The organism is Streptomyces sp. NPDC058525, from assembly GCF_042719495.1.
GTDB lineage: Bacteria > Actinomycetota > Actinomycetes > Streptomycetales > Streptomycetaceae > Streptomyces.
The window spans coordinates 1-50,602 of record NZ_JBHXNP010000063.1 but is presented as its reverse complement, the minus strand read 5'-3'; the positions used below and the strand labels follow the sequence as shown (position 1 = coordinate 50,602).

Here is a 50,602-nt window from a genome sequence, read left to right as displayed (position 1 = left end):
CTGCATGCCGTGGGTGCTTCGGCGCTGCGGGTGCGGCTGGCCCCGGTCGGCCCGGACGCGCTGTCCGTCGAAGCCGCCGACGAGACCGGCGGCCTCGTGGTGACGCTGGACTCGGTGGAGTCCCGGCCCCTGGACTTCGGGCAGTGGGACACGACGGCGGACACGGCGGTCGCCGACTCCCTGTTCGGCGTCGACTGGACCGAACTGCCCCCGGTCGAAGGGGCCGACCCCTCTCCGTGGTGGGTGCCGGTGGCCGCCGCCGACGACATCGAGGCCCTGGCCGAGAGCGTCGTACCGGCGGTGGCGCTCCTGGAGGCCGACGGCGGCGACGGCGACGACGCGGTACTGGCTCTGACCTCCCGCGTGCTGGGTGCCGTACAGGCGTGGCTGGCCGCGACCGGCCTGGAGGAGTCGCAGCTCGTCGTGGCCACCCGGGGCGCGGTGCCCGCCGGCGACGGCGCGGTCACCGACCCGGCCGGCTCGGCCGTATGGGGCCTCGTCCGGGCCGCACAGGTCGAGAACCCCGACCGGATCATCCTGATCGACACGGACCCCGCCTCCCGCGAGGGAGCGGAATCCGTGCTGGGCGAGGTGCTCGCGAGCGGCGAGCCGCAGGTCGCCGTCCGCGGCACCACCCTCTCCGCCCCCCGCCTCGTCCGGGCCGGCGGCCAGGCCGCGGACGTACCCGCGGTGTTCGCGACCGAAGGGACCGTCCTCGTCTCGGGCGCCGGCGCCCTGGGCGCTCTGGTTGCCCGCCACCTGGTCACCCGGCACGGCGTACGGAGCCTCGTGCTGGCCAGCCGGAAGGGCCCGGACGCCGAGGGCATGGCCGAGCTGATCGCCGAACTCACCGAGCAGGGCGCCGCCGTAGCGGCCGCGGCCTGCGACGTGTCCGACCGCGGCCAGGTGAAGGCCCTGCTGGCCTCCGTCCCGGCCGCACACCCGCTGACCGGTGTCATCCACACCGCCGGCGTGCTGGACGACGGTGTCCTCGCGGCGCAGACCCCGGAGCGGCTGGCGAAGGTGTTCGCGCCGAAGGTGGACGCCGTACGCCACCTCGACGAGCTCACCCGCGACCTCGGCCTCGACACGTTCATCGTGTTCTCCTCCGCCTCGGGCGTGTTCGGCTCGGCCGGCCAGGGCAACTACGCGGCGGCCAACGCCTTCCTCGACGGCCTGATGTCGAGCCGTCGCGCGGCGGGCCTGCCCGGGCAGTCGCTCGCCTGGGGCCTGTGGGAGCAGGCCACCGCCATGACCGCCCACCTGGGCGGGGCCGACCAGGCGCGGGCGAGCCGCGGCGGTGTGCTGGCGATGACGGCGGCCGAGGGCATGGAACTGCTCGACGCGGCCGCCGCGTCCGGGCAGGAGCTGCTGGTACCGGTCAACCTGGACCTGCGGACGCTGCGCACCCAGGCCGCCGCCGGTGCGGGAGTCCCGCACCTGATGCGCGGACTGGTCCGGGCGGGCCGGCAGCAGGCCCGGGCCGCGTCCGCCACCGACGGCGGGCTGGCCGGCCGCCTCGCCGGACTCGCCGCGGCGGAGCAGGAGGAACTGCTCCTCGACCTGGTGCGCGCCCAGGTCGCGGTCGTACTCGGCCACGCCGGACCGGAGAACGTCCGGGCCGAAATGGCCTTCAAGGACACCGGGTTCGATTCGCTCACCTCGGTGGAACTGCGCAACCGGCTGCGCGAGGCGACCGGCCTCAAGCTTCCGGCCACGCTCGTCTTCGACTACCCGACCCCGCTGACCATCGCCCGCTACCTGCGCGACGAGCTCGGGACCAGCGACGACGTGCTCTCCCTGCTGAACGCGAAGATCGAGGACGTCGAGTCGCTGATCACCGGTCTGCGCCTCGACCAGAAATCCAGTATCGCCCTGCGGCTTCAGGGTTTGGTGGCCAGGTGCAACGGAGTGCTCGAGGCGACGGACGCCTCCACGGTGGCGGAGCAACTGGAATCCGCATCCGCCGATGAAATCTTCGACTTCATCGACGGTGAATTCGGCCTCAACTGATACCAGTTCACGCTTTGCGGTTCCATCACACCTTCGTAAGGACTAAAGAATGGCCACGGACGAAAAACTCCTCAAGTACCTCAAGCGCGTCACGACCGAGTTGCACACCTTGCGTCAGCAGGGCTCGCGCCACGCGGACGAGCCGATCGCGATCGTCGGCATGGCGTGCCGCTTCCCGGGTGGTGTGACCGGGCCGGAGGACTTGTGGCGCTTGGTGTCCGAGGGCCGGGACGCGATGTCGTCCTTCCCGGAGGACCGTGGCTGGGACCTGGAGGGGCTCTTCGACCCGGACCCCGATCACGCGGGCACGTCCTACACCGACCAGGGTGGCTTCCTTCAGGGTGCGGGCCTCTTCGACGCGGGGTTCTTCGGGATCTCGCCGCGCGAGGCACTGGTGATGGACCCGCAGCAGCGGCTGCTGCTGGAGACCTCGTGGGAGGCACTGGAGGGCGCCGGCATCGACCCGGTGTCGCTGAAGGGCACCGACGTCGGCGTGTTCTCCGGGGTGTTCACCCAGGGCTACGGGGCCGGTGTCGGCGCGATCCCGCCGGAGCTGGAGGGCTTCGCGGGGACCGGAGGCGCGTCGAGCGTGGCCTCCGGCCGTGTCTCGTACGTCCTGGGCCTCGAGGGCCCGGCGGTCACCGTGGACACCGCCTGCTCGTCCTCGCTGGTGACGATGCACCTGGCCGCGCAGGCCCTGCGCCAGGGCGAGTGCTCGATGGCGCTGGCCGGCGGTGCGACCGTGATGGCGACGCCCGGCACCTTCGTGGCGTTCTCCCGGCAGCGGGTCCTGGCCGGCGACGGCCGGTGCCGTGCGTTCGCGGACGGCGCGGACGGCACGGGCTGGGCCGAGGGCGTCGGCGTGCTCGTACTGGAGCGGCTGTCGGTGGCGCGCGAGCGCGGGCACCAGGTGCTCGCGGTGCTGCGGAGCAGTGCCGTGAACCAGGACGGCGCGTCCAACGGCCTGACCGCCCCCAACGGCCCCTCGCAGCAGCGGGTCATCCGCAAGGCGCTGGCCTCCGCCGGGCTGGTCCCTGCGGACGTGGACGTGGTGGAGGCGCACGGCACCGGTACGGCGCTCGGCGACCCGATCGAGGCGCAGGCGCTGCTGGCGACCTACGGCCAGGGCCGGGACCCGGAGCAGCCGCTGTGGCTGGGCTCCCTCAAGTCGAACATCGGCCACACGCAGGCCGCCGCCGGCGTCGCCGGCGTGATCAAGATGGTGCAGGCGATCCGGCACGGCGTCATGCCGCCCACGCTGCACGTGGAGAAGCCCACGACCCAGGTCGACTGGACCGAGGGCGCGGTCGAGCTGCTGACCGAGGCGCGGCAGTGGCCGCAGAACGGCCGCCCGCGCCGCGCCGGCGTGTCGTCCTTCGGTGTCAGCGGTACGAACGCGCACGTCATCCTGGAGGAGGCCCCGCAGGAGGAGGCCGGCCAGGACACCGCCGAGGCCGCGCCCGCGGGCGCCGTGCCGCTGGTGGTGTCGGCGCGCAGCACCGGTGCGCTGGCCGGTCAGGCCGGGCGCCTGGCCTCGTACCTGGAGTCCGCCGACGGCGAGGTGCCTTTGGCGGGCGTCGCCGGGGCGCTGCTGTCGGGCCGTGCGCTGCTGGGCGAGCGCGCGGTGGTCGTGGCCGGTACGAACGAGGAGGCGCTGGCCGGCCTGCGGGCGCTGGAGCGCGGCGAGAACGCACCCGGTGTGGTCTCCGGCAGCGCGGCCGGTTCGGGCGCACCGGGCAAGGCCGTATGGGTGTTCCCGGGCCAGGGCTCGCAGCGCGTGGGCATGGGCCGGGAACTGTACGAGCGGTACCCGGTGTTCGCGCGGGCCCTGGACGAGGCGTGCGAGCAGCTCGACGCGCGGCTGGCCGGGTGGGTCGACCACCCGGTGCGCGACGTGGTGCTCGGCAAGGTGCCGGGCAGCGCCGGACTCCTCGACCAGACGGTGTTCACGCAGGCCGGCCTGTTCGCGGTGGAAACCGCGCTGTACCGGCTCGTGGAGTCCTGGGGCGTGCGGCCGGACGTCGTGATCGGACACTCGGTCGGCGAGATCACCGCCGCCCACGCCGCCGGTGCGCTGTCCCTGGAGGACGCGGCGCGCCTGGTCGCGGCCCGCGGCCGGCTGATGCAGGCGCTGCCGCCGGGCGGGGCCATGGTCGCGGTCGGGGCCGGCGAGGCGGAGGTCGCCGGGCTGCTGGGCGAGGGCGTGGAGATCGCCGCGGTCAACGGCCCGACCTCGGTGGTGCTCTCCGGTGAGGAGGAAGTGGTCCTCGCCGCGGCCGGACGGCTGAAGGCGCAGGGGCACAAGACGAAGCGGCTGGCGGTCTCGCACGCGTTCCACTCGCTGCGGATGGAGCCGATGCTGGCCGAGTTCGCCGCCGAGCTCAGCGGCATCGAGTGGAAGACGCCGGCCGTCCCGGTGGTCTCGAACGTGACCGGACGCCTGGCCGAGCCGGGCGAGCTCGCCGACCCGCAGTACTGGGCCGGGCACGTGCGCCGGCCGGTGCGGTTCGCCGAGGGGATCGCGGCCGCGGTCGCCTACGGCGGCACCCTGTTCGTCGAGATGGGTCCGGGAGCGGCCCTGACCGGCCTGGTCGAGGAGACCGCCACCGCCGCGGACGCCGACGTGACCTGCGTCGCCGCGCTGCGCGACGGCCGCCCGGAGGAGCAGACGCTGCTGACCTCCGTGGCCCGGCTGTTCGTGCACGGCACGGCCGTGGACTGGAGCGGCCTGCTGCCGCAGACGGCCGGACCCGCCTGGGCGGACCTGCCGACGTACGCCTTCGACCGCCGCCACTACTGGCTGCCGCCGGCCGCACAGGCCACGGACGCCGCGTCGTTGGGGCAGGCGACCGCCGACCACCCGCTGCTGGGCGCGGTCGTACGGCTGCCGCAGTCCGACGGGCTGGTCTTCACCTCGCGGCTGTCGCTGCGCTCGCACCCCTGGCTGGCCGACCACCGGGTCGGCGGTGTGGTGCTCGTCGCGGGCACCGGACTGGTGGAGCTCGCCGTCCGCGCCGGTGACGAGGTCGGCTGCGGGGTCCTGGAGGAGCTGGTGATCGAGGCGCCGCTGGTGGTGCCCGAGCACGGCGGCGTACGGGTCCTGGTCGCGGTCGGCGGCGCGGGCGCGAACGGCTCCCGCACGGTGGACGTGTACTCCCAGCGCGAGGACGCGATCGACGACGGCCCCGACACGTGGGCGCGGCACGCCACCGGCATGCTGTCGGCCACCGCTCAGGCGGCCGGCGCCGGCAACGCCTTCGACTTCACCGCCTGGCCGCCGGCCGGTGCCCAGGCCGTCGAGGTCGGGGACTTCTACGCCGGACTGGTCGACAGCGGGTACGGCTACGGCCCGGTGTTCCAGGGCCTGCGCGCGGTGTGGCGGCGCGGCGAGGAACTCTTCGCCGAGGCCGCCCTGCCCGAGGACCACCACAAGGAAGCCGCCCGGTACGGCATCCACCCCGCGCTGCTCGACGCGGCCCTGCACACCGGCATGTTCGGGGCGGGCACGGGCACGACGGGCGAGGAGCCCGGACGGCCGGTGCTGCCCTTCGCGTGGAACGGGCTCGAACTGCACGCCTCCGGCGCCACGGCCCTGCGGGTGCGCATGGCGCCCGGCGGGCCCGGTGCCGTATCGCTGACGGCGGCGGACGAGTCCGGCGGCCTGGTCGTGACGCTGGACTCGCTGGTGTCCCGTCCGGTGTCCGCGGAGCAGCTGGAGACGGCGGCGGACACCGTCACCGCCAACTCGCTGTTCCAGGTGGAGTGGACCGGGCTGCCCGCGGCCCCGGGCACGGAGCCCGCGCCCTCCTGGGTGGCAGTGTCCTCCGCTGACGAGGTGACGGCGCCGGCCGAGGGCGCGCAGCCCCCGGCCGTGGCGCTCCTGGAGGCGGTCGGCGGCGAGGGCGAGGACGCCGTGCTGGCGCTGACCTCTCGCGTGCTGGAGGTCGTCCAGGCGTGGCTGGCCGGCGAGGGGCTGGAGGAGTCGCAGCTGGTCGTGGTGACCCGCGGCGCGGTCCCCGCCGGAGACGGCACGGTCACCGACCCGGCCGGCTCGGCCGTGTGGGGTCTGGTGCGAGCCGCCCAGGCGGAGAACCCGGACCGGATCGTCCTGATCGACGCCGACCCCGCCGGTGACGGCGATGTGGAGCCGGTGCTGGGCGCGGTCCTCGCGAGCGGCGAGCCGCAGGTCGCGGTCCGCGGCACGGCGCTCTCCGTCCCCCGGCTCGCCCGCACGGCCGCCCAGACCCCCGGTGCTCCGGCGGTGTTCGGAGCGGAGGGCACGGTCCTGGTCACCGGCGCCGGCTCGCTGGGCGCCCTCGTGGCCCGCCACCTGGTCACCCGGCACGGCGTACGGAGCCTCGTGCTGGCCAGCCGTCGCGGCGCCGAGGCCGAGGGCATGGCCGACCTGGTCGCCGAACTCACCGGACAGGGCGCCGCCGTATCGGTCGCGGCCTGCGACGTGTCCGACCGCGCCCAGGTGGAGGCCCTGCTCGCCTCGGTCCCGGCCGAGCACCGGCTGACCGGAGTCGTCCACACCGCCGGTGTGCTCGACGACGGTGTGATCGCGGCGCAGACCCCGGAGCGGCTGGCGAAGGTGTTCGCCCCGAAGGTGGCCGCGGTACGCCACCTCGACGAGCTCACCCGCGCCCTCGACCTCGACGCCTTCGTCGTCTTCTCGTCCGCCTCCGGTGTCTTCGGCTCGGCCGGCCAGGGCAACTACGGTGCGGCGAACGCCTTCCTGGACGGGCTGGTGGCCGGCCGTCGCGCGGCGGGCCTGCCGGGCCTGTCACTGGCCTGGGGCCTGTGGGAGCAGATCAACGGCATGACCGCCCACCTCAGCGGCGCCGACCAGGCACGTATGAACCGCGGTGGCGTACAGGCGATATCCGCCGTCGAGGGCATGGAGCTCTTCGACGCGGCCGTGGCCTCCGGACAGGCCCTGGTGGTGCCGGTCAAGCTGGACCTGCGCAGCGTACGGGCCGACGCGTCGGCCGGCGCGGGAGTGCCGCCGCTGATGCGCGGCCTGGTCCGGGCGGGCCGGCAGCAGGCGCGGGCGGCCTCCGCCGGAGACGGCGGGCTGGTGCGCCGGCTCGCGGGGCTCGGCGCGGCGGAGCAGGAGGCACTGCTCCTCGACCTGGTGCGTGCGCAGGTCGCGCTCGTGCTCGGGCACACCGGGCCGGGCGGTGTCGGGGCGGAAACGGCCTTCAAGGACGCCGGGTTCGACTCCCTCATCTCGGTGGAACTGCGCAACCGGCTGCGCGAGGAGACCGGCCTCAAGCTTCCGGCCACCCTGGTCTTCGACTACCCGACCCCGCTGGCCCTCGCCCGCTACCTGCGCGACGAGCTCGGAGACACGGTCGCCGACGCCCCCGTCCCGACGGCCGCCGCCGTCGCGGACCCCGACGAGCCGATCGCGATCGTCGGCATGGCCTGCCGTCTGCCGGGCGGCGTGAGGGACCCCGAGGGGCTGTGGCGGCTGGTGTCCGAGGGCCGTGAGGGCATGTCGGACTTCCCCGACGACCGCGGCTGGGACCTGGACGGCCTCTTCGACGCGGACCCCGAGAGCACCGGCACCTCGTACACCTCCCAGGGCGGCTTCCTCGAAGGCGCGGGCCTCTTCGACCCGGCGTTCTTCGGGATCTCGCCGCGCGAGGCCCTCGCCATGGACCCCCAGCAGCGCGTGCTGCTGGAGACCTCCTGGGAGGCCATGGAGCAGGCCGGGATCGACCCGGCCTCGCTGAAGGGCACCGACGTCGGCGTCTTCTCCGGCGTCTCCAGCCAGGGCTACGGGGCGGGCGCCGGCGAGGCGCCGGAGCTGGAGGGCTTCGCTGCCACGGCGTCCGCGGCGAGCGTCGCGTCCGGCCGCGTGTCGTACGTGTTCGGCTTCGAGGGCCCGGCCGTCACCATCGACACCGCCTGCTCGTCCTCGCTCGTGGCCATGCACCTGGCAGCGCAGTCGCTGCGCCAGGGCGAGTGCTCGATGGCGCTGGCCGGCGGTGCCACCGTGATGGCGTCCCCCGGCACCTTCGTGGAGTTCTCCCGGCAGCGCGGCCTGGCCGCCGACGGCAGGTGCAAGTCCTACGCCGACGGCGCCGACGGCACCGGCTGGGCCGAGGGCGTGGGCATCGTGGCCCTGGAGCGGCTGTCGGTGGCGCGCGAGCGCGGCCACCGCGTGCTGGCGGTGCTGCGCGGCAGCGCCGTCAACCAGGACGGCGCGTCCAACGGCCTCACCGCCCCGAACGGCCCCTCGCAGCAGCGGGTCATCCGCAAGGCCCTCGACAGCGCCGGCCTCGCCGCGTCCGAAGTCGACGTGGTCGAGGGGCACGGCACCGGTACGGCCCTGGGCGACCCGATCGAGGCCCAGGCCCTGCTCGCCACCTACGGGCGGAACCGGAACCCGGAGCAGCCGCTGTGGCTGGGCTCCCTCAAGTCGAACATCGGCCACTCGCAGGCCGCCGCCGGCGTCGCGAGCGTGATCAAGATGGTGCAGGCCCTGCGGCACGGGGTCATGCCCCCGACGCTGCACGTGGACGAGCCCACGAGCCAGGTGGACTGGACGGCGGGCGCCGTCGAGCTGCTGACCGAGGCCCGGGAGTGGTCTCGCAACGGTCATCCGCGCCGGGCCGGCGTGTCCTCATTCGGCATCAGCGGAACGAACGCCCACCTGATCCTGGAAGAGGCGCCGGCCGAGGCCGCCGCCACCACCGCCACTGAAGAGCAGGCGCCCGCGGGCGTCGTACCGCTGGTGGTCTCCGCCCGCAACGCCGGCTCGCTCGCACGTCAGGCCGGGCGGCTCGCGGAGTTCGTGGACGGCGCCGACGGGGCGTCCCTGGCCTCCGTGGCCGGGGCGCTGGTGTCGGGCCGCGCCGTCTTCGGCGAGCGTGCGGTCGTCCTGGCCGACTCCGGCCAGGAGGCGCTCGCCGCACTGGGCGCACTGGCCCGGGGCGAGAGCACGGCCGCCGTCGTCTCCGGCAGCGCCGGCTCGGGTACGCCCGGCAAGGTCGTGTGGGTGTTCCCGGGCCAGGGTGCGCAGTGGGCGGGCATGGGCCGCGAACTGCTGGACTCCTCCCCGGTGTTCGCCGAGCGGATCGCCGCATGCGCGGCCGCCCTCGCCCCCTTCGTCGACTGGTCCCTGATCGAGGTCCTGCGCGGCGAGACCGAGCCCCAGCTCATCGAGCGGGTCGACGTCCTCCAGCCCGCCAGCTTCGCCGTGATGGTCGGTCTGGCGGCCGTCTGGTCGTCCGTCGGCCTCAAGCCCGACGCGGTCCTCGGCCACTCGCAGGGCGAGATCGCCGCCGCCTGTGTCTCGGGCGCGCTCTCGCTCCAGGACGCGGCCCGCGTGGTCGCGCTGCGCAGCCAGGTGATCGCGTCGGAGCTGGCCGGCCGCGGCGGTATGGCCTCGGTCGCGCTCAGCGCAGACGAAGCGGTCACGCGGATCGAGCCGTGGGCGGACCGCGTCGAGGTCGCGGCCGTCAACGGGCCGTCCTCCGTGGTCATCGCCGGTGACGCCGAGGCGCTCGACGAGGCCCTGGCAGCCCTGTCCGCCGAAGGCGTCCGGGTCCGCCGCGTCGCGGTGGACTACGCCTCGCACACCCGCCACGTCGAGGACATCCGAGACGCACTGGCCGGGGAGCTGGCCGGGGTCGACGCCCAGGCGCCGAAGGTGCCGTTCTACTCGACGGTCTCCGGCACGTGGATCGAGGACGCCGGCGTCCTCGACGGCGACTACTGGTACCGCAACCTGCGCGCACAGGTCGGCTTCGGCCCCGCCGTGACCGACCTCCTCCGCCAGGGCCACGGGGTGTTCGTCGAGGTCAGCGCCCATCCGGTGCTGGTCCAGCCGATCACCGAGACGGTCGACGAGGCCGACGCCCAGGCGGTCGTGACGGGTTCGCTGCGCCGCGAGGACGGCGGCCCGCGCCGCCTGTACGCCTCGATGGCCGAGCTGTTCGTCGGGGGCATCGCGCTGGACTGGAAGGCCGTGCTCCCGCAGGCGGCGGCTTCCCGGCGCGTGGAGCTGCCGACGTACGCCTTCGACCACCAGCACTTCTGGCTGCGGCCGGCCGGTCAGCCGACCGACGCGACCTCCCTGGGCCTCGCCGGCGCCGATCACCCGATGCTGGGCGCGGTGGTGCAGCTGCCGCACTCCGACGGGTTCATCTTCACCTCGCGGCTCTCGCTGCGCACGCACCCCTGGCTGGCCGACCACCGGGTCCGCGGCGTGGTGCTCGTACCGGGCACGGGCCTGGTGGAGCTCGCGGTGCGCGCCGGCGATGAGGCCGGCTGCGGGGTCCTGGAGGAGCTGGTGATCGAGGCGCCGCTGGTGGTGCCCGAGACCGGCGGCGTACGCGTCCAGGTCGTGGTCGGCGGACCGCGTGAGAACGGCTCCCGCACGGTGGACGTGTACTCCCGGCGCGAGGACGCCGCCGGCGACGGCGGTACGGACGCGTGGACCCGGCACGCCACCGGCATGCTGGCCGTCACCGTCCGGGCGAACTCCGGCGCCACCGCGTTCGACTTCGCGGCCTGGCCGCCGGCCGGCGCGAAGCAGGTGGACGTCAGCAGCGGCTACGGCCGGCTCGCCGAGGTCGGGTACGGCTACGGGCCGGCCTTCAAGGGCGTGCGCGCGGTCTGGCGGCGCGGCGAGGAACTCTTCGCCGAGGTCGCCCTGCCCGAGGAGCACCGCAAGGAGGCCGGCGGGTTCGGCATCCACCCGGCGCTGCTCGACGCGGCCCTGCACTCGGCCATGCTGACCACCGCCGCAGCGGCCGCCGACGGTGTCGAAGGCGACGGCGAAGGTGACGGCGAAGGCGACGGCCAGGAGCTTCAGCTGCCGTTCGCCTGGAACGGGCTGGAGCTGTACGCGGCCGGTGCCTCGGTGCTGCGCGTGCGCATCGCACGCAACGAGGACGACGCGATGTCGTTCCAGGCGGCCGACGAGACCGGCGGTCTGGTCGTGACGATGGACTCGCTGGTGGGCCGGGTGGTGTCCGCCGAGCAGCTGGAGACGGCCGCGGGCACACCGGGCGCCGACGCGCTGTTCCAGGTGAAGTGGAACGAACTGCCCCTGACCCAGGGGACCGAGCCCGCGCCGTCCTGGGTGGCCGTGTCCACCGCCGAGCAGGTGGCGACCCTGGCCGACGACGTGGAATCGGGCGCTCCGGCCCCGGCGATGGCGGTCATGGAAGCCGTCGCCGACGCGGCCGAGGGCGAGGACGCCGTACTGGGGCTCGCCTGCCGGGTCCTGGAGGTGGTGCAGTGCTGGCTGGCCGGGACCGGGCTGGAGGAGTCGCGGCTGGTGATCGCGACCCGGGGCGCGGTGCCCGCCGGCGGTGACGGCACGGTGACCGACCCGGCCGGAGCGGCCGTATGGGGTCTGGTGCGCGCCGCACAGGCGGAGAACCCCGACCGGATCGTCCTGCTCGACACCGACCCGGCCGCCGACGTCCCCGTGGAGCAGGTGCTGGCGGCGGTACTGGCCAGCGGCGAGCCGCAGGTCGCGGTCCGCGGCACGACCCTCTCCGTCCCCCGGCTGGCCCGGGCGGCCGGTCAGGCCCCGGACGCCCCCGCGGTGTTCGGGCCCGAGGGCACCGTCCTCGTCTCGGGCGCCGGTTCGCTGGGCGGCCTGGTGGCCCGCCACCTGGTCGCGCGGCACGGCGTACGGAGCCTGGTGCTGGCCAGCCGTCGCGGCGGCGAGGCCGAGGGCATGGCCGACTTGGTCGCCGAACTCACCGGACAGGGCGCCGCCGTGTCGGTGGTGGCCTGCGATGTGTCCGACCGCGGCCAGGTGGAGGCCCTGCTGGCCTCCGTGCCGGCCGAGCACCGGCTGACCGGAGTCGTCCACACCGCCGGTGTGACCGACGACGGCGTGATCGGGATGCTGACTCCGGAGCGGCTGGCGAAGGTGTTCGCCCCGAAGGTGGACGCGGTACGGCACCTCGACGAGCTGACCCGCGGCCTCGACCTCGATGCCTTCGTTGTCTACTCGTCCGTCTCGGCGCTCTTCATGGGCGCGGGCAGCGGCAGCTACGCGGCGGCGAACGCCTTCCTGGACGGCCTGATGGCCGACCGCCGGGCGGCCGGCCTGCCCGGTCTGTCGCTGGCCTGGGGCCTGTGGGAGCAGAGCAACGGCATGGCGGAGCACATCGACGACCTCACCAGGAACCGGATGAACCGGCGCGGCGGCCTGCTGCCGATCGCCCCGGCGGAGGGCATGGAACTGTTCGACGCCGCCGTCGGCTCCGGCCACGCGCTGCTGGTGCCCGTCAAGCTGGACCTGCGGGCGCTGCGCACCCAGGCCGCGGGCGGCGGGGGAGTCCCCCACCTGCTGCGCGGCCTGGTACGGGCCGGACGGCAGCTGGTGCAGGCCGCCGGCGAGAACGAGGACCCGCGCAAGCTGTCCGAGCGGCTGACCGGACTGTCCGCCGCCGATCAGCAGAAGGTCCTGCTCGACCTGGTGCGGGCCCAGGTGGCCGCGGTATTGGGCTACAGCCCGACCTACCACTTCGACGCGGACCAGGGCCTCTTCGAGATCGGCTTCGACTCCCTGACCGCCATCGAGCTCCGCAACCGGCTGCGCAACCTCACCGAGACGAAGCTCTCCCCCAACCTCGTCTTCGACTGCCCGACGCCCGGACTGCTCGCCGGGTACCTGCACGAGCTGATGTGCGGCGACGAGGCCGCGCGTTCCGTAGCGGTCTCCGTCTGAAAGAGGGTGATGACATGTTCGACGTAAACAGGTACCTGCAGCGCATCGGCTGTGACGGAGAGACCGGTGTGGACATCGGGACGCTGCGCAAGCTGCACAAGAGCCACCTCATGGCCCTCCCGTACAACAGCTTCGCCTACGACCTCGCCGACGGGATCGACATCGTCGACCTCGACGAGGACGCCATGTTCGAGAAGACGATCATCAACGGGCAGGGCGGTGCCTGCTACCACCTGAACCGGATGTTCCACCGCCTGCTCCGCGAACTGGGCTACGACGTCACGCTGATCGCGGGCAGCACCGCCACCGGCTGGGACACCTTCAAGCTCGGCATCGAGCACATGTTCAACCAGGTGTCCCTGGACGGCGAGCAGTGGCTCGTGGACGTCGGCTACCCGGGTCCGTCCTACACGGAGCCGCTGCTGGTCACCGACGCGGTGCAGGCCCAGTACGGAAGCCAGTTCCGGCTGGTCGACCACGGAACGGAGATCGCCCTGCAGCGCCGGGGAGCTATCACCCGGTGGAGCGTCGTCTACACCTTCACCCTGACACCCCGGGAGTGGAACGACTGGAAGGAACTGGAGGACTGCTTCCGGGGAATCCTGTCGGATCCCGCCCGGCACGACGACAAGGACGACAAGGAGGTCCTGTGCGGCCGGACCTTCGAGAACGGCCAGGTCGTGATGAAGCAGCGGCGCTACCTGACGGTCCGTGACGGGCGCGAACAGGTGCGCACGATCATGGACGACGAAGAGCACCGGACACTGATCGACGGCATCGTGTCCGGCCCGCTCAGCTGAATTTTTTGCACTCCCACCCCCCACGCGTAACACCGCTCATCCCGAATGTGATTCGAACCGAGTTGGCACACGAAAGGGAGAACAGTGGAAAGAGAAACGGCTGACGTCATCGTGATAGGCGGAGGACCGGCCGGCGCAGTGAGCGCCCTGGTCCTCGCCCGGCAGGGCCACCGCGTGGTCCTGCTGGAGAAGGACGAGTTCCCCCGCTTCCACATCGGCGAGTCCTTGCTGCCCTACATGATGGGCCTGTTCGAGCAGATCGGGCTCCGCGAGGCCGTGGAGGCACAGGGCTACGTCCCCAAGTTCGGCGGCGAGTTCATCGACCCGACGGAGACGAAGTTCTTCGAGGGCGTCTTCCGGGCCGACTTCACCAAGCAGGGTGAAGGGCGCCATCTCAGCGCTTTCCAGGTCGAACGCGCCAAGTTCGACAAAATGCTCACCGACCAGGCCGAGGCGGCCGGGGCGGAGGTCCTCTTCGGAGCCAACGTGACCGAGCTGCTCATGGACGGCGACCGCATGGTCGGCGTCCGCTACGAGCGCGAGGGCGCGGGCCACGAGCTGCGTTCGGCCTACGTGGTCGACGCGAGCGGCCGCGCCGGCCGCATCGCCCACCGCTTCGGACTGCGCAAGACCCTCGAGAAGCTCCGCATGGTGGCGGTGTTCCGGCACTACGAAGGACTCGACGAGAGCCACAACCTCGGTGTCGAGGGCGACATCCAGGTCGGCGCCCACGACGACGGCTGGGTCTGGGCGATCCCGCTGTCGAAGGACGCCATCAGCGTGGGCACGGTCATGCCGCGCGACGTGCTGCGCGCGACGACGCCCGAGAAGGCGTTCGAGGAGCACGTGGCCAGGATCCCCAGGATCACCGCGCGGCTGACCGGGACCCGCCCCACCACCGACCTCAGGGTCGAGACCGACTACTGCTACCACTCGGACACGGTCACCGGGTCCGGCTGGCTCATGGTCGGAGACGCGGGCTGTTTCGGCGACCCGATGTTCTCCGGCGGTGTGCTGGTGGCGACGGCCACCGCCGTCCGCGCGGCCGAGACGATCGGGGCGGCACTGGCCGACCCGGCGGCGGAGACCCGCCTGTTCGACACCTATTCCAACTACTTCAAGACGGGCTACGACACGTACATCCGCCTCATCCACGCCTACTACGAGGGCGAGCTGGTGTCGGTGGCCGCCGACGCCGCCCGCTCGACACGGCGCGAGGCCCTGGAGAAGTACGTGATCCGGCTCATCGGCGGCGACTTCTGGAGTGAGCACAACCCCATGGCACAGGAAATGCGGCGGCGGACCGAATGGGACACCTTCGCCCCGTTCAGGCGGGTGTACGGCTGCCCGTCCTATCCCCAGCTGGACGAATTCGACCGTAAGGAGCGGGCCGCGGCGCGCGTGTACAGGGCGACGGCGGGTCGGTAGAACGTGATGGCTTCCATTCCTCTGCGCCTCAGAGACCACTCGTACGACATCCTCATCGGACCGGGGGTGCGTACGTCGCTCGCCGAGACCATCCAACGGCTGGGCGCCAGGCGGGCCGTCGTGGTGTCGGCCCGCCCGGAGGAATGGGTGCCCGACACCGGTGTGGAAACCCTGCTGCTGCCGGCCCGGGACGGCGAGCAGGACAAGACCCTCGCCACGGTGGAGGCGCTGTGCGGTGAGTTCGTCCGGTTCGGACTCACCCGGTCCGACGTCGTCGTCTCCTGCGGCGGCGGCACCACCACCGACGTGGTCGGACTCGCGGCGGCGCTCTACCACCGCGGCGTCCCCGTCATCCACCTCCCGACGACGCTGCTCGCCCAGGTGGACGCCAGCGTCGGCGGGAAGACGGCGGTCAACCTGCCGGCCGGCAAGAACCTGGTCGGCGCGTACTGGCAGCCCAGCGCCGTGCTGTGCGACACCGACTACCTGTCGACCCTGCCGCGCCGGGAGATGCTGAACGGCCTCGGCGAGATCGCCCGCTGCCACTTCATCGGCGCCCCCGACCTGCGCGGGCTGCCGCTGGAGGAGCAGATCACCGCCAGCGTCACCCTCAAGGCCGGAGTCGTGGAGCGGGACGAACGCGACACGGGCCTGCGACACCTGCTCAACTACGGCCACACACTGGGCCATGCGCTGGAGAAGGCCACCGGTTTCGCGCTGCGCCACGGCGAGGCGGTGGCCATCGGGACGGTCTTCGCGGGCCGGCTCGCCGGCGCGCTGGGCCGCATCGACGAGGCGCGGGTGGCGGAACACCTGGACGTCGTCCGGTACTACGGCCTGCCCACCGCCCTGCCGGCCGAGGCCGACGCCGCGGACCTCATGGACCTGATGCGGCACGACAAGAAGGCGATGACCGGACTCGGCTTCGTTCTGGACGGCCCGAAGGGCGCGGAACTGGTCAGCGACGTACCCCAGGAGGTCGTCGCGCGGGTCCTGGACCGGATGCCCCGGACGCGGACGGCCGACCTCGTCGGCGACGCCGCGCCCGGAGCCTCCACGACCGATGTGGTTTGACATGAAGCTTGTAACCCAGCGGCCGGCCGATCTCGACGGACCGGCCGGCACCGACCCGGTGGCGGACCACCGGCTGTTCCACCGGCTGGAGGCGGCGCTGGCCAGGCCGGCCGCGCAGCAGCCCGTCTGGCCGGACCCAGAGCGGGCCCGCGACGCGGTGGAACTGCTGAGCCGGTCCGAGCCCGTCGTGACACAGGCCGAGACGGCACGGCTGGGCAGGCAGCTCGCCGCGGTCGCGCGCGGCGAGGCGTTCCTGCTCCAGGGCGGCGACTGCGCCGAGACCTTCGCCGGGAACACCGAAGCCCATGTGCGGGCCAATCTGCGCACGCTCACCGACATGGCCGACGTGCTCGCCGACGGCACCGGACTGCCCGTCGTCAAGATCGCCCGGATGGCCGGCCAGTACGCCAAGCCCCGCTCCCAGGCCGTCGACGCGCTGGGACTGCCCGTCTACCGCGGCGACCTGGTCAACTCCGTCGAGCCCACCCCCGCGGCCCGGACGGCCGATCCCCACCGGATGCTGCGGGCCCGCGCCGACGCGGCACGCGCGATGGACCTGGTCCGCTCGTTCCACGACGTCCACGTCAGCCACGAGGCGCTCCTGCTCGACTACGAGAAGTCCCTGCTGCGGGTGGACACGACGGGGCCCGTGCCCCGGCTGTCCAGCGGGCTGGGGCACTTCCTGTGGATCGGCGAACGCACCCGCCGGCTCGACGGCGCGCACATCGCGTTCGCGGAACTCCTCTCCAACCCGATCGGCCTCAAGATCGGCCCCGGCACCACCCCGGACATGGCCGTCGCCTACGTGCGCCGCCTCGACCCGCACCGCGAACCCGGGCGGCTGACGCTGATCAGCCGCATGGGACACGCACAGGTCCGGGACGTGCTCCCGCCGATCGTGGAGAAGGTCGCCGCCACCGGTCACGAGGTGATCTGGCAGTGCGATCCGATGCACGGCAACACCCACACGTCCGCCAACGGATACAAGACGCGCGACATCCTGCGGATCACCGACGAGATCACCGGATTCTTCGAGGTCCACCGGCGGTTGGGCACCCACCCCGGCGGCATCCACCTCGAAGTGACCGGTGACGACGTCACCGAATGCGTCGGCGGGGCCTCGGGAGTGACCGAAGCCGACCTGCCGGCCCGCTACCGCACCGCCTGCGACCCCCGCCTCAACGCGGCCCAGTCCAGGGAGATCGCCCACCGCGTCGCCGGACTGGCGGCGGCCGGCCTCGCCGGGGCAGTGCTGCGATGACCCGACTGCCCCCCGCCATCCCCATCACCGGCACCACCCGCCTGTACGCCGTCCTGGGGCACCCCATCGCCCAGGTCCAGGCACCCACGCTGATGCACCCGATCTTCGCGAGCCTGCGGATCGACGCGGTGGTCGTCCCCGTGCACGCCCGGCCCGAGAACCTCGAACACGTCGTGCGCGGGCTCCAGCGGATGGACAACCTCGACGGCATGTTCATCACCGTGCCCCACAAGGTCGCCGTGCCCCGGCTGGCCGACCGCCGCGGCCCGACCGTGGACATCGTCGGGAGCGCCAACGTGATGCGCCGCGACACCGACGGCGGCTGGCTCGCCGAGAACTTCGACGGATCCGGCTTCGTCGCCGGCCTCGTCGCGGCCGGCCACGACCCCGGTGGCCGGCGCGCCGCCCTCGTCGGCGCGGGCGGAGCGGGCAGCGCCATCGCCGCGGCGCTGCTGACCGCCGGCGTCGAGCGGCTGGGAGTGTACGACTGGGACCCCGCGAAACTCGGCGCGCTGGTCTCCCGCCTCGAAGCGCACTGGCCCGGCCGGGTGTTCGCCCTGGACGGACCGCGGCTGCGCGACGCCGACCTCGCCGTGAACGCAACACCGCTCGGCATGCACGCGGGAGACCAGCTGCCGTTCCCCCTGGACTCCCTGCCGCGGCACTGCGTGGTCGCCGACATCGTCATGAAACCCCGCGAGACGCGGCTCCTGCGCCACGCCGCCGCACACGGCCACCCGATCCACCACGGCATTCACATGCTCGAGGGGCAACTGAATTCCTATCGAGTCTTCTTCGATCTCCGCTGAATTGTCGGCGAGACCACCGAATCTGGGGATGCGGGCTCCCGTACAGAAGCTCTACATTGGACCGGTAATTCAGCTCTTTCTGACTGCACATGACGCTGCACGGGGCGGAGTGTGCGCCTCTTCCGCGAACTCGACGGAAAGTGCTCGTGCGCGCGCGTATTTCTCTGTGGCACGCTGCCCCGCCCGCTTCGCACCCCGCGTCGAGTCGGATCCATTACTTGGAGAAACATGAACGTGCGACAGGCGCCGGAATTCCCCCAGTGGCCCCAGTATGACGAGAGTGAGCGGGAAGGGCTCATCCGTGCACTCGAGCAGGGCCAGTGGTGGCGGATGGGCGGAAGCGAAGTCGACTCCTTCGAGCAGGAATTCGCCGAGCACCACGGCGCCGCCCACGCCCTCGCCGTCACGAACGGAACCCACGCCCTGGAGCTCGCCCTCCAGGTCATGGGCGTCGGACCGGGCTCCGAAGTGATCGTCCCGGCCTTCACCTTCATCTCGTCCTCCCAGGCGGCGCAGCGGCTCGGCGCCGTCGCCGTCCCGGTCGACGTCGACCCGGACACCTACTCCATCGACGTGGCCTCGGCCGCCGCCGCCGTGACCTCGCGGACCCGGGCGATCATGCCGGTGCACATGGCGGGCTTCCTCGCCGACATGGACGCGCTGGACAAGCTCTCCGCCGACACGGGCGTCCCGCTGCTCCAGGACGCCGCGCACGCCCACGGCGCCCGCTGGCAGGGCAAGCGCGTCGGCGAGCTCGGCTCCGTCGCCGCGTTCAGCTTCCAGAACGGCAAGCTGATGACCGCCGGAGAGGGCGGCGCCGTCCTGTTCCCGGACTCGGAGATGTACGAGAACGCCTTCCTGCGGCACAGCTGCGGACGGCCCCGTACCGACCGCCGCTACCGGCACGCGATCGCCGGCTCCAACCTGCGCCTGGGCGAGTTCTCGGCCGCGGTCCTGCGCGCCCAGCTGCGCCGCCTGGACGGCCAGATCGCCACCCGCCACGAGCGCTGGGCCGTGCTCTCCAAGCTCCTCGAATCCATCGACGGGGTGGTCCCGCAGCGCGGTGACGAGCGCACCGACGTCCCCTCGCACTACATGGCGATGTTCCGCGTGCCCGGCCTGGCCGAGGACGACCGCAACGCCCTGGTCGACCGGCTCGTGGCGGCCGGCCTGCCGGCCTTCGCGGGATTCCGCGCGATCTACCGCACCGACGCCTTCTGGGAGATCGGCGCGCCCGACACGACCCCGGACGAGCTCGCGGAGCGCTGCCCCCACTCGGAGGCCATCAGCCAGGACTGCATCTGGCTGCACCACCGCACGCTGCTCGGTACCGAGGAGGACATGCACCGGACCGCCGAGATCATCGCGCATGAGGTGAGCAACGCATGAGCGTCCGGGTGGCCATCGTCGGACTCGGCTGGGCCGGCCGGGAGCTGTGGCTCCCGCTGCTGCGCGAGCACGCCGACTTCGACGTGGTGGCCGTCACCGACACCGAACCGGCGGCGCGCGCGGCCTTCGACGGCACGCTCGGCATCCCCGTCCACGCGACGGTGGACGCCCTCGACGCCCGCTCCGTCGACCTCGCCGTCGTCGCCGTGCCCAACTTCCTGCACGCCCAGGTGGCCGCGGCCCTCCTCGGCAAGGGCATCTCCGTCTTCCTGGAGAAGCCGGTGTGCCTGACCTCCGACGAGGCCGACCTGCTGGCCGCCGCCGAACGCGCCGGCGGCGCCATGCTGCTGGCCGGCAGCGCCGCCCCGTACCGCAGCGACGTCGGCGCCCTGGCCGGCCTGGTTCCGGACCTGGGCCACATCCGGCACGTCGACCTGTCCTGGGTCCGGGCGCGCGGCATCCCCAAGGCCGGCGGCTGGTTCACCCAGCGCAGCAAGGCCGGCGGCGGCGTGCTGTTCGACCTTGGATGGCACCTGCTCGACACGCTCGCCTCGCTGCTCGGCCCGTCCCGCTTCACCCAGGTCGTCGGCGTCACCGCGAGCGACTTCGTGAACATCGGTTCGTGGAGCGCGGCCTGGCGGCAGGACCAGCCGGCGGCCGACTCCGGCGGCGACGTCGAGGACACCGCCCGGGGCTTCTTCGTCCGCGAGGACGGCGTCTCCGTGGCCCTGCACGCCAGCTGGGCCTCGCACGAGGCGCGGGACGTGTCCACGATCCAGGTCGTGGGCAGCGCCGGCACCGCCGAGCTGCGGTGCACCTTCGGCTTCAGCCCCAACCGCCAGCCGCAGCCGGTGCTGACGCTCACCCGCGAGGGCACCACCACGTCCGTCCCGGTGCCCGACGAGCCGATCGGCAACGAGTACCGGCGGCAGCTGGACGGCCTCGCCGGGATCCTGGGCGACCCCCGCAACCGCGGCCGGTCCATCGACGACGCCCGTACCACGGTCCGCGTCATCGAGGAGTTCTACGCGTCGGCCCGCTCCGCGCGCCCCCGCCACGCCGTGCCCGCCTACCGGTAGCCGGCACGGAAAGCCGGTCGACCACCGGTTCCAAGAGAACGAGCAGACGTACGGAGTGGGCATCACATGACAGTGACAACGGTACGGACGCCGCCGACGCAGACCCTTTCGTCGGCCAGGCGCGCCGTGATCTTCGACCTCGACGGGGTCATCGTCGACAGCTTCGCGGTGATGGAAGAGGCCTTCGCCATCGCCTACAAGGAGACCGTCGGCGAGGGCCCGGCGCCCTTCGAGGAGTACCGGCGCCACCAGGGCCGCTACTTCCCGGACATCATGCGGATCATGGGCCTCCCGCTGGAGATGGAGGAGCCCTTCGTCCGCGAGAGCTACCGGCTCGCCCCCCAGGTGCCGGTCTTCGAGGGCATCGTCGAGCTGCTGCTGACCCTGCGGGTGCGCGGGTACAAGCTCGCCGTGGCCACCGGCAAGAGCGGGCCCCGCGCCCGCTCCCTCCTCGACCAGCTGGGCCTGCTGCCCTTCTTCGACCACGTGATCGGCTCGGACGAGGTCGCCCACCCCAAGCCCGCCCCGGACATCGTGGAGCACGCCCTGGACCTGCTGGGGCTGCCGGCCGGCGCCGCCATCATGGTCGGCGACGCGCCGACCGACCTGGCCAGCGCCAAGGGCGCCGGCGTGGCCTCGGCCGCAGCGCTGTGGGCCGAGGTCGACGACGAGGACGCACTGCTGGCCGCTCAGCCGGGCGCCGTCCTGCACCGCCCGGCCGACCTGCTGGCGCTGTGCCCGTCCGTGCCCCGCGGCTGAGGGCCGGCCCCGGGCATGGAGAACGCACTTCACCTCGGCGTCGACATCGGGGGCACCAAGGTCGCCTTCCGGGTGGAGGCCGGCGCGCGCTGCGTGGACGAGTCCTCGTTCGCGTGGGGTCCGCGGCACAGCGCCGAACAGGACCTGGCCCAACTGGCCGGCCATGTCGCCGGGTTGCGCAGCCGCCTCGGAGCGCCGCTCCGGGCGGTGGGCGTGGCCATGCCCGGCACGGTCGGCCCGGACGGGCGGATCACCGCCTGGCCCAGCCGACCGGAGTGGAACGGGCTCGCACTGGACGCGTCGCTGCGCGCCCTGTTCCCCGAAGCGGCCGTGGCCTGGGCCGACGACGGTGACCTCGGCGCCCTCGCCGAGGCCCACGCCTCCGGCTGCGAGGACCTGCTCTACCTCGGCGTCGGCACCGGCATCGGCGGCGGCCTCGTCCTGCGGGGCGCACTGTGCCCCGGGCTCGGCCGCGGCTCGTTCGAGATCGGGCACGTGATCGTCGACATGGGCGGCGCGCACTGCGTCTGCGGCCGCCGGGGATGCCTCCAGGCGATCGCCTCCGGCCCGGCCACCCTGCGCCGCGCGGCCGAACTGCGCGGCGCCCCCGCCTCCTTCGAGGACCTGCGGCGGGGGCTGGACGGCGAGGAGCCGTGGGCCGTCACCGCGCTGGAGCGGACGAGCCGGGCTCTGGCCGCCGCGGTGTCCGGCGTCCAGGAACTGGTCCAGCCGCAGCTCGTCCTGATCGGCGGCGGCTTCGCGGCCGGTATCCCCGGGCTCGTCGGGACGGTCTCAGGCCACCTGGCCGAGCTCGCCCGGCCCGGCCGGCCCGCGCCGCCGGTGGAACCGGCGGCGCTGGGCGGCCTGTCGTCCTTGCGCGGGGCGGTGTCGCTCGCCCGGCTGGTCGCGCCCTGACCCGTCAGCCGGCCCGGTGCCCCGCACCGGCCGGCACCGCGGCCCGCAGCCGGTCCCGCAGGTCGTCGACCAGCGCCGCCGTCCCGTCCGGGCCGCCCGCCGCGCCGAAGACGTGGTAGTCGGGCCGCACGAGCAGCGAAGTGGCCCCGTACCGCGCCAGATACGGCCCGTAGACCTCGTCCGTGTCCGCCACGGCGACGACATCGCCCGCGGCCTCGGGCGCCTGCCCGGCCGGCAGCAGCCGCACCACGCGGGCGCCCAGCCCGGCGAGGAAGGCAAGCCGCTCCTCGTCGAGCAGGGTGTGCGGATCGTCGGTGGTCAGCAGGACGAAACCGCGGCCGACGACCTCGTCGAACAGCCCGCTGCCGGCCGGCCCGGCCACCCGCCCCTGCGGTACGACGGCACCCGCGGGCGCGGCGGCCGGCTCGGCCCCGTCCGCCCGGTGGAGCAGCCCGACGGCCAGCGGCTTCGCGGGCTCGGGCCGCCCGGCCGGCCGGCCGCGCCGGCCCGCCAGCACCGTGGCATCGCGCTCGGCGGCGGCCGCCGGGTCCGTCACGCAGATCATCCGGCCCAGCTGGACCGACGACAGGATCGCCTCCTTGGCCTGCGCACGGCGCTCCTCCGTATACGTGTCCAGCAGGGACTCGTCCGCGAGGCCGCGCAGCGTCAGGTCCAGCTTCCACGCCAGGTTGACGACGTCCCGGATGCCGGAGCACATGCCCTGCCCGGCGAACGGCGGCATGAGGTGGGCCGCGTCACCGGCCAGCAGGACGTGGCCCACCCGCCACTGGTCGGCCCAACGGGCCTGGAATATGTAGGTGGTGCTGCGCAGCAGCCTGGCCGTGTCGGGGGTGACGCCGAACGGCGCGAGCAGCCGCCACGCCGTCTCGTCGCGGTTGAGCTCGGCGGCGCTCTCGCCCGGCAGGCGCATGAACTCCCAGCGCCGGCGCCCCGGTCCGCTCGCCACCACCGTCGTGGGCCGGGCCGGATCGCAGATCTGCACGTTGGAGGGGGTGAACTCGCGCTGCTGGTGCAGCTCGACATCGCACAGCAGCCACTCGTAGGAGAACCCGAGGTCCGTGACCGGGACGTCGAGGCGGTCGCGCACGAAGCTGTTGGCGCCGTCGCATCCCACCACCCACCGCGCGGTGAGGACGCGCGTCGCCCCGTCGTCGTCGGACACCGTCACCTCCGCCCGCTCCGCGCCGTCGGAGATCCCCGTGACCTCGTGCCCGCGCAGCAGCGTGATGCCGGCAAGTCCCGCCACCCGGGCCGCGATCAGCTCCTCCAGAGCGGGCTGGTGCATCGTGTTGGCGTCGGGCCAGCCGTAGGGACCGGACGTGGTGAAGCCGATGTCCAGCAGCACCGCGCCGGCCGCGGTCTGCCACTGGTAGCCGTTGGCGGGCTCGGTGACGCGGCCGAGGTCCGGGCCGATCCCGGTGCCGGCCAGCAGCCGGGCCGTCTCCCCGTCGAAGCTGGTCGCCCGCGGAAGCCGGTACGGCCGGGGGCGGCGCTCGAGCACCGTCACCCGCCAGCCCTGCTGGGCGAGCAGCACCGAGAGCGCGGCACCGATCGGCCCGTTGCCCACGATGACGACGTCCGTGTCCGTCGGATTCGCGTGCGTATCGTGCGTTCGCATGGTTGGCATCGTGCCCCTCGTCGCATGCCGTGGGCAGATCAGCGAGAACTTCGAAAAACGGCGTCAAGGAAGACTTCACAGGTCCGCGCTGTTTGAAGGCTGAATTCCGCCACGCTGGAAAATTGCCAGAATAGTATTCCGGCGTTCTGGGCGTGTCAAGGAACGGGAAATACTATCAGGTTGGGGGATGGGCAGCCGGCCCGTCATGCCCTAAGAGGGGCCCGCGAATTCGAGTACGGCCTATCAGATCGGGGGATGGCCCGCCGGTGGTACCCGTCCTAGCGTGTGGAAGGACAATGCAAGGCGCGCGGGCCACCGCTGCCGGGCAATCTCGTTGAACAATTCGCTGGAGGCTCGTGTGACCGGAAATCAGGTTTCCGTGGAAAATCTCGACCTGGACGCCTTTTACGAGAGCTACAAGGGAGAAACCCGTGTCGGCCCCCCGGCGCCGTGGGACATCGGCGGTCCGCAGCCGGTCCTGATCGCGCTCGAGGAGTCGGGCGAGATCAAGGGTGACGTCCTCGACATCGGCTGTGGCCTCGGCGGCAACTCCATCTTCCTCGCCTCGCGCGGTCACAAGGTCACCGGCATCGACGCGGCGAAGACCGCCGTCCAGGAGGCCTCGAAGCGCGCCAAGGCCCAGGGCATCGAGGTCGACTTCACCGTCGCCGACGCCACCAGCCTGGAGGGCTTCGAGGGCCGCTTCGACACCGTCGTCGACAGCGCGCTCTACCACTGCCTGAACGAGCAGGGCCAGCGCGACTACATCGCCGCGCTGCACCGCGCCACGAAGCCCGGTGCCAAGCTGCACCTGTGGGTCTTCGCCGCCGAGGCGCACGCCCCGTTCCCCACCGTGCAGCGCGTCACCGAGGAGAACCTCCGCCGCAACGTCGGCGAGAAGTTCGAGATCACCTCGCTGCAGCTCGCGGAGTACGACACCACCCTCACCCACGAGGGGATCCGGGAGATGCTGGGCGTGAAGCCCGCCGAGGGTGCCCCCGACGCGCCCGTCGCCTTCGACCCGGCCTTCAAGTGGCCCGAGGAGGAGCTGGAGGGCGAGATCAAGGCTCCCGTCTGGCAGCTCACGGCCGTCCGCGCCGGCTGACGACAGCCGCCGCCAGGCCAACGGCCCGTTCCCGAGCGGGCCTCCACGCGGCCGGCTGCCGCTGCGGCAGCCGGCCGCGCCGCCGTCCCCGGACCGGCCCCCTCCGTCCCGGCCCGGCTCCCTCCTCGACCCGAAGGGGTAGACCCATGACCGCCACCGCCGAGAGTCCGGCCGCGCCGGTCGACCTGTTCTCGCCGGACCTGACAGCCGATCCGTTCGCCACGTACGCGCGGATGCGCGAGCAGGCGCCCCTGCTGGCCGGCTCGATGATGGGCGGGCCGCCGATGTGGCTGGTCACCCGCTACGAGGACGTGCGCCGGGTCCTCACCGACCCCTTGTTCCTCAACAACCCGGCATCGGTGCCGGGCAGCGCCCGGGGCCGGTTCACGGTCATGAAGGGCGTCTCGTCCGACGTGGTCGAGTACCTCTCCGGCAAGCTGATCGAGATCGACGGCGCCGACCACCTCCGGCTGCGGAGGCTGGTCTCCAAGGCGTTCACCGCGCGGCGGGTCGCCGGGCTGCGCCCGCGGATCGAGGAGATCACCGCGAAGCTCCTCGACCGGATGGCCGAGGCGGGCCGCGACGGCACCCCGGTGGACCTCGTCGAGTCGTTCTGCTTCGAGCTGCCGGCGACCGTCATCTGCGAACTGGTCGGGATCGACGAGGCCGACCGCGCCGACTGGTACGGCTGGGGCCGCGCCCTGATGGCGCCCATGGAACACGCCGAGCGCCTCCCCACCGTCTTCCGCGAGTGCGCCGACCACCTGTTCGCCGTGATCGCGAGCCGCCGCGCCGAGCCGCGCGACGACCTGATCACCGCACTCGTACAGGTCCAGGAGGACGACGGCGACCGTCTCACCGACCGGGAAATGGTCAAGCTCGTCTTCACCCTGGTGCTCGCCGGGCACGAGACGACGATGCACCTGATCGGCAATTCGGTGCTGACCCTGCTCGAACACCCGGACCAGCTCGCCCTGTTGCGCGAGGACCCGGCCCGGTGGCCGCAGGCGGTGCTGGAGCTCATGCGCCTGGGGCCCACCCAGTTCGGCAACCCCCGCTACCCGGCCGAGGAGGTCGAGCTCGGCGGCGTGACGATCCCCGCGGGCGCGCCGGTCCTCCCGCTGATCCTGTCCGCGAACACCGACCCGCGCAGGTTCGGCTGCCCCGAGCGGATGGACATGGGCCGGGAGACCGGGACGGGCCACCTCGGGTTCGGGCAGGGAGCCCACTACTGCCTCGGTGCGCCGCTGGCCCTCCAGGAGGCGGAGGTGGCGCTGAGCGCCCTGTTCGCCCGGTTCCCCGACCTGTCGCTGGCCGTGCCGCGCGAGGAGGTCCCGTGGGTGCTGCGGACCGGTTTCACCGCGGTCGCCACGCTCCCGCTGCGGCTCGGCTGAGCCCGCCTATCAGATCGGGGGATGCCCGGCCGGTCCCGCCTGTCCTACGCTCCTGAAAAGATGTAGCGCCAAGGGATGTTCCCGAAAGGAATCACTGGCCGTGCCCCAAGCAGCGGAGCAATTCGAGAAGTGGCTGCGCCGGTCCCACCCGGCGCCGGACAGCGGGGTCCGCCTCGTGTGCCTGCCGCACGCCGGCGGATCGGCGAGCTTCTACTTCCCGATGTCCAAGGCGCTCGCGCCCGCGGTGGAGGTCCTGGCCGTCCAGTACCCGGGGCGCCAGGACCGGCGGGGCGAGCCGAACATCCCCAGCCTTCCCGACCTGGCCGACCGGATCTTCGAGGCCGTCCGCAGCCTCGACGAGAAGCCCCTGGCCCTGTTCGGCCACAGCATGGGGGCCGTCCTGGCCTACGAGGTCGCGCTGCGCATGCAGGACGCCGGACTCCCCTCGCCCGTGAGGCTCTTCACCTCCGGACGCAGGGCCCCCTCCTGCGAGCGCGACGAGGGCGTCCACACGCAGTCGGACGAGCACATGGTCGCCGAGCTCCGCAAGCTCAGCGGCACCAGCGCGGCCATGCTGAACGATCCCGAACTGCTCGAAATGATCATGCCGGCGATCCGCAGCGACTACCGTGCGGTGGAGACGTACCGGTACGAGCCCGGCCGGCGGCTGGACTGCCCGGTCACCGTCCTCACCGGGGACAGCGACCCCCGGGTCTCGATCGAGGAAGCGGCGGCCTGGGAGAACCACACCGACGGGCCGACGGACCTTCACGTCCTGCCGGGCGGCCACTTCTACCTCGCCGAGCAGAACGCGCGCGTGGCCGCACTGGTGGCCCGGCGCCTGGACGGCGGGCGCGCCGACGCGTACGCGGGAAGCGGTCTCGCGAGCGCCGAGGGGAGCGGGTGATGGCAGGTACCGCCGGAGGCACCGGCCGGCTGCTGGCCATCAGCGACCTCCACCTCAACTACGCGGAGAACCGCGCCCTGGTCGAGGGGATGACACCCGAGTCGGACGAGGACTGGCTGCTGGTCGCCGGGGACGTGGCCGAGACCGCGGCCGACGTCCGCTGGTGCCTGAAGACCTTCGCGAGCCGCTTCCGCAAGGTCGTCTGGGTCCCCGGCAACCACGAGCTGTGGACCCACCCGAGCGACACCGTCACCCTGCGCGGCGTCGCCCGCTACGAGCACCTGGTCGAGCTGTGCCGCGAACTGGGCGTCACCACCCCCGAGGACCCCTACCCGGTCTGGGAGGGGCCGGACGGCCCCGTCGCCGTGGCGCCGCTGTTCCTCGGGTACGACTACTCCTTCCTGCCCGCCGGCTGCACCACCAAGGAGGAGGGGCTGGCCTACGCGCACGAGACCGGAGTCGTCTGCCAGGACGAGTACGTACTGCACCCCGACCCCTACCCGAGCCGCGAGGCCTGGTGCCGGGCCAGGGTCGCCGAGACCGAGCGCCGGCTCGCCGAGATCCCCGAAGACCTCCCCACCGTGCTCGTCAACCACTACCCGCTCGACCGGCACCCGACGGACGTCCTGTGGTACCCGGAGTTCGCCATGTGGTGCGGGACCCGGCTGACCGCCGACTGGCACCGCAGGTTCCGCGTGGCCGCCATGGTCTACGGCCACCTCCACATTCCGCGGACCACCTACCACGAGGGCGTCCGCTTCGAGGAGGTGTCCGTGGGCTACCCCCGCGAGTGGCGCAAGCGCCCCGGTGGAGCGCCCGGAAAACTCCGCCGGATCCTGCCGGCGGAGTGACCCGGTGTCCAGCGGCTGCCGCCCGGCGTCACCCCGGGGAAGCGGGCTCGGCGGCGGCGTCCGAAAGACGGCTCCACGTCCGCGTCAGTTCCACACGGGAAGCCACGTTCAGCTTGCGGAAGATCTTCTTCAGGTGGAAGGCCACCGTGTGGCCGGAGATGAACAGGTGCTCGCCGACCTGCGAGTTGGTGAACCCGTGGCTCACCAGCTCGGCCACGGCGGCCTCCGTCTCGGTGAGGGAGCCCGTGTTCACCCCGTCCTGGCTGACGTAGCGCGGATAGCGGCCCCGCCGCACTCCGAGCCCGCGGAGCCTGCTGACGACCCGTCGGGCGTCGCGCGGCGCACCGGCGTTCGTGTAGCCGTCCACCGCCCGTTCGAGGACCTCGACCGCCCGGTCGCGTTCCCGGTCCAGGTCGGCGAGCAGGTTCCCGGCGTCCTCGAAGGCGGACGCGCCGGCCCACGGGTCCAGGTGCGACTCGCCCGCGGAGACGAGCCGTTCGGGACTCTCCTCGAGCAGCCCGCGGGCGTGCGAGGCCGCCGCCTCCATCGAGCGGAGCCCGCCGTTGCGCGCCGCGAGGCCGGAAGCCTCGGCCGCCACCCGCTGGGCGAGGGAGGCGTCACCCAGCTCCCTGGTGGCCCGTACGAGCCAGGCGGCGGCGGCCGGCTGCGAGGCCAGCAGCTCCAGGACGAGCTGGTCGTCCGTGATGATGCCCACGATGAAATGAGCGGCGCTCTTCGCACCGCCCTGCACCTCCAGCAGCTGGGCCGCGGCCCAGGCGTACTGACCGGGCCGGTCGGTCGTCCGGCCCAGCAGGGCGTCGTCGCGCAGCTGGTCCACGAACTCCAGGCTCACGCTCACGTTGCCCTGGCGCAGCGCGCTGAGCGCCATCACCGTGTGCGCGTCGGGAAGCAGGCAACGCAGGCCGGCCTGCCGCGCCTTGCGCACGCCCCGGCCCACCGCTTCGACAGCGGCGGCCACGTCCCCCTGCGCGAGCGCGAGGTCTCCCGCGCACACCAGCGAAGCCGCCACCAGCCCCTCGGTGTCCCGGGCGCCGACCGTCAGCTCCTCCACACGGGCCAGCGAACGCGCCGCGGCGACCGGTTCGCGGACTCTGACGAGCAGTGAGGAATGCCAGATCGTGGCCGGCCCTATGCAGGTGCCGGCGCACGCGGGGTGACCCTGGCTCGCCGCGTCCGACAGACGCAGTGCGTCCGTCAGGTCGCCGCGGGACCAGGCGGAAAAGGAGAGCGAGGAGAGCCGGACCGTTTCGCAAGAGTCGCTGTCGCAAGCCCGCATGGCGGAGAAAGCAGGCGGCAGCTCCAACCGGAACAGAGAATCGAGCATCACATCTCCTGTCAGGGGATCATCATTCACGCCGCGTCGTTCCCGTGGTGGTACCGGCAGATTTCTCGGCGGAGCCTAGGCGGCGGTGGCTCAGGAACCCCTCGAGAGGCGATCGGGATCGGCCGAACAGCGACCGGTTCGGGGCGGTTCGCGGGCCGCGCGCGGACTGCGGCGGACCCGTTCGCGCCAGGGTGCCCGCGGGATCCGCCCCGAACCGGGCGTACGGGGCGGACGAGGCGGTCTCCAGTACGACCCGAGCCGATGTCGAGCGGGCGTACGGCAGTTCCTCGAGAAAGCCGGCTGGAACTATCAGCTCTGATGATGGCGCCGCGCCGGCGGCGCCGAGACCATGGACGGGGTCCGGAATTCGGCGGCGATGTGAAGAACGAGGTGTCCCTTGAGTGCCGTACTTCTCTTGAACGGTCCCAATCTGGGAATTCTGGGACGGCGCGAGCCGGAGATATACGGCACCGACACGCTGGCCGACATCGAGAAGGCGGTCGCCGAAGAGGTGGCCGTCAAAGGATGGGACGTCGTCTCCGTCCAGAGCGACTCGGAAGGCGACCTCGTGCGCGCCGTCCACGACCACCACGACTCCACCGTCGGCGCCATCGTCAATCCGGGCGCGCTCATGATCGCCGGATGGAGCCTGCGCGACGCCCTGGCGAGCTATTCACCGCCCTGGATCGAGGTGCACCTCAGCAACGTCTGGGCCCGCGAGCAGTTCCGGCACGAGTCGGTGATCGCCCCGCTGGCCGGCGGAGTGGTGGTCGGTCTGGGCTCCTTCGGCTACCGACTGGCCGCCAAGGCACTGCTGCACCTGTCCGAGGCGGCCACGACCGGGCCCCGCAGCTAGTCCGAGGCCACCGCCCGCGCCCGCGACCGGACGAGCGCGAAGACCGCGCCCTCCGGGTCCGCGACCGTGGCGACCCGGCCGATGAGGCCCTCGCGCGGCGGCTCCAGGATCCGGCCGCCCAGATCGCCGACCCGGGCCGCGGCCGCGTCGGTGTCCTCGACCTCGAAGTACGCCATCCAGTGCGGGCCGCGGTCGTGCGGCAGCGAGCGGCCGACCCCGTGCACGGCGGCCACCGGGCGGCCCTCCAGGTGCAGGGTCACGTAGTCGAAGTCGTCCGAGGCGGTGGAGTGCGTCTGCGGCTCGTGGCCGAAGACGTGCTCGTAGAACTTGCCCACCGTCGAGGTGTCCTGGGTGACCAGCTCGTTCCAGACCGGGGTGCCCGGGGCGCCGTGCAGCCGGGTGCCCATGTGGCTCTCCGCCTGCCACAGCCCGAAGATCGCGCCCAGCGGGTCGGAGCAGATCGCCACCCGCCCCGCGACGCCCGCGTCCAGCGGGCCCACCGCGACCGTCCCGCCGCACGAGCGGATCGTCTCTGCCGTGGCGTCGGCGTCGTCCGTGGCCAGATACGTGGTCCAGGCGACCGGAAGATGGCGGTCCGGCGGCATCTCGCCGATGCCGGCCACCTCGCGCCCGTCCAACAGGGCCCGTACGTAAGGGCCGAGCTGCTCGGGGCCCGGTTCGTACTCCCAGCCGAACAGGTCGGCGTAGAAGTCCTCGGTGGTCCCGAGGCCGTGCACCATGAGGCTCACCCAGCACGGGGTGCCGGGCGTGCGCCGCGTTGCCTTAGCTGCCTCGGTCATGTCAACCGTCTCCTCCGTCGTGCCGTTGCCGCTGCTGATGCTTCCACTCCGGGAGGCCCGGCGCGCCCCGACCGCGCCGCACGTTCGGGGCCCGGGAGGAGATGACCGGATCGGTGCGCCCCGGCGGTGACGGGCTTGTTACGCGGGTGTCGGGCGGGGAGGAAGATGGCCCGTATGACTGCGACACAAGCGATCCTCTCCGCTGCCGAACTCATGAGCGAGCTGGCCGGTTCCCGGCCTCCCGTGCTGCTGGACATCCGCTGGCAGCTGGGAGGCCCCGATCAGCGCCCCGCGTACGAGGCCGGGCACCTGCCCGGCGCGGTGTACGTCGACCTCGACCGCGAACTGGCTGGTCCGGCCGGGTCGGGCGGGCGCCACCCGCTGCCGGAGCCGGAGGCCTTCGGGGCGGTGATGCGCCGGGCCGGGGTCTCGGCGGACGTCCCGGTGGTCGTGTACGACGGCGGCCAGGGCTGGTCGGCCGCCCGGGCGTGGTGGCTGTTGCGCTGGACGGGTCACGGGGACGTACGGGTCCTGGACGGCGGCCTGGCCGCGTGGACGTCAGCGGGGGGTGACGTGTCGGCCGACCGGGTGATTCCCGCGGAGGGCGATTTCAAGCCAAATCCGGGGGCCGTCGGGCTGCTCGACGCGGACGGAGCGGCCGCGCGGGCGCGTGCGGGGGTGCTCCTGGACGCGCGTGCGGGGGAGCGGTACCGCGGTGAGGTCGAGCCGATCGATCCGGTCGGCGGCCACATCCCGGGCGCGCTCTCGGCCCCGACCACGGAGAACATGGGTCCGGACGGCCGGTTCCTGCCGGCCGACGCCCTGCGGGCACGCTTCGCCGCACTCGGTGCCGCGGGCGGCGCGCCGGTGGGCGTGTACTGCGGATCGGGGGTGTCCGCCGCCCACGAGGTGCTGGCGCTGGAGGTCGCGGGCATCGCCTCGGACCTCTACGCGGGCAGCTGGTCGCAGTGGTCCTCCGACCCGGCCCGCCCGGTGGCCACGGGCCCGGAGCCGCAGTAGCGGCGGATCCGGGCCCGGGCGGGTTCGTGCCTACTCCTGGCGCGTCACTCCTGCTGCTTCTTGCGCCGGGTGCCGAAGACGATCTCGTCCCAGCTGGGAACCGCCGCCCGGCGCCCGGGGCGGACGCCGTCCGCCTCGGCCTGCCGGTCCGTGGTCCCCGTCAGCCGGTCGCGGTGGCCGGCCACCGTACGGGGCATCAGGACATCGGCGTACGCCGAGCCCGCGCCCGCCGAAGCGGCCGGAGCCGGCGGTTCCTCCGCCTCGTCCTCCGGCGCCGGGGGTTCCGGAGTCCGCTCCGGGACCACCATGTCGCCGCGGAAGCTCGGCACCGCCTCCAGCAGGCTGGTCAGCGTGTCGCGCTCCTCCTCCGGATCCGGCTGCGGAGCGGTCGGCCGTTCCAACTGGCGGTCGAGCGCGCGGTCCAGCGGCCGGTCGCGCGGCAGCCGCGCGATCCTCGGCACGAAGGGGAAGCTGGGCTCCGGCGCGGCGGGCAGGTCGTCGGACTCGCCGATCAGCGAGCGCGCCTCGTCGTCCACGGCCACGACCAGCCGGCGCGGCGGGTCGTAGGTCCAGCTCGCCGAGTGCGGCTCACCGGCGACCAGGTAGACGAGGAGGACCTCCCACGTGCCGTCGTCGCGGCGCCAGGAGTCCCACTGCACGGACTCCTTCTCGGCCCCGCGCAGCGTGAGCCGCTCCTGCACGGCCTCGCCGAGCTGGGGTCCGGTGTTCTCGCCGGGACGGCGCACGGGTGTCTTGCGGGCGCGCTCGGCCATGAACGCGCGCTCGGCGAGCACCGGGCCCTCGAAGCGGCGTACGCGGTCGACGGGGATGCCGGCGAGTTGAGCGACCTCCTCCGCGGAGGCACCGGCCCGTATGCGGGCCTGGATGTCGCGGGGGCGGAGGTGGCTCTCCACCTCGATCTCGATCTGGTTCAGGCGCGCGCGGTCGTTGCGTACGGCGGCCCGCAGCCGTTCGTCGATCGGAAGCGTGTACTCCGTGCTGTCCCCAGCCTTGAGCACCAGTCGTGTGCCGTCATTTGAGACGGCCACGACACGCAGTTCGGGCATGGGGACCTCCCGGGTGGTGCCTGCCGACGTCACGTGCGTCGCTGCTTCCGCTAGTCGAGTGTGGCCTGCCCGGGTGCAGCCTGCCACAACCTTGCCGAGTTAAACCGGCGTGTCGGGCATGCGCCCTTGATCGCCGTTATGGCACGGTTACCTGTTGGGCACGCACAGTGACCGAACGATTACTGTGCGCAGCAGGCACCCGTGCGATACCGCGGCATCACCGGTCTTCGAGTGCCGTTCTCCATCAACCGGCCCCCTCTCCCGAGTCCGGACATCCGAAAGGAAGGACGGCCCCAGGGCTCGTCACAGTACTCCATTCGGGCCACCTGGGTGGACCGCCGCGCCGCCGAAGTTCTCCCGGACGGCGGGAGTTGGCCTGCCCTCCAACGGGCTCCACCTGCACCCGTGTCCGTTTCCGGGTGTCTTGCTTCACACAATCCACAGAAACGGAACTAATCGTTTCGCCCGGGTGTCAGTAACTCCTGAAGGCTTCCGGCGCGGGAGAGGCAGGACACACAGGGGATGGCGATGGGTCAGAAGTCGGCGCACGACACCGAACCGGAGAAGAAGAAGCTCGACCTGAGCGCCGCTCAGGTGGCCGGCAGCTCGCTCGCCACCGTCGCGGCCGCCCTCCTCGCCTCGCAGATGGGGGTCTACGGGACCATCCTCGGCGCCGGCGTGGTCAGCGTCGTCGCCACCGCCGGCGGCCCCGTCATCCAGCACTTCTTCCGGCGCACCGGCGACCAGCTGCGCGAGACCGCCCGCCCCAGGGCCCGCCAGGTACCGCTGCCCGAGGACACCGCGCCCTCCGGGGAGTTCGGCGAGGCCACCGTGCACGGCACCCGGATCCGGGGCTGGAAGCGCACGGCGGTGGCCTCCGGGCTGGCCTTCGCCATCGCCATCGGCGGCATCGGCGCGTACGAGACGCTCACCGGCGACTCGGTCAGCCGCGACCACCGCACCGTGCTGTCCGGGGGTACGGCGAAGGACCGCAACAGCCAGGGCGAATCGCCGAGGAAACTCCCCGGCGAGAACGGCGAGAACGGCGAGAACGGCGAGAACGGCAGGCAGGGCGGCGACGAGCCGGGCCGGGACAAGAAGGGCGGCACGGGCGAGCCCACCCCCGCAACCTCCCCGGAGCCCTCGCACTCGCCCGGCGGCAGCCCCTCGCCCGACCCGGGCCCGTCCCGCCCGGTCGACCCGACGCCCAGCCCGTCCCCGTCGAAGCACACCCCGTCGCCCCCGCCCACACCGACGCCGAGCACGCAGCCGTCGGCGCAGGGGTCCGCCACTCCCTGATCCGGCAAGGGCAAGGCCTAGTCGCCCAGGACCCGCCGCAGGTAGTCGTTGCCGAACCGCCGGTCAGGGTCGAGCCGGTCGCGGAGCGCGGTGAACTCGGCGAAGCGCGGATAGACCCCGGCGAAGTACTCCGCGTCCCGCGTGTGCACCTTGCCCCAGTGCGGCCGGCCGCCGTGCGCGGTGAAGATGCGCTCGGCCGCCGTGAAGTAGGCCTGGTACGGGGTGCCCCGGTACATGTGCACCGCGATGTAGGCCGTCTCGCGCCCCGAGGCCGTCGACAGCGTGATGTCGTCCGCCGGGGCCGTCCGCACCTCGACCGGGAAGCTGACGCGCAGTCCGGAGCGGTCGACCATCGCCCGCAGCTCCCGCAGCGCCCCGACCACCTGCTCGCGCGGGAGTGCGTACTCCATCTCCACGAACCGGACCCGGCGCGGGCTGGTGAACACCTTGTACGGGATGTCGGTGTACGTGCGCGCCGACAGGGCGCGGCTGGCCACGCGGGCTATGGCGGGGATGGTGGCCGGGACCGCGCGGCCCAGCGAGTTCACCGCCTGGAAGACGCCGTTGGACAGCAGCTCGTCCTCGATCCAGGCGCTCACCGGCCCGGGCGGGGCCGCGGGGCCTTGGCTGCGGTTGTTCCGCTTGGTGTTGCAGTTGCCGGTGTGCGGGAACCAGTAGAACTCGAAGTGCTCGTTCTCCGCGAAGTGCTGGTCGAACTCGGCCGTCACCCGGTCGAAGCCCATGGGTTCCTCACGGGCGGTCAGGAAGAAGACCGGTTCGACGGCGAAGGTGAGCGAGGTGACGATGCCGAGCGCCCCGATGCCGATCCGGGCCGCCGCGAAGACCTCGGGGTTCTCCTTCTCCGAGCACGTCAGCAGCGTGCCGTCGGCCGTGACCAGCTCCAGAGCGCGGATCTGGGCGGCGATGGAGGCGGAGTCGCGGCCGGTGCCGTGGGTGCCCGTGCTGGTGGCCCCGGAGACCGTCTGCTCCATGATGTCGCCCATGTTCGTGAGCGACAGGCCCTCCTTGGCCAGGGCCACGTTCAGGTCCTTCAGGACCGTGCCCGCCGCCACCGTGACGGTCCCGGCGGCCCGGTCGAGCGACCGGATCCCGGCCAGCGCCTGGGGGCGGACGAGCACCCCGTCGGTCGCGGCGGCCGCGGTGAAGGAGTGGCCGGTGCCGACCGCCTTCACCCGCAGTCCCTGTTCGGCGGCCCGGCGGACCGCCTCCTGGAGCTCCCCGACCGAGGCCGGGGTCACCGTGCGCGCGGGCGTGGCGGAGACGTTGCCCGCCCAGTTACGCCACGCGGTCTGGCTGTTCTGCCCTGCTGTCGCCGTCCCCATCGGTGGCTGGCTCCTCCCCTTGCGCCGGCTGCGTCAGCCGGCGGTATCCCGCGAACGCAACCGCCGCCGCGGCCGCCCCCGACGCGATGGAGACGACGAACCCGCGCTGCGCGCCCGCCGCGTCGATGACCAGACCGGTCACCGACGAGCCGACCGCGACGCCGACCGCGAGGCCGGTGCTGATCCAGGTCATGCCCTCGGTCAGCTTCGCGCGTGGTACGTGCGCCTCGATCAGGGCCATCGTGGTGATCATCGTGGGAGCGATGGCGAGGCCCGAGACGAAGAGCGCCACGGCCAGAAACGGAAGGTTCCCGGCCAGTAGGAGGGGGATCATACTCACGGCCATCGCACATACGCCCAGTACCCACCGGAGTTCGGCCCGGCCCTTGAGGTGGAGCAGGCCGAAGACGATTCCGGCGATACAGGACCCTGCCGCCCAGATCGCCAGGATGAAGCTGGCCCAGGACTTGTGGCCCTGCTCCTCGGCGAAGGCCAGGGTGGACACGTCGATGGAACCGAAGATCGCGCCGGTCGCCACGAAGGTGAGCGTCAGCACCTGGAGGCCGGGGGAGCGCAGCGCCGAGGTGCGGTCCCCGCCCTCGCTGCGGGGGTGCGGCGCGGGCTCGGTGGAGCGCTGCGCGGTGAGCAGCCAGACGCCCACCAGCAGGCAGAGGGCGGCGATCAGCGGACCGGCCTCGGGGAACCAGGTGGTGGACAGGCCGATGGCGATGATCGGGCCGAAGATGAAGCAGACCTCGTCGACCACGGACTCGAAGGAGTACGCCGTGTGCAGTTCGCGCGGGGAGTCCTGGTAGATCACGGTCCACCGGGCGCGGATCATCGAGCCGACGCTCGGCACGCAGCCGGCGACCGCGGCGAACACGAAGAGCGTCCAGTCGGGCCACCCGTTCGCGGCGGCGATCAGCAGCGCGCCGACCGCGGCGACGGAGATCAGGGTGGCGGGGCGCAGGACCCTGCGCTGGCCGTACTGGTCGACCAGCCGCGAGACCTGCGGGCCTATCACGGCGGCGGCCAGGGCGAGGGTGCCGGTGAGGGCGCTCGCCATCGCGTAGCGGCCGGTGATCTCGGAGATCATCGTGAGGATGCCGACCCCGACCATGGATATCGGGATGCGGCCTATGAGGCCGGCGGCGCTGAACCCCTTGGTGCCGGGGGCCGCGAAGATGGCGCGATAGGGACTGGGCAAGGGGTCTCCGTAAGGGACGTCATCGGCCCATACAGGTTACGACTGCTGACAAGCCACCCGCACGGGGAAAGCTCCCGACGTGGGAACTTAGGTTCACCTTACCTTTGGTCGGCACAGGGTCCGGGGCCGGGTCGATTCCCGCGCGCGCAAGCCGGGTGGCAGGATTCCATGCATGTCAGACCAGCTCCCCGCCGCCGCCCAGCCCCGGGCCGAAGGCCTCGCCGCCCCGTACGACGCCCTCCTGCTGCTCTCCTTCGGGGGGCCCGAGGGACCCGACGACGTCGTGCCGTTCCTGGAGAACGTCACGCGCGGGCGCGGGATCCCGCGCGAGCGGCTGGTGGAGGTCGGACAGCACTACTTCGGCTTCGGCGGGGTCAGCCCGATCAACGCGCAGAACCGCGCGCTGCTGGACGCGCTGCGCAAGGAGTTCGCCGGGCACGGACTGGACCTGCCGGTCTACTGGGGCAACCGGAACTGGGCGCCGTACCTGACCGACGTGATGCGGGAGATGGCCGCCGACGGCCGCCGCCGCATCGCCGTGCTCGCGACCAGCGCGTACGCCTCGTACTCGGGCTGCCGGCAGTACCGCGAGAACCTCGCCGACGCGCTGGCCGCGCTCGCCGAGGAGGGCGTGGAGCCGCCGCGGGTCGACAAGCTGCGGCACTACTTCAACCACCCCGGCTTCGTCGGCCCGATGACCGAGGGCGTGCTGGCCTCGCTCGCCGCGCTGCCCGAGGACGTCCGCGACGGCGCCCACCTCGCCTTCACCACCCACTCCATCCCGACGGCCGCCGCGGACACCTCCGGACCCGTCGGGGACCACACCGGGGGCGGCGAGGGCGGCGCGTACGTCCGGCAGCACCTCGACGTCGCCCGCGTGATCGCCGACGAGGTGGCCGCGCGGACCGGTGTCACGCACCCCTGGCGGCTCGTCTACCAGTCCCGCAGCGGCGCCCCGCACATCCCGTGGCTGGAGCCGGACATCTGCGACCACCTGGAGGCCCTGCACGCCGAGGGCGCGCCCGCCGTCGTCATGGTGCCCATCGGCTTCGTCTCCGACCACATGGAGGTCCTCTACGACCTCGACACCGAGGCCACCGCCAAGGCCGCCGAACTGGGCCTGCCCGTCGCCCGCTCCGCGACGGTCGGCGCCGACCCCGCTTTCGCCGGGGCCGTCCGGGAGCTCGTACTGGAGCGGGCCGCCAAGGAGCGCGGGGAGGCCGCCGCCGAGTGCTGGGTGGGAATGCTGGGCCAGAGCCACGACCTGTGCGCCGTGGGCTGCTGCCCGGGGCGGGCGCCCCGGCCCGCGGCCGCCGGCGCCGACAGCCCGTACGCGTAGGGAAGAGGAACCTTGATCTCCGAGATCTCCGACGACCTGAAGGCCGAACTGCTCGACGTGGCCCTGGAGGCCGCCCGGCAGGCCGGGGCCCTGCTGCGCGACGGCCGGCCGGCCGATCTGGCGGTGGCCGCGACGAAGAGCAGCCCCATCGACGTGGTGACCGAGATGGACATCGCGGCCGAGAAGCTGATCACCGGCATCCTCGCCGGGCGCCGGCCCGACGACGGCCTGCTCGGCGAGGAGGGCGCGGCCAGCCCCGGCACGAGCGGGGTGCGGTGGATCGTCGACCCGCTGGACGGGACCGTGAACTACCTCTACGGCCTGCCCAGCTGGGGCGTGTCCATCGCGGCCGAGTACCGGGGCGAGACCGTGGTGGGCGTCGTGGCGGCCCCGATGCGCGGGGAGACCTACCGCGCGGTCCTCGGCGGCGGGGCCTGGCTGGGCCCGGCGCGCCTGGCCTGCCGGCCCGCGGCCCCGCTGGACCAGGCCCTGCTCGGGACCGGCTTCGCCTACGTACAGACCCGGCGGGCCCACCAGGCCGAGGTCGTGGCGCGGATCATCCCGGTGGTGCGGGACATCCGGCGGGGCGGTTCGGCGGCACTGGACCTGTGCGACGTGGCCGCCGGACGGCTCGACGGCTACTACGAGCGCGGGCTGAACCCCTGGGACCTGGCCGCGGGCGACCTGATCGCCCGGGAGGCCGGGGCCCTGACCGGCGGCCGGCCGGGGGAGCCCGCCTCGGGCGAGCTCGCGCTCGCCGCGACGCCCGCGGTCTTCGCCTCGCTCCAGCCGCTGCTGGACGAGGCGGGAGCCTGGCACGACTGACGGCAGCGCCGGCGGCACGACTGACGCCACGGCCGGCGGCACGGCTGACCGGCCCGCGGCCGCGCATGAGTGAACCCCGGCCGCCCGGAGAGGGCGGCCGGGGTTCGGGCCGTGCGGAGGACTCGGGTCAGGAGGCGGGCACGGAGACCGGAACGCCGTGCTCGGCGGCGAGGCGCTGGAGGTCCTCCAGCTCCGCCTGTTCCACTTCCGCGAGGAAGTCGTCGCCCGCCTCGCGGGCCTGCCTCAGGTCCGACTGCGTGGCCCTGATGCGCTGCAGGAGACCCGCGGTGAATGCGTCCATGGTGGGTTCGCCCCCTCTTCGTGGCTTCGGCGGCGGCACGTGGCAGTCCGCCGTCAGGGAGTGGATGGGGTGTGCTCACGTCCTCCCCGGCACCCTGGGCCCAGAAACCTCGTAAGACGAGGGAATCCTCACCTCCGCTCGCGGCCGCCCGTCGCTGCACCCTGCGAGCGGCGTCTTACAGCCGGTTTACGGCCGAAACGGGCAGGATGGACGACGCAACACACATGTGCCCTGCTGGGCTGGAGGAAGGAAATCGACGTGCGCGTACTCGTCGTCGAGGACGAGCAGCTGCTCGCCGATGCGGTGGCCACCGGACTGCGCCGGGAGGCCATGGCCGTGGACGTCGTGTACGACGGCGCCGCCGCCCTGGAGCGTGTCGGCGTGAACGACTACGACGTGGTCGTGCTCGACCGGGACCTCCCGCTCGTGCACGGCGACGACGTCTGCCGGAAGATCGTCGAGCTCGGCATGCCCACGCGCGTCCTGATGCTGACCGCCTCCGGCGACGTCAGCGACCGCGTGGAGGGCCTGGAGCTCGGGGCGGACGACTACCTGCCCAAGCCCTTCGCCTTCACCGAGCTGACCGCCCGCGTGCGCGCCCTGGGGCGGCGCACCACGGTCGCGCTGCCGCCCGTACTGGAGCGGGCCGGCATCAAGCTGGACCCGAACCGGCGCGAGGTGTTCCGTGAGGGCAAGGAGGTGCAGCTGGCGCCCAAGGAGTTCGCGGTGCTGGAGGTCCTCATGCGCAGCGAGGGGACCGTGGTCTCGGCCGAGCAGCTGCTGGAGAAGGCCTGGGACGAGAACACCGACCCCTTCACGAACGTCGTACGGGTGACCGTGATGACCCTGCGCCGCAAGCTGGGCGAGCCCCCGGTCATCGTGACCGTGCCGGGCTCCGGATACCGGATCTGACGCGCGTGCCCGCCAGCCCGGCGCCACCGGTCGCGCCACCGAAACCGACCTGGGACCCCGGCCAGCCCGAGGGTCCTTTCCCTTGGCTGCGGCCGACCATCCGCATACGCCTCACGCTGCTGTACGGCGGGATGTTCCTGATCGCCGGCATCCTGCTGCTGTCGATCATCTACCTGCTGGCCGCCCAGGCCCTGCGGGAGGGAAACGCGCCCCCGTTCCAGATCGTCGGCGGCGAGGTGAAGGTCACCAGCAGCACCTGCCCGGGCGTGGTGGGCCAGCTGACGCCCAACGAGTTCAACGCCGCGATCGGCCAGTGCATGCTCGAACAGCGCCGGCACGCCCTGGACGACCTGCTGAGCCGCTCGCTGATGGCCCTGCTGGGCCTGAGCATCATCGCCTTCGCCTTCGGCTACGCGATGGCCGGCCGGGTGCTCTCGCCGCTGGGCAAGATCACCCGGACCGCCCGCCGGGTGGTCGGCTCCGACCTGACCCGGCGGATCGAGCTGGACGGGCCGGACGACGAGCTCAAGGAGCTCGCCGACACCTTCGACGAGATGCTCGACCGGCTGGAGCGGGCCTTCACGGCCCAGCAGAGGTTCGTCGCGAACGCCTCGCACGAGCTGCGGACCCCGCTCGCGATCAACCGCACCCTGCTGGAGGTGCACCTCTCCGACCCCGGGGCGCCGCTCGAGCTCCAGCAGCTCGGCAAGACCCTGCTCGCCACCAACGAGCGCAGCGAGCAGCTCGTCGAGGGCCTGCTGCTGCTGGCCCGCAGCGAGAACCAGATCGTCGAGCGCAAGCCCGTCGACCTGGCCGAGGTCGCCTCCCGCGCCCTGGACCAGGTGCGCGGGGAGGCCGAGGCGAAGGGCGTGGAGATCCGCGGCGAGCGCGCCCTGGCCGTCATCCAGGGCAACGGCGTGCTGCTCGAGCGGATCGCCCTGAACCTGGTGCAGAACGCCGTCCGGTACAACGTGCCGGAGGACGGCTGGGTGGAGGTCACCACCGAGGCCCAGCACGGCCAGGCGGTCCTCCTGGTATCGAACACGGGTCCCGTGGTTCCCGCGTACGAGGTGGACAACCTCTTCGAGCCCTTCAGGCGGCTGCGTACGGAGCGCACGGGCAGCGACAAGGGTGTCGGGCTCGGCCTCTCCATCGCGCGCTCCGTGGCCCGCGCACACGGCGGACGGATCCAGGCGATCCCCCGGGAAGGCGGTGGACTCGTGATGCGTGTCACTCTTCCCTTGTGAGCCCACCACCCCGTGTTCGCTTTTGGCTGAATGCCTGCCATGTGAAGCAAACCGATCCTGTGTGATCGATCACATGCCCGAGTGTCGGACCATGTGCGTTCTGTGACCCCATCACGGCCGGAACGCCCGGGACGTCCGGGTTTCCGGCCCCCCGGATGGCGGGAAATACACGGGGTGGCGTTTGTGCAAGACGGCCCCCGGACCGTGTACGGTCCCGGTCGTCATCCCAGCCGATTGCTCCTTCAGGCAGGCGGCTGGGTGTCGATTGAGTAACAGACCTTGATGTGAGGCAAAATCTCCGCCTCAGGTCGGGCACAAGTCCGGCCTCTCGCGCGTTACGTGCGCTGAGACACCGCTAACACCCAGAGGGGGAGAGCGAACAATGGCAACGGACTACGACACCCCACGCAAGACCGACGACGACGTCGACAACGACAGCATTGAAGAGCTGAAGGCCCGGCGTAACGAGAAGTCGACCTCGTCCGCGGACATGGACGAATTCGACTCGGTCGAGAGCATGGAGCTTCCCGGCGCGGACCTCTCCAACGAGGAGCTGGCCGTCCGGGTCCTGCCGAAGCAGGCCGACGAGTTCACCTGCATGAGCTGCTTCCTGGTGCACCACCGCAGCCAGCTGGCACGTGAGAAGAACGGTCAGCCGATCTGTCGCGACTGCGACTGAGAGGCGTCGGCCGTGGCTGGCTCGACACCGTTTTTTCGGAAGCACGGTCGGAAGCGCCGCTTCCGAAAATCCGGTGATCCGGCGGAGGCGCAGGCGGGAACCACGGACCCGGTCACGAGTCCTGGAACCTCCGGCGGCTCCGCCATGGGTAACGCCATCGTGCCCTCCGACACCGCCCCGGCGGTGCCGTCGGCCACAGGAGTCGGCGAGGAGGCCCGGCGCAGGTCCGGGGCTCGTCGGCTGCAAGCAGTCAGGAACGGTGTACGCAAGGGCGGCGAAAGTGTCAGGGACGCCGCCCTGTACGTCACCGACAGGATCATCGAGAACGCACCGCGCGTTCCGGTTCGGGACCTCGCGACCCTGCGCGCCCAGTTCCCGGGCCTCGGCCCCGATCAGCTTGCCGACAAGCTGATCCACGGCGCCGCCAACGCCACCTCCACCGTCGGCGCGGGCATCGGAGCGGCGGCCATGCTGCCCGTCCCGCCCGCCATGCCGGCGGAGCTGGCCGCGGAGATCACCGGCGTCGCCGCCATCGAACTCAAGCTCATCGCCGAACTCCACGAGGTCTACGGCCTGCGCCCGCCCGGCACGGTCGGACAGCGCAGCTTCGCCTACCTCACCTCGTGGACCGAGGAGCGCGGCGTCGACCTCACCAAGCCGACGACGCTGAACGCGGCCCTCGGCGGCCAGATGAAGCGCGAACTGCGCCAGCAGATCATGAAGCGGATGTTCCGCAACCTGCCCAACCTGATGCCGTTCATGGTCGGCGCGGCGGTGGGCGCGGTCATGAACCGCCGCGACACCCGGAAACTCGCCGAGAAGGTCCGTGGGGACCTGCGCGGCCGCGCCGTGCCCTGGGACGCCCTGCCGCAGCTCCCGCCCCTGGAACGGCCCTCCCAGCCCCTTCCCGAGGCCACCAGGGCCGCACTCGAGGGTCCCGGACGGCAAGGCGGCGGAGCCTGAGGGCCCGACCGCCCCGCACCACCGGACGGGACCGGATCCGCGACCGGATCCGCGACCGGATCCGCGACCGGACCGGGGATCAGCCCTTCGCCGCGAGGATGGCCGCCCGCAGGGCCTCCGGCTCGCGGGTGGAGACGTACACGTACGGGGTCGGGTCCGCCGGGTCGGTCACCTCGACGCGGACGGCCGTCGGCACGTAGCTGCGCATCAGCATGAAGGCCCGGGTGTCGGCCTTGTGGGTGCGCCAGGCGCGCGACTCCTCGGCGTCCAGGATCTCGGGGTCGCCCAGGGCCGTCACCGGGATCCGGGCCTCCCCCGCGGCCAGGGCGCCGTTCACCACGCGCACGCGCGCGGAGCCGTACGAGCTCACCAGCAGCCCGGCCAGCCCGGCGCCCCCGACCAGCCCGGCCAGCAGCGGCAGCGTGCCCAGCGGCAGCAGCATCAGCGCGCACGCGAGGCCGCTCAGTACGGCGATGCCCCACCAGGAGCGGGGGGCGGTCAGGCGTTCGTCGTGGTGCGCGGTGGAGGGCTGCATGCGCTCAAGCCTGCCACGAGGCGACCGGCGGGTAGCCGCGCGGGTAAGGTCTGCGGCTGTGAGTGGACGAAACACAGCGTTGACGCCGCCGGCCGATGCCGCCGCGCCGGTCCGGCACCCCGACGCGCCCGCACCCGGCGAGCTCCTCGGCGCGCACTACGAGCACTGCTTCGGCTGCGGCGGGGGCCAGCCGCACGGACTCCACCTGGAGGCCCGTGCGGGTGAGGGCGTGCGCGTCACCGCCGAGTTCACCGTCAAGCCCGCGCACCAGGGCGCCCCCGGTCTCGCCCACGGCGGTGTGCTGGCCACCGCGCTCGACGAGACGCTCGGCTCGCTGAACTGGCTGCTGCGCGTCATCGCCGTGACCGGCCGGCTGGAGACCGACTTCGTACGGCCCGTTCCGGTGGACACCGTGCTGTACCTCGACGCCGAGGTCACCGCCGTCGCCGGGCGGAAGATCTACTGCAGCGCGGTCGGCCGGATAGGCGGGCCCGAGGGGCCGGTCGCCGTGCGCGCCGACGCCCTGTTCATCGAGGTGAAGGTCGACCACTTCATCGACAACGGTCGGCCCGAGGAGATCCAGGCGGCGATGGCCGACCCGGACCAGGTCAGGCGCGCCCGCGCCTTCGAGGTGAACCCCTGATGTCCCTGAATGATCATGCCCCCGTCGACGTGCTGATCCGCCGCGTCGACCCGGAGGTGCCCCTCCCCGCCTACAGCCACCCCGGCGACGCCGGCTGCGACCTGGTGACGACCCAGGCCGCCGAGCTGGAGCCCGGCGAGCGGACCGTACTCCCCACCGGGGTGTCCATCGCCCTGCCCGACGGGTACGCGGCCTTCGTGCACCCGCGCTCCGGCCTGGCCGCCCGCTGCGGGCTCGCGCTCGTGAATGCCCCCGGGACGGTGGATGCCGGGTACCGTGGGGAGATCAAGGTGATCGTGGTCAATCTCGACCCTCGCGAGAGCGTCCGGTTCGAGCGTTTCGACCGCATTGCCCAGCTGGTTGTCCAGCGGGTCGAGAAGGTGCGCTTCCACGAGGTGGCGGAACTTCCCGGCTCGGCCCGGGCCGAGGGGGGTTTCGGCTCCACCGGCGGTCATCCGGCCGTGGCCGGATCCGGCGCTGGTCAGCAGGGTGGGAATGGCTACGCTTCGGTCGTAACCGACCGGGAAGGACAGTGACGTGTTCGGACGTCGCAAGAAGAACGACTCCGCCAAGGACGGCGGCGCGGCCGAGCAGGTCGATGACCGTGTGTCCGGCCTGGACGCCGACGAGCAGGACGGCGCCGAGGAAATCGACGCGGACCAGCCGCGCCGCGTGAACCTGCCCCCGGCCCCGCGGCCCGACGGCCCCTGGGACGTCTCCGAGGTGCTCGGCAACCCGGCCGACGGCCGGGTGGACCTGGGCGGCATCTTCGTACCCGGCGTCGAGGGCATGGAGCTGCGGGTCGAGGTCGCCGGTGACGCGATCGTCGCCGCGACCGTCGTCCTCGGCGACAGCGCCGTACAGCTGCAGGCCTTCGCCGCACCGCGCAAGGAAGGCATCTGGGGCGAGGTCCGCGAGGAGATCGCCGCGGGCATCACCCAGCAGGGCGGCATCATCGACGAGGTCGAGGGTTCGCTGGGCTGGGAGCTGCGCGCACAGGTTCCCGTACCGCTGCCGGACGGGCAGACCGGCGCGCAGCTGGTCCGCTTCGTCGGCGTCGACGGTCCGCGCTGGTTCCTGCGCGGTGTCATCTCCGGCCAGGGCGCGGTGCGCCCCGAGTCGGCGGGTGTCCTCGAGCAGATCTTCCGCGACACCGTCGTGGTCCGCGGTGACGGCCCGATGGCTCCCCGTGACCCGATCGTCCTGAAGCTGCCGAACGACGCCCAGATGGTGCCGGACGGCGTGCAGACGGAGGACCAGGAAGGCTCCCGCTTCGGCGGCGGCATGGGACAGCTGGAGCGCGGCCCGGAGATCACCGAGGTCCGCTGACGCAGGTCACGGCCCCTCGGGGGCACCTTTGCGCTCCGGGCCGGTGGGCCCCGCCGCCGCGGCGGGGCCCACCGGCCTTCGCGCGTCCTCCGGGGGCGTCAGGGATGCGTCAGAGATGCGCGTCCGGCCCCCGATCGGTGCGTGGACCCTGCGGGCGTCCCCGAGAATGGGCGCATGGGACGCGGCAAGCTCAGGATCTATCTCGGCGCGGCACCCGGTGTGGGCAAGACCTACGCGATGCTCTCCGAGGGCCACCGAAGGGTGGAGCGGGGCGCGGACTGCGTGGTCGGGTTCGTCGAGCACCACGGGCGGCCGCGTACCGAAGTGATGCTGCACGGCCTGGAACAGGTGGCGCGCAAGGAGCTCACCTACCGCGGGGCGGCCTTCACCGAGATGGACGTGGACGCCGTCCTCGCCCGGCGCCCCGCCATAGCGCTCGTGGACGAGCTCGCGCACACCAACGTGCCCGGCTCGCGCAACGCCAAGCGCTGGCAGGACGTGGAGGAGCTGCTGCGGGCCGGCATCGACGTGGTGTCGACCGTCAACATCCAGCACCTGGAGTCCCTCGGGGACGTGGTGGAGTCGATCACCGGGGTCCGGCAGCGCGAGACCGTGCCGGACGACGTGGTGCGCCGCGCCGACCAGATCGAGCTCGTCGACATGTCCCCGCAGGCGCTGCGCCGGCGGATGGCGCACGGCAACATCTACAAGCCGGACAAGGTCGACGCGGCCCTGTCCAACTACTTCCGCCCCGGCAACCTCACCGCCCTGCGCGAGCTCGCGCTGCTGTGGGTGGCCGACCGGGCCGACGAGTACCTCCAGCAGTACCGCGGCGAGCACGACATCCGCTCCACCTGGCAGGCGCGCGAGCGCATCGTCGTCGGGCTCACCGGCGGACCGGAGGGCCGCACCCTGATCCGGCGCGCCTCCCGGATCGCGGCCAAGGGCTCGGGCAGCGAGATCCTCGCCGTCTACATCGCCCGCAGCGACGGGCTGACCGCGGCCTCGCCGAAGGAGCTCGCCGTCCAGCGGACGCTGGTCGAAGACCTAGGCGGAACGTTTCACCATGTGATCGGCGACAACGTCCCCGAAGCGCTCCTGGCCTTCGCCCGCGGGGTCAACGCCACCCAGATCGTGCTCGGCTCCAGCCGCCGCAAGACCTGGCAGTACGTCCTCGGCCCCGGCGTCGGCGCCACCGTCGCCCGCGACTCCGGGCCCGACCTCGACGTCCACATCGTCACGCACGAGGCGGTGGCCAAGGGGCGCGGCCTGCCCGTGGTCCGCTCGGCGGCCCGGCTGGGGCGGCCCCGGATCGCGGCGGGCTGGGTGGTGGGCGTGGGCCTGCCCGTACTGCTCTGCCTGCTGCTCACGCACATCGAGGCGGACCTCGGGCTCGCCAACGACATGCTGCTCTTCCTGGCGCTGACGGTGGCCGCCGCGCTGCTGGGCGGCCTCTGGCCCGCCCTGGCCTCCGCCGCCGTCGGATCGCTGCTGCTGAACTACTTCTTCGCCCCGCCCCTGCACCGGTTCACGATCTCCGACCCGAAGAACATCGTGGCCATCGCCGTCTTCTTCGGGGTGGCCGTCTCCGTGGCCTCCGTGGTGGACCTGGCCGCCCGGCGCACCCACCAGGCGGCGCGGCTGCGCGCCGAGTCCGAGATCCTCTCCTTCCTCGCCGGCAGCGTGCTGCGCGGCGAGACCAGCCTGGACGCGCTGCTGGTCCGGGTCCGCGAGACCTTCGCCATGCAGTCCGTGGCCCTGCTGGAGCGCGACGGCGAGGTCGATCCGTGGCGGCGGGCCGGCAGCGTCGGCCCCGACCCCGTGGACCGGCCCGAGGACGCCGATGTCGACATGCCGATCGGCGACCACATGGCGCTGGCCCTGTCGGGGCGCGTGCTGCCCGCCGAGGACCGACGCGTGCTGGGCGCCTTCGCCGCCCAGGCGGCCGTGGTCCTGGACCGGCAGCGGCTGGTCGGGGAGGCCGAGGAGGCCCGCCGGCTGGCCGAGGGCAACCGGATCCGGACCGCGCTGCTGGCCGCCGTAAGCCACGACCTGCGGACGCCGCTGGCCTCCATCAAGGCGTCGGTGACCTCCCTGCGCTCCGACGACGTGGACTGGTCGGACGAGGACCGGGCCGAGCTCCTCGAAGGCATCGAGCTCGGCGCCGACCGGCTCGACCACCTCGTGGGCAACCTGCTGGACATGTCCCGGCTCCAGACCGGCACCGTCACCCCGCTGATCCGGGAGATCGACCTCGACGAGGTGATCCCGATGGCGCTGGGCGGCGTACCGGAGGACAGTGTGCTGCTCGACGTGCCCGAGACGCTGCCCATGGTGGCGGTGGACCCGGGGCTGCTGGAGCGGACCGTGGCCAACGTGGTGGAGAACGCCGTCAAGTACAGCCCGCCGGGGGAGCGGGTGCTGGTGGCGGCCAGCTTCCTCGGCGACCGGGTCGAGGTGCGGGTCGTCGACCAGGGGCCCGGCGTGCCCGACGAGGCCAAGGACAAGATCTTCGCCCCCTTCCAGCGGCACGGGGACGCGCCGCGCGGCGCCGGGGTGGGCCTCGGGCTCGCCGTGGCCCGGGGCTTCACCGAGGCGATGGGCGGCACCCTCGCGGCCGAGGACACCCCCGGCGGCGGGCTGACGATGGTGCTGACCCTGCGGGCGGTCGCGCGGGACGGGGTGGACATAGTGGAACGTGATCACGACCGTGATCAGCTGATGCGACAGAAGGCAGGACCTCAATGACCCGGGTGCTCGTGGTGGAAGACGAGCCGCAGATCGTCCGAGCCCTCGTGATCAACCTGAAGGCGCGCAAGTACGAGGTCGACGCGGCCGCCGACGGGGCGAGCGCCCTGGAGCTCGCGGCGGCGCGCCACCCCGACGTGGTCGTCCTCGACCTCGGCCTGCCCGACATGGACGGCATCGAGGTGATCAAGGGCCTGCGCGGCTGGACGCGGGTACCGATCCTGGTGCTCTCCGCCCGCCACACCTCGGACGAGAAGGTCGAGGCCCTGGACGCGGGCGCCGACGACTACGTCACCAAGCCCTTCGGCATGGACGAGCTGCTGGCCCGGCTGCGCGCCGCCGTCCGCCGCGCGGAGCCGACCGCCGGCTCCGGCGAGGACGAGGTGGTCGTCGAGACCGAGGGCTTCACCGTGGACCTGGCCGCGAAGAAGGCCGTACGGGAGGGCCGTGACGTACGGCTCACGCCCACCGAGTGGCACCTGCTGGAGGTCCTGGTCCGCAACGGCGGCAAGCTGGTCAGCCAGAAGCAGCTGCTCCAGGAGGTCTGGGGGCCCTCGTACGGCACGGAGACGAACTACCTGCGGGTCTACATGGCCCAGCTGCGGCGCAAACTGGAGGCGGACCCCTCGCACCCGCGGCACTTCATCACGGAACCGGGCATGGGATACCGCTTCGAGAGGTAGTGGGCGCGCCGGTACGCTTCCTGTTATGAGTGCTGAACCGCGTCCCGAGAAGCCCGCGAAGCCGGCCAGGCCGGTGGGCCGGTTCCGCCGGATGATAGAGCGGCTGTCCACCTCCCAGGAGGAGCTGCATTCGGCGGAGCTGCAGGAGGACGCAGAGGCCGCGGGGTGCACGCGGATCTGCGACTGCCACGACCGGCAGATAGTCAAGGTGACCGGCACCCTGCGCACGGTCACCTTGCGGCCGCGGGCCGGCGTCCCCGCCCTCGAGGCGGAGCTGTTCGACGGCTCGGCCGCGCTGGACGTGGTGTGGCTCGGGCGTCGCTCGATCGTGGGAATCGAGCCCGGCCGGCGCATGATCGCCTCGGGCCGGATCTCCATGACCCACGGCCGTCGGGTGCTCTTCAACCCGAAGTACGAACTCCGACCGCTCGGACAGGAGCACTGAACCGGTGACGTCACTCGACAAACCGACCACCCCAGAACCCGGTGCCGCCGGGGCTCCCGCCGATGACCAGAGCGCGGTGACGCAGGCGGCGCTGTTCGACGCCTTCGGCGGCATCCGGGGCACCGTGGAGACGATGCTCCCCGGGCTGCTGTTCGTCATGATCTACACGATCAACCGGGACGTGAAGCTCTCCGCGATCGCGGCGGGCGCGGTCGCCGTGCTGCTGGTGATCGTGCGGCTGCTGCGCAAGGACACGGTGAAGCACGCCTTCAGCGGGGTCTTCGGCGTGGGCGTGGGCGTGGCCTTCGCCCTGTTCACGGGCAGCGCGAAGGGCTTCTACCTGCCGAGCATGATCTACGGCGCGGGGCTGGGCGTGGCCTTCACGGTGTCGGCGCTGGTGGGCTTCCCGCTGCTGGGCGTGATCCTCGGGCCGGTGTTCAAGGAGAACCTGTCCTGGCGCACCCGCAACCCCGGCCGCAAGAAGGCGTACGTCAAGGCCAGCCTGGCCTGGGGCATCATCTTCCTGGCCAAGTACGCGATCCTCTTCCCGCTGTACTGGTGGGGCGACGCGACGCAGCTGGGCTGGGTCCTGATCGCGCTGAAGCTCCCGCCGATGGTGCTCGCGGTGTACTTCACCTGGCTCTTCCTGGCCAAGGCCCCGCCGCCGATCGACGTGATCGCAGAATGGGAAGCCAAGGAAGCCGCCCGCGAGAACCGGGCTTAGTCAGCCCCGCCGGCGTTTGAGGCGCGGGGCCTGGGGTGCCGGGCGTAGTCAGCCCCGCCGGCGTTTGAGGCGCGGGGTCTGGGGCGGAGCCCCAGCAACGGCGCCGCACCCGAACGCAAGCGCAGGGGCAGCACGAAGGGGCGGGCCGACCACCTGGTGGT

The 50,602-nt window shown here is 72.7% G+C and carries 38 protein-coding genes and 1 pseudogene; 31 read left to right on the top strand and 8 right to left on the bottom strand.

Annotated features, from left to right (window positions below; genetic code table 11):
- The 11 genes and pseudogenes from ACFWP3_RS26610 to ACFWP3_RS26560 form a co-directional block, all read left to right on the top strand.
- Window positions 1–2,013: beta-ketoacyl reductase (locus ACFWP3_RS26610; RefSeq protein ID WP_384225689.1), on the top strand; the 2,013-nt coding region annotated here is incomplete at its 5' end.
- Between the two features lie 52 nt (window positions 2,014–2,065).
- Window positions 2,066–12,721: pseudogene (locus tag ACFWP3_RS26605) on the top strand (type I polyketide synthase); the annotation flags it as partial.
- Between the two features lie 14 nt (window positions 12,722–12,735).
- The gene (locus ACFWP3_RS26600; RefSeq protein WP_384225686.1) at window positions 12,736–13,521 is read left to right on the top strand and encodes an arylamine N-acetyltransferase; all 786 of its coding nucleotides are present in this window, start codon (window positions 12,736–12,738) and stop codon (window positions 13,519–13,521) included.
- 84 nt (window positions 13,522–13,605) lie between these two features.
- Window positions 13,606–14,949 carry an NAD(P)/FAD-dependent oxidoreductase gene (locus tag ACFWP3_RS26595; RefSeq protein WP_384225684.1) on the top strand — a complete coding sequence of 448 codons (1,344 nt, stop codon included), beginning with the start codon at window positions 13,606–13,608 and terminating at the stop codon, window positions 14,947–14,949.
- A 6-nt stretch (window positions 14,950–14,955) separates the two neighbouring features.
- Window positions 14,956–16,023, top strand: a complete 1,068-nt coding sequence (locus ACFWP3_RS26590) for a 3-dehydroquinate synthase family protein (RefSeq protein WP_384225681.1) — start codon at window positions 14,956–14,958, stop codon at window positions 16,021–16,023.
- Between the two features lies 1 nt (window position 16,024).
- Entirely contained in the window at window positions 16,025–17,284 is a 1,260-nt protein-coding gene (locus ACFWP3_RS26585; RefSeq protein ID WP_384225679.1) for a 3-deoxy-7-phosphoheptulonate synthase, read from the top strand.
- Window positions 17,281–18,093 carry a shikimate dehydrogenase family protein gene (locus ACFWP3_RS26580; RefSeq protein ID WP_384225676.1) on the top strand — a complete coding sequence of 271 codons (813 nt, stop codon included), beginning with the start codon at window positions 17,281–17,283 and terminating at the stop codon, window positions 18,091–18,093. Before ACFWP3_RS26585 ends, ACFWP3_RS26580 begins: the two co-directional genes overlap by 4 nt.
- 228 nt (window positions 18,094–18,321) lie before the next feature.
- Window positions 18,322–19,482 (top strand): DegT/DnrJ/EryC1/StrS family aminotransferase, encoded by a 1,161-nt coding sequence (locus ACFWP3_RS26575; protein WP_384225674.1) that lies wholly within the window; start codon window positions 18,322–18,324, stop codon window positions 19,480–19,482.
- Complete coding sequence (locus ACFWP3_RS26570) at window positions 19,479–20,561, top strand: Gfo/Idh/MocA family protein (protein WP_384225671.1); 1,083 nt, start codon at window positions 19,479–19,481, stop codon at window positions 20,559–20,561. Before ACFWP3_RS26575 ends, ACFWP3_RS26570 begins: the two co-directional genes overlap by 4 nt.
- A gap of 66 nt (window positions 20,562–20,627) precedes the next feature.
- On the top strand, window positions 20,628–21,320 hold the full coding sequence (locus ACFWP3_RS26565) for an HAD-IA family hydrolase (protein ID WP_384225669.1): 693 nt from the start codon (window positions 20,628–20,630) through the stop codon (window positions 21,318–21,320).
- A gap of 15 nt (window positions 21,321–21,335) precedes the next feature.
- Window positions 21,336–22,235: an ROK family protein gene (locus tag ACFWP3_RS26560; protein WP_384225667.1), complete on the top strand. Its 900-nt coding sequence runs from the start codon at window positions 21,336–21,338 to the stop codon at window positions 22,233–22,235.
- 4 nt (window positions 22,236–22,239) lie between these two features.
- On the opposite strand, the gene ACFWP3_RS26555 is transcribed toward ACFWP3_RS26560, so the two are convergent.
- The gene (locus ACFWP3_RS26555) at window positions 22,240–23,874 is read right to left on the bottom strand and encodes a bifunctional 3-(3-hydroxy-phenyl)propionate/3-hydroxycinnamic acid hydroxylase (protein ID WP_384225665.1); all 1,635 of its coding nucleotides are present in this window, start codon (window positions 23,872–23,874) and stop codon (window positions 22,240–22,242) included.
- A gap of 358 nt (window positions 23,875–24,232) precedes the next feature.
- Here ACFWP3_RS26555 and ACFWP3_RS26550 point away from each other — a divergent pair, with 358 nt between their 5' ends.
- From ACFWP3_RS26550 to ACFWP3_RS26535, 4 genes are all read left to right on the top strand, one after another.
- Window positions 24,233–24,979 (top strand): class I SAM-dependent methyltransferase, encoded by a 747-nt coding sequence (locus ACFWP3_RS26550; protein WP_384225662.1) that lies wholly within the window; start codon window positions 24,233–24,235, stop codon window positions 24,977–24,979.
- Between the two features lie 146 nt (window positions 24,980–25,125).
- The gene (locus ACFWP3_RS26545; RefSeq protein ID WP_384225659.1) at window positions 25,126–26,373 is read left to right on the top strand and encodes a cytochrome P450; all 1,248 of its coding nucleotides are present in this window, start codon (window positions 25,126–25,128) and stop codon (window positions 26,371–26,373) included.
- Window positions 26,374–26,473: 100 nt separating this feature from the next.
- Window positions 26,474–27,280, top strand: coding sequence for a thioesterase II family protein (locus tag ACFWP3_RS26540; protein WP_384225657.1), 807 nt, complete (start codon window positions 26,474–26,476; stop codon window positions 27,278–27,280).
- Window positions 27,280–28,131: a metallophosphoesterase family protein gene (locus ACFWP3_RS26535; RefSeq protein ID WP_384225654.1), complete on the top strand. Its 852-nt coding sequence runs from the start codon at window positions 27,280–27,282 to the stop codon at window positions 28,129–28,131. Before ACFWP3_RS26540 ends, ACFWP3_RS26535 begins: the two co-directional genes overlap by 1 nt.
- Before the next feature lie 28 nt (window positions 28,132–28,159).
- Here ACFWP3_RS26535 and ACFWP3_RS26530 read toward each other — a convergent pair whose 3' ends face one another.
- On the bottom strand, window positions 28,160–29,476 hold the full coding sequence (locus ACFWP3_RS26530; RefSeq protein WP_384225653.1) for a LuxR C-terminal-related transcriptional regulator: 1,317 nt from the start codon (window positions 29,474–29,476) through the stop codon (window positions 28,160–28,162).
- 397 nt (window positions 29,477–29,873) lie between these two features.
- Between ACFWP3_RS26530 and ACFWP3_RS26525 the strand changes: the two genes are divergently transcribed.
- Complete coding sequence (locus tag ACFWP3_RS26525; protein ID WP_384225650.1) at window positions 29,874–30,332, top strand: type II 3-dehydroquinate dehydratase; 459 nt, start codon at window positions 29,874–29,876, stop codon at window positions 30,330–30,332.
- Here ACFWP3_RS26525 and ACFWP3_RS26520 read toward each other — a convergent pair.
- Entirely contained in the window at window positions 30,329–31,132 is an 804-nt protein-coding gene (locus ACFWP3_RS26520) for a VOC family protein (protein ID WP_384225648.1), read from the bottom strand. The genes ACFWP3_RS26525 and ACFWP3_RS26520 overlap by 4 nt on opposite strands.
- Window positions 31,133–31,306: 174 nt before the next feature.
- On the opposite strand from ACFWP3_RS26520, the gene ACFWP3_RS26515 reads away from it, so the two are divergent.
- The gene (locus tag ACFWP3_RS26515) at window positions 31,307–32,152 is read left to right on the top strand and encodes a sulfurtransferase (RefSeq protein ID WP_384225645.1); all 846 of its coding nucleotides are present in this window, start codon (window positions 31,307–31,309) and stop codon (window positions 32,150–32,152) included.
- Window positions 32,153–32,196: 44 nt separating this feature from the next.
- Here ACFWP3_RS26515 and sepH read toward each other — a convergent pair whose 3' ends face one another.
- On the bottom strand, window positions 32,197–33,252 hold the full coding sequence (sepH, locus tag ACFWP3_RS26510) for a septation protein SepH (RefSeq protein WP_384225642.1): 1,056 nt from the start codon (window positions 33,250–33,252) through the stop codon (window positions 32,197–32,199).
- 495 nt (window positions 33,253–33,747) lie between these two features.
- Between sepH and ACFWP3_RS26505 the strand changes: the two genes are divergently transcribed.
- Window positions 33,748–34,518 carry a hypothetical protein gene (locus ACFWP3_RS26505; protein WP_384225640.1) on the top strand — a complete coding sequence of 257 codons (771 nt, stop codon included), beginning with the start codon at window positions 33,748–33,750 and terminating at the stop codon, window positions 34,516–34,518.
- A gap of 17 nt (window positions 34,519–34,535) precedes the next feature.
- On the opposite strand, the gene ACFWP3_RS26500 is transcribed toward ACFWP3_RS26505, so the two are convergent.
- Together ACFWP3_RS26500 and ACFWP3_RS26495 are read right to left on the bottom strand one after the other, a co-directional pair.
- Window positions 34,536–35,861: a D-arabinono-1,4-lactone oxidase gene (locus tag ACFWP3_RS26500; protein WP_384225637.1), complete on the bottom strand. Its 1,326-nt coding sequence runs from the start codon at window positions 35,859–35,861 to the stop codon at window positions 34,536–34,538.
- Window positions 35,815–37,068, bottom strand: a complete 1,254-nt coding sequence (locus ACFWP3_RS26495; protein WP_384225635.1) for an MFS transporter — start codon at window positions 37,066–37,068, stop codon at window positions 35,815–35,817. The genes ACFWP3_RS26500 and ACFWP3_RS26495 overlap by 47 nt, the downstream gene beginning before the upstream one ends.
- A gap of 172 nt (window positions 37,069–37,240) precedes the next feature.
- Here ACFWP3_RS26495 and ACFWP3_RS26490 point away from each other — a divergent pair, with 172 nt between their 5' ends.
- Both ACFWP3_RS26490 and ACFWP3_RS26485 read left to right on the top strand, forming a co-directional pair.
- Window positions 37,241–38,407 (top strand): ferrochelatase, encoded by a 1,167-nt coding sequence (locus ACFWP3_RS26490; protein WP_384225633.1) that lies wholly within the window; start codon window positions 37,241–37,243, stop codon window positions 38,405–38,407.
- Between the two features lie 12 nt (window positions 38,408–38,419).
- Entirely contained in the window at window positions 38,420–39,232 is an 813-nt protein-coding gene (locus tag ACFWP3_RS26485) for an inositol monophosphatase family protein (RefSeq protein WP_384225630.1), read from the top strand.
- 127 nt (window positions 39,233–39,359) lie between these two features.
- On the opposite strand, the gene ACFWP3_RS26480 is transcribed toward ACFWP3_RS26485, so the two are convergent.
- Window positions 39,360–39,533, bottom strand: coding sequence for a hypothetical protein (locus tag ACFWP3_RS26480; RefSeq protein ID WP_384225627.1), 174 nt, complete (start codon window positions 39,531–39,533; stop codon window positions 39,360–39,362).
- 258 nt (window positions 39,534–39,791) lie between these two features.
- On the opposite strand from ACFWP3_RS26480, the gene ACFWP3_RS26475 reads away from it, so the two are divergent.
- From ACFWP3_RS26475 to ACFWP3_RS26460, 4 genes are all read left to right on the top strand, one after another.
- A complete protein-coding gene (locus ACFWP3_RS26475; protein WP_030008767.1) occupies window positions 39,792–40,445 on the top strand; it encodes a response regulator transcription factor in 654 nt (217 codons plus the stop codon).
- Between the two features lie 5 nt (window positions 40,446–40,450).
- Entirely contained in the window at window positions 40,451–41,692 is a 1,242-nt protein-coding gene (locus tag ACFWP3_RS26470) for a sensor histidine kinase (protein ID WP_384225624.1), read from the top strand.
- A gap of 382 nt (window positions 41,693–42,074) precedes the next feature.
- Entirely contained in the window at window positions 42,075–42,371 is a 297-nt protein-coding gene (locus tag ACFWP3_RS26465; protein ID WP_030008769.1) for a DUF4193 domain-containing protein, read from the top strand.
- Between the two features lie 12 nt (window positions 42,372–42,383).
- Window positions 42,384–43,334 carry a hypothetical protein gene (locus ACFWP3_RS26460; RefSeq protein WP_384225621.1) on the top strand — a complete coding sequence of 317 codons (951 nt, stop codon included), beginning with the start codon at window positions 42,384–42,386 and terminating at the stop codon, window positions 43,332–43,334.
- A gap of 79 nt (window positions 43,335–43,413) precedes the next feature.
- On the opposite strand, the gene ACFWP3_RS26455 is transcribed toward ACFWP3_RS26460, so the two are convergent.
- Window positions 43,414–43,869, bottom strand: coding sequence for a DUF3093 domain-containing protein (locus ACFWP3_RS26455; protein ID WP_384225619.1), 456 nt, complete (start codon window positions 43,867–43,869; stop codon window positions 43,414–43,416).
- Between the two features lie 58 nt (window positions 43,870–43,927).
- Between ACFWP3_RS26455 and ACFWP3_RS26450 the strand changes: the two genes are divergently transcribed.
- The 7 genes from ACFWP3_RS26450 (at window position 43,928) to ACFWP3_RS26420 (ending at window position 50,441) form a co-directional block, all read left to right on the top strand.
- A complete protein-coding gene (locus ACFWP3_RS26450) occupies window positions 43,928–44,512 on the top strand; it encodes a PaaI family thioesterase (RefSeq protein ID WP_384225616.1) in 585 nt (194 codons plus the stop codon).
- On the top strand, window positions 44,512–45,048 hold the full coding sequence (gene dut, locus ACFWP3_RS26445) for a dUTP diphosphatase (protein WP_384225613.1): 537 nt from the start codon (window positions 44,512–44,514) through the stop codon (window positions 45,046–45,048). The genes ACFWP3_RS26450 and dut overlap by 1 nt, the downstream gene beginning before the upstream one ends.
- Window position 45,049: 1 nt before the next feature.
- Window positions 45,050–45,841, top strand: coding sequence for a DUF3710 domain-containing protein (locus ACFWP3_RS26440; protein WP_384225611.1), 792 nt, complete (start codon window positions 45,050–45,052; stop codon window positions 45,839–45,841).
- A gap of 174 nt (window positions 45,842–46,015) precedes the next feature.
- A complete protein-coding gene (locus ACFWP3_RS26435; RefSeq protein WP_384225608.1) occupies window positions 46,016–48,589 on the top strand; it encodes a DUF4118 domain-containing protein in 2,574 nt (857 codons plus the stop codon).
- Complete coding sequence (locus ACFWP3_RS26430; protein WP_384225605.1) at window positions 48,586–49,272, top strand: response regulator; 687 nt, start codon at window positions 48,586–48,588, stop codon at window positions 49,270–49,272. The genes ACFWP3_RS26435 and ACFWP3_RS26430 overlap by 4 nt, the downstream gene beginning before the upstream one ends.
- Before the next feature lie 25 nt (window positions 49,273–49,297).
- Window positions 49,298–49,717, top strand: a complete 420-nt coding sequence (locus ACFWP3_RS26425) for an OB-fold nucleic acid binding domain-containing protein (protein ID WP_079154374.1) — start codon at window positions 49,298–49,300, stop codon at window positions 49,715–49,717.
- Window positions 49,718–49,721: 4 nt separating this feature from the next.
- Window positions 49,722–50,441, top strand: a complete 720-nt coding sequence (locus ACFWP3_RS26420; RefSeq protein WP_384225603.1) for a DUF3159 domain-containing protein — start codon at window positions 49,722–49,724, stop codon at window positions 50,439–50,441.
- Window positions 50,442–50,602 lie beyond the last annotated feature (161 nt).

Coding starts and splice junctions, on each gene's coding strand:
- ACFWP3_RS26600 (WP_384225686.1), top strand. CDS start 12,736: ATGTTCGACGTAAACAGGTACCTGCAGCGCATCGGCTGTGACGGAGAG.
- ACFWP3_RS26590 (WP_384225681.1), top strand. CDS start 14,956: ATGGCTTCCATTCCTCTGCGCCTCAGAGACCACTCGTACGACATCCTC.
- ACFWP3_RS26585 (WP_384225679.1), top strand. CDS start 16,025: ATGAAGCTTGTAACCCAGCGGCCGGCCGATCTCGACGGACCGGCCGGC.
- ACFWP3_RS26580 (WP_384225676.1), top strand. CDS start 17,281: ATGACCCGACTGCCCCCCGCCATCCCCATCACCGGCACCACCCGCCTG.
- ACFWP3_RS26575 (WP_384225674.1), top strand. CDS start 18,322: ATGAACGTGCGACAGGCGCCGGAATTCCCCCAGTGGCCCCAGTATGAC.
- ACFWP3_RS26570 (WP_384225671.1), top strand. CDS start 19,479: ATGAGCGTCCGGGTGGCCATCGTCGGACTCGGCTGGGCCGGCCGGGAG.
- ACFWP3_RS26565 (WP_384225669.1), top strand. CDS start 20,628: ATGACAGTGACAACGGTACGGACGCCGCCGACGCAGACCCTTTCGTCG.
- ACFWP3_RS26560 (WP_384225667.1), top strand. CDS start 21,336: ATGGAGAACGCACTTCACCTCGGCGTCGACATCGGGGGCACCAAGGTC.
- ACFWP3_RS26555 (WP_384225665.1), bottom strand. CDS start 23,874: ATGCGAACGCACGATACGCACGCGAATCCGACGGACACGGACGTCGTC.
- ACFWP3_RS26545 (WP_384225659.1), top strand. CDS start 25,126: ATGACCGCCACCGCCGAGAGTCCGGCCGCGCCGGTCGACCTGTTCTCG.
- ACFWP3_RS26535 (WP_384225654.1), top strand. CDS start 27,280: ATGGCAGGTACCGCCGGAGGCACCGGCCGGCTGCTGGCCATCAGCGAC.
- ACFWP3_RS26530 (WP_384225653.1), bottom strand. CDS start 29,476: ATGCTCGATTCTCTGTTCCGGTTGGAGCTGCCGCCTGCTTTCTCCGCC.
- ACFWP3_RS26520 (WP_384225648.1), bottom strand. CDS start 31,132: ATGACCGAGGCAGCTAAGGCAACGCGGCGCACGCCCGGCACCCCGTGC.
- ACFWP3_RS26515 (WP_384225645.1), top strand. CDS start 31,307: ATGACTGCGACACAAGCGATCCTCTCCGCTGCCGAACTCATGAGCGAG.
- ACFWP3_RS26505 (WP_384225640.1), top strand. CDS start 33,748: ATGGGTCAGAAGTCGGCGCACGACACCGAACCGGAGAAGAAGAAGCTC.
- ACFWP3_RS26500 (WP_384225637.1), bottom strand. CDS start 35,861: ATGGGGACGGCGACAGCAGGGCAGAACAGCCAGACCGCGTGGCGTAAC.
- ACFWP3_RS26490 (WP_384225633.1), top strand. CDS start 37,241: ATGTCAGACCAGCTCCCCGCCGCCGCCCAGCCCCGGGCCGAAGGCCTC.
- ACFWP3_RS26480 (WP_384225627.1), bottom strand. CDS start 39,533: ATGGACGCATTCACCGCGGGTCTCCTGCAGCGCATCAGGGCCACGCAG.
- ACFWP3_RS26465 (WP_030008769.1), top strand. CDS start 42,075: ATGGCAACGGACTACGACACCCCACGCAAGACCGACGACGACGTCGAC.
- ACFWP3_RS26455 (WP_384225619.1), bottom strand. CDS start 43,869: ATGCAGCCCTCCACCGCGCACCACGACGAACGCCTGACCGCCCCCCGC.
- dut (WP_384225613.1), top strand. CDS start 44,512: ATGTCCCTGAATGATCATGCCCCCGTCGACGTGCTGATCCGCCGCGTC.
- ACFWP3_RS26435 (WP_384225608.1), top strand. CDS start 46,016: ATGGGACGCGGCAAGCTCAGGATCTATCTCGGCGCGGCACCCGGTGTG.
- ACFWP3_RS26430 (WP_384225605.1), top strand. CDS start 48,586: ATGACCCGGGTGCTCGTGGTGGAAGACGAGCCGCAGATCGTCCGAGCC.
- ACFWP3_RS26425 (WP_079154374.1), top strand. CDS start 49,298: ATGAGTGCTGAACCGCGTCCCGAGAAGCCCGCGAAGCCGGCCAGGCCG.